We start from the raw sequence: 50378 nt of genomic DNA, 5'->3' as shown, positions 1-50378 counted from the left end.
CCAAGCTGATGCCGGCTCTGGCGGCCGGCGTCGAAACCTCGCCCGAACCTGTCGATGACGCGACCCTGGTCGAGATCTTTTCGCGGCTGCGCGCGGCCGATCCGGAACCGCGTTCGGAACTCGAATATCTCAATCCCTATACGCTGCTCGTCGCCGTGGTGCTCTCGGCTCAGGCCACCGACAAGAGCGTGAACCTCGCGACCGCCCCGCTCTTCGCCATCGCCGACACGCCGCAGAAGATGCTGGATCTCGGCGAGGAGCGGGTTCGCCACTTCATTCGCACCATCGGCCTGTTCAACACCAAAGCGAAGAACGTCATCGCGTTGTCGCGGATTCTGCTGGAGCGTCACAGCGGCGCGGTGCCGTGCGAGGCCGAGGCCCTGGAGGTGCTACCGGGCGTCGGGACGAAGACGGCGAGCGTCGTGCTCAACGTGGCCTTCGGCGTGCCGCGGATCGCGGTCGATACCCACATCTTCCGCGTCTCGAACCGGATTCCCCTGTTTTCCGCAGCGACGACCGACAAGGTGCAGGCGGGGCTGGAGGCGCTGGTGCCGGAGCCGTTCCGGCTCAACGCACATCACTGGCTGATCCTGCATGGGCGCTACATCTGCAAGGCCCGCCGGCCGGACTGTCCGCGTTGCAGCATCGCGGATCTATGCCGCTACCCCTCGAAGACGACGGCACTCACCCCCATATCGACCGGGGATTAGGCGGGTCTGCGTCGACGGCGGCAATGCGTTGCCCGGCCAACGCGTTGTGCTGCAAACCTCGTTCCGGTAGATTGATGCTAAGGCGGCCGGACATGTCTCTCTCGGGAAGCATAATCCGGCCGTCTGCCCGCCAGACGGGCCGCCGCGCCGCGGATTTCGCCTCAAGTGCCAGTTCCGAAGGAGCCTCGGCCCCATGGACTTCCTCAAACCACGGTACACGCCTATGAACCGCCGCCGTCGCATTTACGAGGGCAAGGCGAAGGTCCTCTACGAGGGACCGGAGCCGGGGACGCTCATCCAGCACTTCAAGGACGACGCGACCGCCTTTAACGCGAAGAAGCACGAGGTGATCGACGGCAAGGGTGTGCTGAACAACCGGATCTCCGAGTTCGTCTTTCAGCACCTCAACGACATCGGCGTGCCGACGCACTTCATCCGCCGGCTCAACATGCGCGAGCAGCTGATCCGCGAGGTCGAGATCATTCCGCTCGAGGTGGTGGTGCGCAACGTCGCCGCCGGTTCGCTGGCGACGCGGCTCGGGCTCGAGGAAGGCACGCAGTTGCCGCGCTCGATCATCGAGTTCTACTATAAGAACGATCAGCTCAACGACCCGATGGTGTCGGAAGAGCACATCACCGCGTTCGGCTGGGCGACGCCCCAGGAGATCGACGACATCATGGCGCTCGCCATCCGCGTCAACGATTTCCTGTCGGGCCTCTTCCTCGGTGTCGGCATCCGTCTCGTTGACTTCAAGATGGAGACCGGCCGCCTGTGGGAGGGCGACCTGATGCGGATCGTCGTCGCCGACGAGATCTCTCCCGATTCCTGCCGGCTGTGGGACATCAAGTCCTCGGACAAGCTCGACAAGGATCGCTTCCGCAAGGATCTCGGCGGCCTGATCGAGGCCTATACGGAGGTCGCCAAGCGTCTCGGCATCATGTCCGAGAACGAGAAGGTTCAGGCCGGCGGCCCGCGCCTGGTGCAGTAAGCGTCTTCAGCGAGGCTCGGCCGGCTCCAGGCCGGTCCAGCCTCGGCGAAGGCGGAGATGAGTCGAGAGATCCGGGTCGAAGCCCGGATGATAATGGGGGTCCTGCGCAAGCAGCGGCCCCCATCGTTTTTTTAGCGCTTCGACCTCGGCACGGTGTCGGGTCGCCGCCGCCGGTGAGGGCCGGCGGCTCGCCGATTCCCGGTGATGGAGCCGGGCGCCGCCGACATAGAGGGTCCGCAGGCCGACCGCGTTCAGCCGCAAGCAGAGATCGACGTCGTTGAAATCGATGGCGAAGGTCGATGCATCGAAGCCGCCGACGCGGGAGAACTTGTCCGCCTCGATGACGAGGCAGGCGGCGGTCACGGCCGAGACGCTTCGGGTGGCGCGCAACGCGCTGAGATAGCCCGCTGCATCCCCGGCGAAGTGGCGGTGGCCATGGGTGACGAGACCGCCGGTGCCGAGCACGATCCCGCCATGCTGGATCCGGCCCTCCCCATCGACCAACCGGGCCCCGACCGCGCCGATCTCTGGGCGCAAGGCTTCGCGGACCATGCGCTCCAGCCAGTCCGGCGCTTCGGCCTCGACGTCGTTGTTGATAAAGGCGAGGAGGCGTCCACGCGCCTGCGCCGCCACGCGGTTGTTGATCGCGGCGAAGTCGAAGGGACCCGGACAGGCGATGATCCGCGCCGCACCCTCTGCCTCGAGAGTGCGGAAATAGGCGAACGTCTCGGGATCGCGACTGTCGTTGTCGCAGATCAGGATCTCCTTGGCCGGCCAGTCGGTGCGGTGACGCAGGCTCTCGATGCAGGGACGAAGCAGGTCGAGCCGGTCACGGGTCGGGATGATCAGGCTGACGAGGGGGCGCGGCTCCGGCAAGGGCCGGTGGAGGCGGATCACGCCGTCTTGCCCGACCAGGACGGGCGTGCCCCCCTCCCCCACCCGATCGAGATCGCGCCGGACCGCGTCCCGCCGCGCCGTTCGCCCCTCACCTATCCCGTCGAAGCGGCCGAAGGACAGGACGCGCGGGAGGTGGCGTACGGCGCCGGTGCCGAAGCGGTGCGCGATTGCCAGGGTCAGATCGAGCACGGCGGCGCCGGGAACGGTGTCGATTCCGATTACGCTGGCGCGGCGAAGGGCGATGACGGGGCCGAGATAATCGACCGTGCGCAGGTAGTCCCGATCGAAGGCCGGACGCAACAGGGGAAGCCAGGGGCCGTGGACGGCGTGGCTGAACAACGCGTCGCCGTAGATCGCGTGACGATCCGGATCGGCGAAGGCGGCGGCGATGGCGGCCGCCGCGCCGGCGGCGATGTGCTGGCCTTCGGACGTGAGCAGGACGATCGGAGGCCCGTCCGCGGTGATGCGGATCGCGCCCGTCGCATCCGTCACAACGCGCTCAATCCCGGCTACCGCGAGGGCGGCATGCGGTTCGCTCGGCGGTGGGACGATGCGGGACCGGTCCAAATGATGATGGGCGCCGACCAGCGCGACGAAAGCCTGCGCTGCCCGCAATCGCCTGCCGGAAAGCCGGGCCGACAGGATCGGCAACGCGCGCTTCGGATGGCGGAGCGCCCGGGCAAGCCGCGCGAGGCGTCCCGGAACGGGCTCGGCGGCGAAGAGCAGGGCGTCGGGCCATGCGGGGGGCAAGCCGTCGGCGCTCATTCCAGCTCCTCGCCGAAGGTCGTGAGCGAGAGGGCGGGATGGTAGAACGGATCGTGCCGGATCACGTCGCGCCAGCGCTCGGTGAAGGCGGCGGCCTCGCGCTCAAAGCGCGCGCGTGCCTCACCGACCGGCCGGCCGCGGCTCACCGATTCGAGGTGAGACAGCACCGCATGCGGTGTCCACACCGTCTTCCAACCCCGCGCGCCGAGACGCAGGCAGAAGTCGATATCGTTGAAATCGACGGCAAAGGTCTTTTCGTCGAAACCGCCGACGGCCTGGTACTTCTCGCGCGTGACGGCGAGGCAGGCCGCCGTGACGCCCGAGACCTCGTGCGCCACGCTCAGGCGATCGAGATGGCCGGGCGTGTCGGCGGGGCGGCGGCGCAGGATATGGCCGGCCTCGCCGCCGAGCCCGACCACGACGCCAACGTGCTGAAGGCGCCCATCCTCGTAGAGGAGTTTCGCGCCGACCGCGCCGACCTCCGGCCGGACCGCCTGGGCGACGAGGACGTCGAGCCAGTCGGGCCGCAGCACCGCCACGTCGTTGTTGAGCAGCACGAGGACGTCGCCACGCGCCTTCCGCGCGCCGGCATTGACCAGCGCCGAGAAATTGAAGGGGTGCGGATAGGGCTCGATCCGGACCCGTGGATCGAGGCGCAACCGCTCATACAGATCCAGCACCGCCGGCTCTTTCGAGCCGTTGTCCACGATCACCAGTTCGAGGGCGGGATAAGGCGTCTTTTCGAGGACATCCTCGGTGACCCGCGCGATCAGGTCGAGCCGGTCGCGGGAGGGGATGATGATGCTAACGAGCGGTGCCGGGTCCGGCAGCGGCCATTGAAGATCGAGGCGGCCGTCCCGGAGCGCCGCACGCGCCGACGATCCCGTGCTGCGCAGGTGCAAGTCGAGGCGCGGCGCGCGGGCGGCCGGATCAATCGTGACGGGCTCGCGACGGCACAGGATGCGGGGGATGTGGGTGACACGGGTCGCGGAACTGGCCGCAAGATCGAGGGTGACGGCCAAAGCATCGGGGCTATCCACCGGCTCGGCGGGCAGTCTGGCGAGGAAGTCCCCGACGATCAGCGCGGGCGCGCCGACATAGCCCATGGCAAGCGCCAGATCGGGGCTCCAATCCGGCTTGAGGCGCGGCTTCGGCGTCCAACCGGCGGTCTCCTCGTCGGCATAAACCATCTCGGCCGCCTCGGCCTCCCGGCTCTTGGCAAGCAGGTGCAGCGCCTCGGGCGCCAGGATGTCGCCGGGGCGGAGCAGGCCGAACAGGTCGGCCCCTCCGGCAAGCTCGCGCAGCGTCGCGGTCGGATTCCAGGACGTGGAGAGCACGCGCCCGTCAATAGCCGGGCTCGTCGGCGGGGCGCCGTCCGTCCAGGCGATGAGCAGAGACCAGTCCTGATGGGTTTGGGCGCGTAGGCTCGCGACGCTGCGCGCCACCGCATCGGCCTGCGCGAAGGAAGCGGGGAGAACGAGGCGGATCTGCGCGCCGGATCTCGGCTCGGTCGATGCGGCCCGAAACAGCCGCGATGCCTTCCAGGCCGGATAGCGGGCAAGGGGTGACACCGCGCAGGCCCCGCGAAGGCTGTCGCGCCAGCGCCGCTCGTCGCGCGCGAGACCGGCGCGCAGGGCGGCTGCGGCGCGTCCCGGCCGCTTCAGCAGCGCCTCCACAAAGACGCTCGCGCTGCTCCGCAGCCCGATGCGCTCCAGCACGAAGCCCGGCTCGGCCGCGATTTCGATGCCCTCGCAATCGCCGGGTAGGTAGCCGAGCCAGCGCGCGGCGCCGAGGGCCACACCCGGCAGCACGAAGCTGTCGCGTCGGCCGGCGCTGCGGAGCAGGCGCAGCAGCGGCCTCTGCGGCCACGCTCGCACGGGCAGCGTGTAGGTCAGGACGATCCAACGGTCCTGCCACGTTTTTCGGTCAGGGGGCGACAGGACGAGGCGGCGGTCGAACAGGGGGTCGCTGGTGGATACCAGGGAGAACGACGTCTCACGTCCCCGCCACAGGTCCCACCCATCGCCCCGCCTTGCATCAGGCTTGGCCATCAGACTTGGCGATGCCGTCCTCCGGCGCGTTTCCAGCCGTGCTGCGCGGACAATTCCGTCATTGTGCGACCGGGGCCTCACCCTGTTCCGCTGCTGCGGCGGGTGCGGGCTTGCGGCGGCGCACGGCCGGCTTCGGGCGCGCCGAGGCGCCGGCTAGAGTCACCTCGATGTCGTAGCCCATCGCCTTGTCGGCGGGCACGGTGAGATCGTTCTCGATGACCGTCGCCTCGCCCTGCGCGGCGCCCGCTGGAACCACCACCGCGACACGGTGGCTGCGCATCATCACGGGTTGCTCATTGAACTTCACGCCGATGCTCACCGGCACCTCGAAACGCCCGGCCGCACCGGCCGGACCGAGCAGGGCACGCAGCTCGACGCCGACACGCACCGCGACCGAGCCGTCGGGCCGCGCCTTGCACTCGCGGCTGAGCCGGCCGAGCACGATCTGATGGCGCAGACGCCGGTTGTCGCCCGCGGCGCCGGCGAAAGCCTGGACCGCGGCGCCGCCATCCGGGACGAAGACCGGCGGGCAATAGACGTCGTCGGGGTCCTGCGCCCGCGGCGCGGTCACCGCCGGCGCGTCGCCCTCGCGGCCACCGAACATGTTCTTGAAGAAGCTGCCCGGTTCGGCCCGTGCCGTGCCGGGCACGGCCAGCACCAATCCGCCGAAGATGATCAACGCCCTGCGCATCGTCTGACCGTTCCCTGCCCTTTCCCGGCGATCCCTTGAACGCTCCGGAGCCGAACGATCCTACTTGAGCGCGTCGAAACCGGGGCCGAAGCCCTTCATCGAGACCGGGATTCCGACCCCTTCCTCCGGCGTCTGGAAGACGATGAAGGTCGATTGCGACCCGTTGCGCATCGATTTGATCAGGCCGTCATCCATCACCACCTCGGCGACGCAGCCCATGGTCAGGCAGCGCACGAAGCTGGCGCGGCCGATATCGGTCTGATCGATCTTGAGGCCGAGGCCGGAGGTCAGAAGGATGCCGAGCGGGGCCTGCACCCGCAGCAGGTAGCCGCGGTTGTCGGCGATCTTCAGCACGATGACGACGAGGTTGAGGTTCGGCCGGTCTTCCGCCGCCACGTACTGCACGAGGGCGCATTGCTCGGCCTTGGCACCGGCCGGCGTCTCGCAGCGCAACTGCCAATCGTCGAAGGTCTTGCGCACGGTCCCCTGGGCCTGTGCGGCACCGCCCGCGGCCAGCACCGTCGCAGCGGTCGCGGCCACCAGCGCAAGACGGCGGCCGGTCCCAGGACGCAAAGCCCGAACCACGCCCGCAAACAGACTCATACGAACTCCGATCGATCGCTTCTCGAGACGGCGGCCGGCTCCGGCGGATGCCCCTCGCACTGACGCAGTGGAGGCGTTCGGAGGTGCCGCGCGGCCTCGGGCGTTGGGACCATGCAGGTTTCCCGGTGTCAAGCAATCGCGGCGAGGGTGTGTCGGGAATGGGGCAAAGCGGCTACCCCTCGCGGCCCGCCTGCCCTAAGGTAAGGTCAAGCTCTCGATTATCCGAGGAAACCGCCATGCGCCGCCTCGCCTCCCCCCTCGCCCTCGCGACCCTCTTGGTCGCGGCGGGTTGCGGGGGTGCCTCCGCCCTTTCCCTGCCGTTCGAGGAATCGGATTACCTCCCGCCCGAGGCGACGACGACCTATGTCGAGCGCTCCCTCAACCATCAGGCGCCGCTCACCATCGAGCATCCGCCGGTGGAGCGGAATCCGCGCGGGCGCCGTCGTGGCGATGCGGCGGCCATCGCCGGCTTCTGCCGGGACGGGGGCACCGTGATGCGCCGCGATGCGATGGGCCGGCCCACCTACCTGCGCCAGCGCGAGGTTTGCGACAACGTCGCGCCCCGCACCCTGTGGCCGGGCCATGTCAATCCGCGCCCGACTTGGCCTGCCGAGGCCGCGCCGGCCCGCAGCCGGGCGATCGTGACGAAGTACTGAGCCGGCTCCTCCGGTCGATCACACCGGAGGCGACGCCTGAGGATCGCCCGAATTCGCCGTCCCGCAGGGATCGGCCGGATTGGGGATCAGCCGTAGCGGTGCAGCTCCGAGCCGTGCCGCTTCAGCCACCGCTCGGCCTCATCCACATGCGGACAGAGTTCGTTGGTGAGCGCCCAGAAGCGGGGGGAATGGTTCATCTCGCGCAGATGCGCCATCTCATGCGCGACGAGGTAGTCGAGCACCACCGGCGGCGCGAGGATCAGCCGCCAGGAGAAATTCAGCTCGCCGCGAGCGGTGCAGGACCCCCAGCGGCTGCGAGTGTCGCGCAACGTCACCCGCGCCGGCCGCTGGCCGAGGCGCGTCGCGTAGACCGCCACCGATTGCGACAGGTCGCGCCGGGCCTCCCGCATCAGGAATTCGCGGACGCGGCGCGGCATGTGCGCCGGATCGCCCGGGACGGCGAGCGTCGCGCTCGCAGGATCCGCCTCGGCCATGCCGCGCCCCTCCCGCGCCACGATCCGGTGCGGCACACCACGGAGCGGGATGACCGAGTCTTCCGCGAACGGCACCCGCTCGGGCAGCTTGGCGAGGCGGGTGGCGATCCAGCCGCCGTGGCTCTGCGCGAACTTCTGAGCCGTGGCGAGCGACGACCGGGTCGGCAGCGTGAGCACCACCGTGCCGGTCGCGCTCGAAACCCGCAGGGTCAGCCGGCGCGCGGTCGGCCGCCGCAGAATGGCGATGCGGAAGGTCTGCCCGTCATGAGCGATCTCGATGTGATCCGGATCCGGCCGTCGCAGCAGGGCGCGCGTCATGCCCGCGAGCCTAGCCGCAGCCGGCCGCCTCAGCCATCCCAGCAATCCCTCTCTCACCGGAAATCCACCTGATCGGATGCTTGCCCGCGTCGCGGTCAGGCGCTTCCCTCCATCTCGCGCACGAAGCGGGCGATGCGCGGGGCGATGACGGACCGGAAGCGCGAGCCGTTGAACACGCCGTAATGCCCCACCTTCTCCTGCATGTGGTAGGCCTTGCGGGCATCGGGCAGGTTCGGGGTTAGATCGAGGGCGGCCTTGGTCTGGCCGACGCCGGAAATGTCGTCGTTCTCGCCCTCGACGGCGAGGATGGCGCAACGGCGGATCGCCGAGAGATCGACCAGCCGTCCGTCATGGCGCATCCGCCCGCGCGGCAGGGCGTGATCGACGAAGACGGTCTGCACGGTCTGGAGGTAGAATTCCGCCGTCAGGTCCATCACCGCGAGATACTCGTCGTAGAAGTCGCGGTGCTTCTCCGCCGAATCGCCGTCGCCGGTCACGAGGTGATGGAACATGTCGGTATGGGCAGTGACGTGGCGATCGAGGTTCATCGCCATGAAGCCCGAAAGCTGCAGGAAGCCCGGATAGACCCGGCGCATCGCCCCCGGATAGAGCGGCGGCACCACCGTGATGCAGTTCTTCTCGAACCAGGCCATGCCGCGCTCCTGCGCGAGGCAGTTCACGGCGGTCGGCGAGCGGCGGGTGTCGATCGGCCCGCCCATCAGGGTCATCGAGACCGGCAGATGGGCCGAATCCGCCGCTTCCATCAGCGCGACGGCGGCGAAGACCGGCACAGCGGGCTGGCACACGGCCATCACGTGCAGGTCCGGCCCGAGGTCACGGAACATCGCCTGCAGGTAATCGATATACGTGCCGAGGTCGAAGCGCCCGTCCAGCAACGGGACCATGCGCGCGTCGGACCAATCCGTGATGAAGACTCGGTGGTTAGGCAGCATCGCCTCGACGGTGCCGCGCAGGAGCGTCGCGTAATGGCCCGACATGGGCGCCACGATCAGGAGCTTGGGCTGCGGCTCCGAATGCCCGGCGGGCAGCGCCCGGTCGAAGGCGATCACCCGGCCGAAGGGCCGTTCCCAGACGACGCGCTCGGAGACCGGGACGACTTGGCCGTCGATCACGGTCGTCGGCAGTCCGAAGGATGGCTTGCCGTAGCGGCGGGTCACGCGCTCGAACATTTCCAGCGCGGCCGCCGCCGAGCGGGCATAGGGACCGTAGGCGAACGGATTGCCGGGATTCGCCAAGCTGTGCCGAGCGGCATCCGCCGCGAGCCGGGCCGGCGTCAACATCGCGCGGGCCGTCTCGTACCAGATATATGCCAGGTCCATTTCGGCACTCCCCGGCGCGGCCCCCGAGTCGGCCGTGCTCGCATCGATCTTATCGAATGTTGCAGGTGGAGAAATCCTTCAAAGTTACAGGGCCGGGTCACGCGTCCGTGGACGTTCACTTCGCCAGCCCTATCGTAGCCGCACCATGATGGAAGCGGCTCACCAGACCCTGACCCCGACGGGCCGCCACCTGCGGCTCGACACCTTCGTTCGCCTGCGCTGGCTCGCGCTCACCGGGCAGAGTGCGGCCGTCGTCGGTGCGCAGTTCGGGCTCGGGCTCAACCTGCCCTTCGGCTGGTGCTTCCTCGTCATCGCCACCTCGTGCTGGCTGAATCTGGCGCTGCGTATCCGCTTTCCCGCGAGCTACCGGTTGAGCGACGATTCGGCGGCGTTGCTTCTCGCCTTCGACATCGTGCAGCTCGCGGGCCTGCTGTTCCTCACCGGCGGGTTGCAGAATCCGTTCTCGCTCCTGTTCCTCGCCCCGGTCCTGATCTCGGCCACCGCCCTGCCGCCGGAGCGGACCCTGGCGCTCGGTCTACTGGCGGTCGGGCTCGCCACCCTGCTCGCCCTCGTCCACCGCCCCCTGCCCTGGTTCGCCGACGGGCGGATCGAGCTGCCGTTCCTTTACGTCTCGGGGGTCTGGACCGCGATCCTGCTCGGCACCGCCTTCACCGGCGTCTACGCGTGGCGGGTGGCGGAGGAGACGCGCCAGCTCGCCCGGGCTTTGGCCGCGACCGAACTGGTGCTCGCCCGCGAGCAGCACCTGTCGCAGCTCGACGGGCTGGCCGCGGCGGCGGCGCACGAACTCGGGACGCCGCTCGGCACCATAATGCTCGTCGCCAAGGAGCTCGACCGGCAGCTCGGCCCGACCGCCTCGCCCGCCATCGCCGAGGATCTGAGCCTGCTGCGCGATCAGGTGGACCGCTGCCGCGGCATCCTGTCGAAGCTCACTTCGATGGGCGAGGAGAACGAGGAGGGTGAGACCTTCCTCCAGACCGTCACCTTCGGCCACCTCGTCGAGGAACTGGTGGCGCCTCAGCGGGCGCTCGGCGTCGCCGTCGAGGTCGTGCGGCAGGGCGACGGGCCGGAGCCGGTCTGCCGCCGCAATCCCGGAGTGATGTTCGGGCTCGCCAACATCCTCGACAACGCCGTGGACTTCGCCGAATCGCGCGTGGTGCTCGAAGCCGGGTGGGACGCCGAGCGCGTCACGCTGACGGTCCGCGACGACGGCCCCGGTTTCCCCAGCGAGGTGCTGTTGAGGGCCGGGGAGCCCTACGTCACCACCCGGAATCGCGACCGTTCGCAGAATCCCGACGAGGTCGGCGGGGGGCTCGGACTCGGCCTTTTCATCGCCAAGACGCTGATCGAGCGCTCCGGCGCGCAGCTCCTCTTGTCCAACATCACGGAGGTCGGACAGCACGGTGCGCTGGTGCGGGTGACGTGGGCCCGTCACATTTTCGAGAGGGAGGTGATTGTGCCCCATCGCGTTGCGCACAATTCTCTGCGACCCCTAACGGAACGGGATGCCGCACCCATATAATGCAGAGAGATGACACGAACCGACGAGGAGCACCGCATGCTGACGCAGAGCGGGACGACGGTGCCGGGCTCCGACACCGCTTTTCTTTCCGATGCCGATCCCCTTTCCGCCTTCAGCGATCGCAGCCTGCTGATCGTTGACGACGACAAGCCTTTCTCGACCCGCCTCGCCCGGGCGATGGAAGCGCGCGGATATGAGGTTCATGTGGCCGAGAGCGTCAGCGAGGGCGTCGCGGCCGTCGAGACCAAGGCGCCCGCTTTCGCCGTGATCGACATGCGGCTCGGCGACGGCAACGGGCTCGACGTGATTGCCCGCCTCAAGGAGCGCCGCCCCGAGGCCCGGGGCGTGATCCTGACCGGCTACGGCAACATTGCCACGGCGGTGACGGCGGTCAAGCTCGGCGCCTTCGACTATCTCGCCAAGCCGGCCGATGCCGACGAGATCCACGGCACGCTGATGGCGCAGCCGGGCGAGCGGGCCGACCCGCCGGAGAATCCGATGTCGGCCGATCGGGTGCGCTGGGAGCATATCCAGCGCGTCTACGAGCTGTGCAGCCGCAACGTCTCCGAGACGGCACGGCGCCTGAACATGCACCGGCGTACGCTCCAGCGTATCCTCGCCAAGCGCGCGCCGCGCTAAATCTACAAAGGGCCGGCGGATTGAAACCGCCGGCCCTTTTCGCTGCCAAATCGTCCGCGCACGCGCAGGCCCGACGCATTCATACCCTATCTGTGTCTGCTCGTTCGTTCCGGGCGGTTGCGCCGGGCCCCGGCCTCGGGCTAGTTCGCCGCTCGAAGAGCGGAACAGGCTTACGCGGGTATGCGGAACCTCATCACGATACTCGGTCTGATGGTGCTGGTCGGCACGGAAGTGTTCGCCGCGGCCATTGCTGCCGGCTGGGCGCTGGCCGGATTGCTCGATCTCGGCGACCAAGTCGGCCACGTGCTCATGGCGCTGTTCAGCCTCGTCGCCGCCTGGATCATGGTCCAGCTTTGGCGCCGCGCCACTGAAGCCGAGCCGATCGGCTCGACTCGACGCCGCTGATCTTTTTCGTGCGGTGACCTCTTCACAAAACCGCGATAGATTTCCGGGATCCCGCAAGCCGCGCCTCGCCTGCTCCCGGTTCGCCTTGAAAAGTCCGGCTCACTCGCACGCGATCGAGCGCAGCTTCCTCCATCCCCGGCATCGCCGCCCCGCGCGGCGCGGCCCGCCGATTTTCTAAACGAGTGCCCGCCATGAAAGCCCGCATCGTCGTCACCTTGAAGACAGGCGTTCTCGATCCGCAGGGGAAGGCGATCGAGGCGGCCCTGAAGTCGTTCGGGATCGATGAGGTCTCCGGCGTACGCCAGGGCAAGGTGTTCGACCTCGAGGTCGCCTCCGAGAACCGCGAACAGGCCGAGGCGACGTTGAAGGCCGCCTGCGAGAAGCTTCTCGCGAACACCGTCGTCGAGAACTACACCGTCGAGATCGCCTGATGCGCGCCGCCGTCGTCGTCTTTCCGGGCTCGAATCGCGACGGCGACGTGGCCCGCGCACTCCGCCGCTCCGGTGCGGAGGTCGTTAGCGTGTGGCACGCCGACACCCAACTGCCGGCCGGCACCGACCTCGCGGTGGTACCCGGCGGCTTCTCCTACGGCGACTATCTGCGTTGCGGCGCCATTGCTGGCCGGGCGGCGGCCATGGATGCGGTGCGCACGCACGCCGCCCGCGGCGGCCTAGTGCTCGGCATCTGCAACGGCTTCCAAATCCTGTGCGAATCGGGCTTGCTGCCCGGAGTGCTGATGCGCAACGTCAATCGCCGCTTCATCTGCCACCGGCAGTTCCTGCGGGTCGAGCGCGCCGACACGCGGTTCACCTCGGCCTATACCGAGGGTCAGGTGATCGACGTCTGCGTGGCGCATGGCGAGGGCAACTACTTCGCCGATTCGGAGACGGTCGGCCGCCTCGAAGGCGAGGGCCGCATTGCCTTCCGCTACTGCGACGCCGGCGGTGCGCTGACGGAGGATGCGAACCGCAACGGCTCGCTCAACTCCATCGCCGGGATCTATTCCGAGCAGCGCAATGTGCTCGGCATGATGCCCCACCCCGAGAACTTCGTGGATGGGCTCGTCGGCGGCACCGACGGCAAGGGCCTGTTCGACAGCCTGGCGGCCTGAGGGCCGATCGCCCGGACAGGGGACGTCGCGCGGCCGGATCGCTGCGCTGACGCTCGCGATGACGGCCAGGGAACCACCTCCCCGTCATCGCGTGGCGAACGGAAACCCCGGCGCTGTCAGGGGCTCAGTGCCCCTCGAATTCCATCAGCGTGCGCACGGTGACACCGAGATCCCGCAGGCGCTGGGCGCCGCCGATCTCCGGCAGATCGATCACGAAGCAGGCGGCCACGACCTCGGCGCCGAGCTGGCGCAGAAGGTTCACCGCCGCCGTCGCTGTGCCACCGGTGGCGATGAGGTCGTCGACGAGGATCACGCGATCCCCCGGCTTGATCGCATCGACGTGGATCTCGATCTCGTCGGTGCCGTATTCCAGCGCGTAGGCCGTCGAGACGGTCTTGTGGGGCAGCTTGCCCTTCTTGCGGATCGGCACGAAGCCCGAGGAGAGCTGGTGCGCCACGGCACCGCCGAGGATGAAGCCGCGCGCCTCGATGCCCGCGACCTGATCGATCCGCCCGCCCGCATAGGGGTGCACCAGCGAATCGACCGCCCGGCGGAACGAGCGCGGATCGCTAAGCAGGGTCGTGATGTCGCGAAAAATGATGCCCGGCTTCGGATAGTCGGGAATCGAGCGGACCGAGTCCTTCAGGGCGGAGTGGCGGCGGGCTTCCATGCGGGGTGCTCGGTTGACGGCGATGCGGGACGTTCGATGGGAACGGTGGCGAGGAGCGAGGGGCGCGAGGGAGCCCCGCCCGTTACGCGGCGGCCTTGCGCAGCAGGCCGATCAGCTCACGGTGCAGCACCTCATTACCGCAGGCCACGGAGCGGGCCGCGAGCGGCTCGGCGCCGCCATCTGCGCTGGACACGAAGCCGCCAGCCTCGCGCACGAGAATGATGCCGGCCGCGATGTCCCAGGTCTGGAGGTCGCGCTCCCAGTACAAGTCGGTCCGGCCGCAGGCGACGTAGGCGAGGTCGAGCGCCGCCGAGCCGAGGCGGCGGGTGCCGCCGGAGACCGCCATCACTGCAGCGACCTCCTTGAGCAGCCGGCCATGGCTGCCGCGGCCGAGATAGGGCGTGCCGTAGGCGACCAGCGCGTCGGCGAAATCCTGTCGGCCGGAGACGCGCAGGCGGCGGTTGTTGAGGAAGGCGCCCTTGCCGCGCTCGGCGATGAACAGCTCGTCCTTGGCCGGATCGTAGATGACGCCGGCGACGATCTGGCCGTCGCGCTCGAGCCCGACCGAGATCGCGAAATGCGGGATGCCGTGCAGGAAGTTCGTCGTCCCGTCGAGGGGATCGACGTGCCAGGTGTGGCTCCGGTCGGTGCCCTCGATGGTCCCGCTCTCCTCCATGATGAGGCCGTAGCCGGGCCGCGCCTTCATCAGCGCGTCGCGCAGGACCTCCTCCGCCTTCCGGTCGGCGGCCGAGACGAAGTTGCCGGGGCCCTTGCGGGACACCTGGAGGTTCTCGATCTCGCCGAAGTCGCGCTTGAGACCACGGGCGGCCTTGCGCACGGCATCGACCATGACGGTCATGAGGGGAGAGTTGATCATGCGGTTCGGCTCGCAGCCCTGGCCGGGCGCCTTCGTTGGAAAACAAATCTGTCAGGGCTTCTATACGCCTTACGCCGCAGCGCCAGGGGTGATCGGCGCAGGGGCGATATCCGGCAGAGTCCAGCGCTGGACCCAGAGGGGCAGGCAGAGAGCGTGAAACCGTCGCGCAGAGTTGGCGGCCGCGCCTTCCAGATTCCCGTTGGTGGTCGAGGGCCGGATCATCGGCGTCATCGGCTACTCCGGCGATCCAGACACAGCCGTCTGCCAAGCGGGCATCGGTGCCCTTAAGTGAGCGCTGCGACGAACCGGGCGGTGGCGTCGCGCGGATCGGACCCGCGCATCACACCGCCCATCACGGCGACACCCGCCGCCCCAGCCTCGCGGCAGGCGCGGGCGTTGCCCCCGTCGATCCCGCCGAGCGCGAAGACCGGAACGCCGTGGGCTGCTGCGGCGCGCAAGGCGGCGAGACCGAGGACGGGACCGTAGCCGGGCTTGCTCGCGGTCGGGAAGATCGGGCTGAGGGTGGCGTAATCGGCGCCGGCCGCCGCGGCCGCCGCGACCTCGGCAACGGAATGAGCGGAGAATCCGATCAGCGCCGCGGCGCCGAGCGCCGTCCGCGCCGCGCGGATGCCGTCGATCCCGGCAGAGCCCGGAAGGTGCACGCCCTGCGCCCCGGTTTCGGCCGCAAGATCCGCGTCGCCGCCGACGACGAGCCGTCCGCCGACCGGCTGCAGGAGGGCGATCAGGTCGCGGACCAAATCACGTCGCGCGTCGCGGTCGAGATCGCGGTCGCGCAGCCAGACGAAGCGCGCGCCGCCCGCCACCGCCGCGCCGACGGTCTCAGTCAGCGGCCGCGCCGCCCCGTGGCGGTCGGTGACGATGAGGAGCGGCGGCAGCGTCACCCGCCCTCACGAACCGACGAGGCCGAGTTGCGGGCTCGACGGCTCGGCCCGGCCGCGGCGCGGGATGCGCCCGGCCAGATGGGCGAGCCGGCCCGCCTCGACGGCGTGGCGCATGGCGCCGGCCATCCGCACCGGGTCGTCGGCTTTCGCCACGGCGGTGTTGACGAGGCAGGCCGCGGCGCCCAGCTCCATCGCGATCACCGCGTCCGAGGCGGTGCCGATACCGGCATCGACGATCACCGGCACCTTAGCCCGGCGGCAGATCAGCTCGATATTGGCCGGATTGGCGATGCCCATGCCGGAGCCGATCAGCGAGCCCATCGGCATCACCGCGGCGCAGCCGAGATCGGCCAGCCGCTCGCAGATCACGGGGTCGTCGTTGCAGTAGGGCAGCACCGTGAAGCCGTCATCGACGAGGTGGCGGCAGGCTTCGAGCAACTCGGTGACATCGGGATAGAGCGTCTCGCGGTCGCCGATCACCTCGACCTTGATCCAGGACGTCCCGAGCGCCTCGCGGGCGAGTTCGGCGGTCATGATCGCGTCGCGGGCCGTTTCACAGCCGGCGGTGTTGGGCAGGAAGCGGGCGCCCTTGAGCTTCTGGAAGGTGTCCGAGCCGTGCCCCTGGAGCGAGACCCGGCGGATCGAGGCGGTGACGACCTCCGCGCCCGAGGCGCGCACCGATTGCGCCATGATCTCCTGGCTCGGATAGCCCGCCGTGCCGATGAACAGCCGCGAGGCGAGCCGGATGCCGGCGATCTCCAGCGCGTCGTCTCCAGGGGCGTCCCCGGCGGCGTTGGCCTGGGCGAGGGTGGTGTCGTGATGGTTCATGGTCAGCCTCCCTGCATGGCGCGGACGATCTCGATGCGGTCGCCCTCGTTGAGTGACGTTTCGGCCCAGGCGCTTTTGCGCACGACGCGGCCGTTGACGGCGATGGCGATGCCCTGGGCACTCTCGATGCCCCGCTCCTCGGCCTCCGTCGCGAACAGGGCGGCGAGGTCGGTCGCCTCGCGCTCGCAGGTCTCTCCGTTGACGGTCAGCCTCATGCCACGGCCCTCCCCCCGGTTTGATGCGATGACGAGAAGCGCGCCCGTCCGAAGCCGCAGGCGAAGTCCGGCAGCGCGCCCTCGGTGAGGAGCGTCGCCACGGCGTCTGCGGTCGCGGGGGCGAGCAGGTAGCCGTTGCGGTGATGGCCGGTGGCGAGGACGAGGCCCGGTGCGGCCTCCTCGATGATCGGTGCGTCGTCGTCCGAGGTCGGGCGGAAGCCGCTCCAGACCGCGTCGATCTCCATTTCTTCGATACCGGGCAGAACCCGCCGCGCGCCCTCCAGCAAGGCGAACATGCCGCCCGCGGTGACACCGCTGGTGAAGCCGCAATCCTCCACCGTGGCGCCGACGATGAGGTGCCCGTCGCCCTTCGGCGCCATATGCACCGCGTCGGTCCAGACCATGCGGGAGAGGGTGCCGGTGCGCTTGGTCGTGCGCAGGGCTAGCGACTGTCCCTTCAGCGGCCGGACCGGCACGGACAAGTCGGGCACGTCCAAGTCGCTGGGAAGCAGGCTCGCATCGCCGCTCCAGGCGCCGGCGGCCAGGATCACCGTGTCGGCGGCGAGCGTGCGGCCAGCGGCGTGCAGGCCGGTGACGCGCCCGCCCCGGCGCTCCAGCCCCTCGACCGCGACGCCCTCGCTGATGACGACGCCAGCCGCCTCGCAGGCGCGCAGCAGCGCTTCCATCACGAGCCGCGGATCGACCTGGGCGTCGAGGGGGCAGAGGATGCCGGCGGTGACGTTGGGGCGCAGCAGCGGCTCACGCGCGCGCACCTCCGGGCCGGACAGCCATTCGGCGGCGACGCCCGAGCGGCGCTGCAGGTCGTGGCGGAAGCGCAGGCGCTCCACCTCGTCGCGGCCGATGGCGATCACGAGGGTGCCGTCGGTGCGGTAATCGATCTCGCGGCCCGAGGCGGCCTGGAGCGCGTCGCGAAAAGCCGGCCAGCGGCGCAGGGATTCGAGCGCCAGCGGCAACAGCAGATCGGAGCCCGGCTCGTGCTCGGCGGCCGGCGCCAGCATGCCGGTCGCGGCGAGGCTCGCACCGCTTCCGACGCTCCCGCGCTCCACCACGGCCACCGAGCGGCCGGCCTGCGCCAGCCGCCACGCGATCGACAGGCCGATCAGCCCCGCGCCGACCACGGCGACGTCGGCACGCTGCGGCAACTCCGCCGCGCGCGGCCGTATCGCGAGGCTGCGGCGCTGGCCGATCGGGGAGGTCAGCAGGTCTGACATCGAAAAACGTGCCTTCCACGGGTCTGCCCGCAGGAACTGGCACCATGTGCTTCGATAGAAGCGGGTCCGCTCGAACGAGCGCCCCATCAGGTCCAATCCCTACGCCGGTATGAGCCGGATCAGGTTCGAAGGATTTCCGCGCTGCCAGCGACGGCGATAGCGGTTTCTCAGCCCCTTGTCGGGGATCTCCCTGGAACAGATCGGATGTGGGCCCCGGCCGGCGCGCGGTCAATCCCTCCCGGAGCCGGGAAGCAGGCAAATCCGTCTACGCTGTAAACCGGATGGCGGAGTCGCCCGAACGCAGGGGCCGCGTTCGCGGACGATTCATTCCGCTGCGGCGGCCTCCGCGGCCCGCCTCCGGCCCGGGCGGTACACCGCCATCGGCTCGTCGAACCCGTCGAGGACATGGCTTCCCAGCGGATCGGGGTCACCCCACAGGAAGTCCACGAACGGCTTCGACATCAGGAGCGGCTCCTGAAGCGTGCGGTTGAGCCGCGCCAGCCGGCTCGCGAGGTTCACGTCGCGGCCGATCACGGTGAAGTCGAGCCGGGTGCCGGAGCCGACATTGCCGTAGGCCGCCTCCCCGTGATGCAGGGCGATGCCGGCATCGACCACCCGCTCGCCCTGGCCGAAGCGCCCGACCGCGTTCGCCTCGGCCAGGGCCGCCAACGCCGCCTCCGCCGCCGTGAGCGCACTCTTGGCCGCGCCGCCGAGATCGTCGCCCGACTCGCGGAAGATCGCGAGAAGCCCGTCGCCGAGATATTTCAGCACCTCGCCGCCCTCCCGCTCGATCGGCGGCACGAGGCAGTCGAAGAACGCGTTCAGGAGATCGACCGCGCCCTCCGGCGTCCGGTTGGCGGACAGGCGCGTGTAGTCGCGCATATCCGCGAACAGGATCGCCGAGCGGATGCGACGCACCTGCCCGCGCCGGATGTCGCCCGAAAGGATCGCGCGATGCGGCTCGTCGCCGACATAGATGCGTAGCACCGTATCGAGCTGCTTGTTGAGGATGCGCATCTCCATCACCGCGGCGAGCGCGGGCATGACGAAGCGCAGGATCGCGATGTCCTCATCGCGAAAACCGTCTTTCGCGCGGGTGGCGAAGGTGATGCCGTTCTTGTTGCCGTTGGTGAAGATCAGGGGCGCGACGAGGTAGTGCGTGTAGCCGTCGGCCTTCAGCTCGGGGATGATCGCGTAGGCATCCTCGGCGGTCTCCGCGAGGTCGAGGCTCAGCCACTCGCCGGTTTCGTGCACGGTGGAGAACGGGCTCACCTGATAGGCCTTCGCGGAAACCTCGCCGTGAGGGAACAGGCGCACCGTCGAGCCGGCGCCGCGGGTCCAGACCCGGCCGACGCCCGAATACTCGGAATGAAGCGTGTCGATGGCCGTGGAGGCCCGGTCGATCGGAACGCCGATCGCGTTGAGGCGCTCGGCGAGCCCCGCGAGCAGGTCGTCGGCCCTGGGCAACCGGGCGCCTTCCCCGAGCAGCCAGTCGCGGATGCCAACGCAGCGTTGCAGAGCCCCGAACGGGACGTCCTCGGCTTCCGATCCGTCGGCGAGCGCCGTCGGTGTTGGTTTCGGGGCGTCGGCGTCGCGCATCGCTGGAAGGTGGGTTCTCGGGTGCTCAAAGCAAGGCTTCGCGCGGGACACGGCCGGCGCTTTGAGCCCATGGTGGACGACGAACGCCCGGCACGCTCCGGCTTTAACGAACGAGCTTGGCCGCATCGTGACGCGGGATTCCGGGCATGGCGGCCAGCATGGCCGCAATTGGGACGCTGGATCAAGCGATCGAAGCAAGCCGGCAATGCGAAGCGCACGCCCCTGCGCTAAGGCGGAAGCGTGGCAGGAGGACGCCTGCCGGACCCGCCGATCGATCGGCGCCAGGACCACCCGACATGTTGAGAACCGCTTTCAGCCTCACCCTCCTGGCCACCGCGGCGCTTGCACCGAACCTCGCCCTGGCTCAGGGCAAGCAGGATTTCACGCTCGTCAACCGCACCGGCTACCAGATCGACGAGGTCTATGTCGGGCCCGTTAACCAGTCGCACTGGGGCCAGGACGTGATGGGCAAGGACGCGATCGCCAACGGCGACACGGCCGACATCACGTTCAACGGCGGCTCGAACGCCTGCAAGTGGGACATTAAAGTCGTCTACAACGACGGCGACGAGTCCGAGTTTCGCGGTGTGAACCTGTGCAATGTCAGCAAGGTGACTTTGTTCTGGAACCGCAACGCCGGCGAGACGCGCTTCGTCGTCGAGTAGGCCCGACCCGAGGGGCCTTGCAGAGTGACAACGGCCGGAGAACACGTCCGTGGAGCCGTCTCCGACCCGTTTGCATCAGGTCGGCGTCTCTCGGACTTCGTTTCAACGCGCTTTCTCGCGCCGAACCGCTAACCACTTCGTCGGAAAGCGCTCTGGCTCCCAATCGATGGATGCCTCTCAACAGATCGCGAGCGTGGTCTTTTCTGCATAATATCGCGCTTGCGATTGTTTGAAGCGGTACCGATAACAGCTGGGGCTCACGCTTTCAGAGTCTTACGCGCTCCCTGGCCCGTGTCGAACCAATTCCTTCACCTTCACATCCGAGGCGGACGGCTTCGAGGGGTACCATGCGCTCTACTCGGTCGGGACCGACGTCGCGGCGACCGATGGGCCGTTCCGTGCTCGCGTAGAGGCGCATCGGTTCGGCCCGATCAACGTCTTCGAGCGGACTTTGAGCGGCGTCCGGCATTGGCGTGACGGGGCCCGCGTGCGCCGCGACGACTTCGATCACTTCGTGATCCAGTACCTGCGCAGCGGCACCTATTACGGCGGCTCCATCGACGCGGAACGCCGCCTCGCACCCGGCGACGTCATCCTGTTCGACATGAGCCGCCCGCAGCGCTCGCGGATCGAGACGGCATCGACCGTCACCGTGAGCCTGAGCCGGAAACTGGTCGAGGCGGCGGCGCCCGAGGCGAGCCGCTATCACGGGCACATCTTGCCGGAGGCGGTGTCGGGCCTGCTCGGCGACCTGATGGGATCTCTCGCGCGGCGGGCCGCCGCCACCGAGCCGAGCACGGCGGAGAGCACCGCCCGTGCGCTGACCGAGTTGTTGGCCAGCGCGCTCGGACAGGTCAGGCCCGACGACGAGGCTTCGAGCGCCCTCATCGCCGATCTGCGGCGGCGGCGCGCGGAGGCGTTCATCGAAGCGCGGCTGAACGACCCCTCACTCGACGTGTCGATGGTGGCAAGGGGGGCGGGGTTGTCGCGCAGCGCGCTCTATCGCCTGTTCGAGCCGACGGGCGGCGTCGCCTACCACATCCTGACCCGTCGCCTCGAACGATTGAGCGCGGCGCTCCGCAATCCGGTCGAGGTCCGCTCGATCACCACCCTCACCTTCGATCACGGCTTTGCCAGCGAGAGTCATTGCAGCCGTGCCTTCCGCGGCACGTTCGGCCTGCCGCCGGGTCGCTATCGCGCCGAGATGCGTCACCCGCGCGCGGGCACCCTCGGTCAGCCTCTGCCCGGCGAAAGTGCCGCCAACCTGATGTCCGCCTGGTCGCGCGCCCTCGCCTGAACCCACGAATGTCATCCCCTTCCGCGCACCCGCAGCCGGGCACCGCCATCGCCCGCGCCGGCCTCGCGGGCTGGCCGCTCGTCGCCTTGCTGGCGATGATCCAGTTCGCGGCCTTTAGCGACCGGTTTCTCCTGACGCTGGTCGCCACCCCGCTCAAGAAGGCTTTGGCCCTGAGCGATACCCAACTCGGCCTGCTCCAAGGTTCGGCCTTCGCCCTCCCCTACGCGCTCACCCTTCCGCTGCTCGGCATCGTGGCCGATCGCGGTCGCCAGCGCGGCCTTCTCCTGGCGGGGCTCTCGTTATGGAGTGCGGCGACCTTCGCCAGCGGCGTCGCGAGCGGGTTCGGGGCGCTTCTCGCGGCGCGCGTCGCGCTCGGCGTGGGGCAGGCGGGGTTCGGCCCGGCCGCCCTCTCGTTGATGACCCGGCATCTGCGCCGGGATCGCCTCGGCCGGGGCATCTCGGCGCTCACCGCCGGAGCCACGCTCGGCCGCAGCTTCGCGCTGCTTGCGGGCGGGGCCGTGCTGGCATGGCTGACGACGCGGGGCGGGCTCACCCTTCCCGGCCTCAAGCCGCTCGCCCCTTGGCAGGCCCTGCTCGTCCTCGCGGCGCTGCCGAACCTTGTCCTCGTGATCCTCGTGCTGCGCATCCGGTCGAACCGGCGGGCCGCCGCTTCGGCACAGGCGTCGCGCGGGCTGCCCGGAGTGTCGCTTCGCAGCGCCCTGGCCTGGATCGGGCGGCGGCGGACGGCGTACCTGCCGCACGTCGCCGCCGCGACGGCCGCGGTCCTCATGACGCAGACCCTCACCGCCTGGGCGCCGACCTTCTATGTCCGCTCCTTCGGCCTCACCCCGGCGGAGAGCGGCCTGCGCCTCGGCCTCCTCGTGCTGATCGCGGCACCGTTCGGCCATTTCGCGGGCGGGCTGGTGCTGGACCGGCTGCGCGGCGCCGGGCGCGCGGATGCCGCGCCGCTGCTTCTGGCACTGGGGCTGATCCTGGCCGTGCCGATGACGGCGTTCGCGAGTTTGAGCCCCGACCTGTCCCTCTCGCTTCTCGGGTTCGCCGGACTCGTCGCGCTGCTCGGCTTTACCGGTCCCCCCGGATTGGCCGGCATCCAGATTCTGACCCCGCAGCGGCTGCGCGGCCGGGTCAACGCCCTGTTCCTCGCAACGGTCAATCTGGCGGGGTTCGGTCTCGGGCCGCTCCTGGTCGGCCTCCTCAGCGACCACCTGTTCGGGGAGGCCGGCCTCGGGCTCGCGCTCCTCGCCGTCTACGCGCCCGTCGGCGCCGTCGGGACCCTGGCCGCCCTGCTCGCTCGCCGCGCGTGGCGCCCGGCGCGTCGACGCCGAGCCTGAAACGAAAACGGCCGCCCCGAAGGGCGGCCGGTTCGAGGTCCGGATCAGTTGTCGAGGAAGCTTCGAAGCTTCCGCGACCGGCTCGGATGCTTGAGCTTGCGCAGCGCCTTCGCCTCGATCTGGCGGATGCGCTCGCGGGTCACCGAGAACTGCTGACCCACCTCTTCGAGGGTGTGGTCGGTGTTCATGCCGATACCGAAGCGCATGCGCAGCACGCGCTCCTCGCGCGGCGTCAGCGAGGCGAGCACACGGGTCGTGGTCTCGCGCAGGTTCGACTGGATCGCGGCGTCGATCGGCAGGACGACGTTCTTGTCCTCGATGAAGTCGCCGAGATGCGAATCCTCCTCGTCGCCGATCGGCGTTTCGAGGGAGATCGGCTCCTTGGCGATCTTCAGGACCTTGCGCACCTTCTCCAGCGGCATGGCCAATTTTTCGGCCAGCTCCTCCGGAGTCGGCTCGCGGCCGATCTCGTGCAGCATCTGGCGAGACGTGCGGACGATCTTGTTGATCGTCTCGATCATGTGCACCGGAATGCGGATCGTGCGCGCCTGGTCGGCGATCGAGCGGGTGATCGCCTGCCGGATCCACCACGTGGCGTAGGTCGAGAACTTGTAGCCGCGGCGGTACTCGAACTTATCGACCGCCTTCATCAGGCCGATATTGCCCTCCTGGATCAGGTCCAGGAACTGCAGGCCGCGGTTGGTGTACTTCTTGGCGATCGAGATCACGAGGCGCAGGTTGGCCTCGATCATCTCCTTCTTCGCCTGGCGGGCCTCGCGCTCGCCCTTCTGTACCATCGCGACAATCTTGCGGTACTCGCCGATCTGCAGGCCGGTCTCGGAGGCGAGCGTCAGGATCTGCTCGCGCAGGTCCGCGACCTGCCGGCCGCCGCGCTCGACGAAGTTCTTCCAGCCCTTGCCGCCCAGCGTGGCGACGCGGTCCATCCAGTTCGGGTCGAGCTCGTAGCCCTGGTAGTGGCGCAGGAACTCGTCGCGGGCGACGCCGTGGTGCTCGGCGGCGCGCATCAGGCGGCCCTCATGCGAGATGAGGCGCTTGTTGATGTCGTAGAGCTGCTCGACCAGGGCCTCGATGCGGTTGGCGTTGAGCGAGAGCGACTTCACGTCGGTGACGACGATGTCCTTCAGCTCGGCCTGCTTCTTGGTCTGCGCGGAGGTGACGGTGCCGCCGCCCGTCTTCAGCTCCGTCTCCTCGTTCTGGAGCTTGCGCAGCTTGCGGTAGTTCGAGGCGATGTTGTCGAAGGTTTCGAGAACCCGCGGCTTGATCTCGGCCTCCATGGCCGCAAGCGACACGTTGTTCTCCATGTCGTCTTCGTCGTCGGCGCCTTCCGGCGGGACGGCGCCTTCGGCCTCCTCCGACTCCTCACCCTCGGCTTCCGCCTCCTGCGGCGCGCCGCGGGCATCGGGGCCGGCATAGGTGGCTTCGAGATCGATGATGTCGCGCAGAAGCACCTTGCCGTCGACGAGTTCGTCGCGCCAGATGATGATGGCCTGGAAGGTCAGCGGGCTCTCGCAGAGACCTGCGATCATCGCCTCGCGGCCGGCCTCGATGCGCTTGGCGATCGCGATTTCGCCCTCACGCGAGAGCAGCTCCACCGAGCCCATCTCGCGCAGGTACATGCGCACGGGATCGTCCGTGCGGTCGGTCGGCTCGCGCGTGGTGGGCGTCGCCACCGCGACGGCGCGGGTGCCGGAGGTCTCGGCGACCTCTCCGCCCTCCGTGCTCTCCTCCTCCTCGGAGGCTTCGCCGTTGGCCTTGGCCTCGGGGGCAGCCTCCTCGGATTCCTCAGCCTCGACCACGCGGATGCCCATGTCGTCGAGCTGCGCGAGCACGTCCTCGATCTGGTCGCCGTCGACCTGACCGTCCGGGAGGACCTCGTTGATCTCTTCGTAGGTGACGTAGCCGCGCTTCTTCGCGAGCTTGACCATCCGCTTGACGGCGGCATCCGTCAGGTCAAGGAGCGGGCCGTCCGTCGGTTGATCCTGGGCGGCGTCCGCATCGTCCCGCTCGGTTGCCTTCGTTGCCATGCTCAGCCTATTGTTCTCGTGGCGGCGCCGCAGGCTGAGCCCGCGCTCCGCGAAAGACCCGTCGCAATGTCGTGGAATGGCGCGCTTGTCGAGTGCCCGCGCCGATTCTCGTTGCATCCGCTCTAACTTGCCGTGCGTTGACCGACCGTTAACCAAGTCGGCCCCCCGCCGCCGTCACCCTAGGGTCACGCCGGCGCGAATTCACTCCTCATGAGAGACCTCCGCTTCCGCCTCGGCCGCAGCGATCACTGCCAATTGCTGCTGCACGTCACACAGCCACGCGAAATTGGCCTCGGATCCGTCCTCGGCAAGAGCTCTCTCAGCTTGGTGAAGTTCGCTATGTAGCGCGCCCGTCTGCCGGTGCAAGATCACGGCCTGATGCAGAGTCTGTTCGAGGCGCTGCGGATCGGCGTTCGGATCGAGCGTCCAGCGGTCGCCGGAACTGACTAGGGCGAGCAGCCGGGCATGGGCCTCTTCGAGCCCCGCGCGACGCAGCCGCGCCTCCATCAATTCGGCCTCCGGGGTGCCGGCCTCCGCCGCACGGTCAAGCAGGAGGGTGCGCAGCGCGCGGGCATCCGGGTTGACCAATTCGAGGGCCGCGAGAGCCTCCTCCTCGATTCCGAGCAGTTCCGGATGCGCGAGCAGGCTCATGACGATCATCGCCTCGCGCTTAGCCGCCCGCCCGCCCGCCGCCGGCACGGGGGCGGCCGTCTTCAGGAGCGGGTTGAAGCCGGTGGTGATGCGGGGCGATGGCGGCGGATCGCCGGGGCGGGGCCGGCGCTGGAACGGGGCGCCGCGCGGGCTGGCCGCACGTCCACCGGCTGCGCGCTCGGAGCGTCCGCCGGAAAATGAGGCAGGCCCGCCGGACAATCCCCGCAGGCGCCCCTCGATGTCGTCTCGGTAGAAGCGGCGCACGGTCTCGTCGCGAATGCCGGCCACCGCCTCCCGCAGGGTCCGTGCGAGCCCAGCGCGGCGCTCCGGGGTCTCGAGGGTCGCCGCCTCGGCCTCGCGCGCCCACAGCATCTCGACCAGCGGTCGCGCGGCCGAGAGCACCGCCTCGATCGCCGAGGGACCGCCGGAGCGCATCAGGTCGTCCGGATCCTGACCCTGGGGCAGCATCGCGATGCGCAGGGATTTGCCGGGCTCCAGCATCGGCAGGGCCACGTCGAGCGCGCGGAAGGCGGCGCGCTGACCCGCCCCGTCGCCGTCGAAGCACAGGATCGGCTCGTCGGCGTGGCGCCAGAGCAGGGCGAGCTGATCCTCGGTCAGCGCAGTGCCGAGCGGCGCCACGGTCTCGGGGTATCCGGCCAGCGTCATGGCGATGACGTCGACATAGCCCTCCACCGCGACGATCCGGCTCCGATCGTGCGCGGCCTTGCGGGCAGCGTGGAGGTTGTAGAGCATCCGCCCCTTGTGAAAGAGCGGCGTCTCCGGCGAGTTCATGTACTTCGCCTTGGCCTCGGCCTGCATCGCACGGCCGCCGAAAGCGACGACCCGGCCGCGGATGTCGAGGATCGGAAACATGATCCGGTCGCGGAACTTGTCGTAGGGGACGTTCACACCCTCGGGCGCCGCGAGCAGCCCGAGTTCCAGCATCAGGTCGCGATCGACCCCTTTGCTCGCGAGGAAATCGCGCAGGGCGTAGCGACCGGGCAGGGAATAGCCGAGCCGGAACGTCTTGCGCGTCGCCTCGCCCAGGGCCCGCCGGTCGAGATAGGCCCGCGCCTCCCCGCCCGCCTGCCCGCGCAACTGCTCCTCGAAATAGACGGCGGCCAGTTCCATGACTTCGAGCGCGCCCTTGCGCCGCTCCTCGGCCTGCTCGTTCTCGACCGTCATCTTCGGCAGGGTGACGCCGGCCTCGCCGGCCAGCCGCTCGACCGCCTCAGGGAAGCTCAGGCCTTCCGTTTCCATGACGAACTTGAAGATGTCGCCGTGCTTGCCGGAGGAGAAGCAGTGGTAGAACTGCTTCTGGTCGTTCACGTAGAACGAGGGCGTCTTCTCCGAATTGAACGGCGACAGGCCGCGCCACTCGCGGCCGGCCTTTTTCAGCCGCACGCGCCGGCCGACCACCTCGGAGGTGGGCACGCGGGCGCGGATCTCTTCGAGAATGTGGGGCGGGTAGCGCACGGGGACTCTGCTGGAAGCGGATCGCGTGGACGTTGAAAACCGGCCTTGCGGCAGGCAGTCTAGCGCGGCGGGCCTGCCGGAGTCTTAAAGCCGATCGCGCGGAGCTTTCGCCGGGGCGATGCGTTGCCGGCCCGATGACGGAATCGCGCTCGCCCCCCCGCTGCGGCATCGCCCGCCGCCCGTTCCTCGGCCTCGCCCTGTTCGGCGCGCTCACCCCCGGAGCGCGAGCCGCCGACGATCTCTCGGCGGTGCTCGATCCCGCGGCCAAGGCGGAAACGCTGTATGACGAGGGCGCGTGGTGCGAGGGGCCGGTCTGGGCGCCGTCCCTCGGTGGCGTGATCTTCAGCGACGTGCGCCGCAACCGGATGATGCTGATCCGCGAGGGCGGCCGCGCGGAGGTGTTTCGCGAGCCCTCCAACAATTCGAACGGCAACACCGTCGATACCCAAGGCCGGCTCATCACCTGCGAGCACCGCACCTCGCGGGTCGTGCGACGGGAGACCGACGGCGCCATCACCGTGCTGGCCGACCGTTACGATGGCGGGCGGCTCAATGCGCCCAACGACGTCGTGGTGGCCCGCGACGGCGCGATCTGGTTTAGCGATCCCACCTACGGCATCGATCAGGCCGAGGAGGGTGTGCCGCGCCCGTCCGAGCAGAAGGGCCGCTTCGTCTTCCGCCTCGCCCCCGACGGATCGCTCACCGTCGCCACGGATCGATTCGTGCAGCCCAACGGGCTCGCCTTCTCGCCCGACGAGCGCGTTCTCTACATCTGCGAATCGGGCACCCGCGAGGGGGCGACCGCTGAGATCCGCGCCTTCGACGTCGCGGACGGGCAGCTGTCGAACGAGCGCGTCTTCGCCACGGTCCCGAAGGGCGTGCCGGACGGCGTGAAGGTCGATACCGACGGACGGGTCTATGCCGGCACGGGTGACGGCGTGCGGATCTGGTCACCCGACGGCCGCCCGGTCGGACACATCCCGACCGAGAGCCCCTGCGCCAACCTCGCCTTCGGCGGGCCGGACGGACGGCGGCTGTTCCTCTGCGCCGGGAAGCGCGTGCTTGCCATCGAGACCAAGGTGCGTGGCGCCGCGATCGGCTCAGAGGGAAGCCGCCCATGACGATCCGCCTCGCACGCCGCACACTTCTTGCCGGCACCGCGGCCTTGGCCGCCGCACGGACGATGGCGACGCGGCCGGCCCAAGCCGAAGCGGCCACCGCGCCGGTCGGCGCCCTCGAACGCGTCGTCGCCGCGCAGGCGCCGACGACGCCGACCGGGCTGACCCTGTCCGCCGACGGCCGGATGTTCTTGTTCATGCCCCGCTTCGACGAGCAGACGGTGTTTACCGCGGGCGAGGTGTTTCCGGACGGGCAGGTCGTGCCTTATCCCAACGAGGCGGCGAACCGGCCCGATCCGGCGCGCCCGGCCGAGACGCTGTTCCACGTCCCCAACGGCGTATTCGATGCAAAGAACCGCCTCTGGCTGCTCGATGCCGGGCTGATGGCCTCGTCGGGCGAGCCGGTGCCGGAGGCGGCCAAGCTCGTCTGCATCGATCCGGCGACGAACGCGATCCTGCGCACGATCCCGCTGCAATCGGTCGTGACCAAGACCTCCTCGCTCAACGATCTGCGGGTCGATGTAAGGCCGGGGCGCGAGGCGGCCTACATCACCGACCAGGGCCAGACCGGCGCGGGCGCGCTGATTGCGGTCGATCTCGCGAGCGGCCGCGCGGTGCGGCGGCTCGCCGACCATGCCAGCACGCAATCGGTGCCCGGCATCCTCAAGATCGTCGAGGGCCGGGTGCTGCTGAAGCGCGAGGCCGACGGTACGACGAGCCCGATCAAGGGCGGCGCCAACGGCATCGCGCTGAGCCCGGATGGCGCACGGCTGTACTACACGCCGCTCATGAGCCGGCGCCTCTACGCGGTCGAGACGGCCGCCTTGCTCGATTCGGGAAAGGACGACGCAGCGGTCGCGGAAACGGTGACGGATCTCGGCGAGAAGGGCCTGACCGGCGGGCTCGCCGCCGATTCGCGCGACCGGATTTATCTCAGTCTGCAGGAGTTCAACGGCATCGGCCGGCGCGATCCGGACGGGCGGGTCGAGGTCATCGCCACCGATCCGCGCCTGATCTGGCCGGACACGTTCTGGATCACAGCGGACGGCTGGCTCTACCTGTCGTCCGCCCAGGCCAACCGCCGCCCCGAGCATCACGGCGGCATCGACCGGCAGGAGCCGCCCTACGCGATCTTTCGCATGCGGATCGATGCCGGGCCGGCGTGACGTGTCGGGAGAGACAGGCCTCCCATCCACGACCTCACCCTGAGGTGCTGCGAAGCAGCCTCGAAGGGTCCTCCAGATCCCGCGCGCCCTCTGGAAGACCCTTCGAGGCCCGCCGACGCGGGCGCCTCAGGGTGAGGAGGCGCGTGGGATCGTACCGCCTTGATGAGCTGCGCTCTTCCGAGAAAAAATTACTTCCCCGCCAGCGCATCCTTCACCAGCGCGCTCGCGCGGCCGAAATCCATGCGGCCGGTATATTTGCCCTTCAGCGCGCCGATCACCTTGCCCATGTCCTTCGGGCTCTCGGCGCCGGTCTCGGCGATCGCGTCGGCGATGGCCGTGCGCATCTCGGCCTCGTCCAGTTGCTGCGGCAGGAAGGTCTGGATGATCTCGGCCTCGGCGCGCTCGCTCTCGGCGAGTTCGGGCCGGCCGCCCTGCTCGTAGACGCCCGCGGCCTCCTGGCGCTGCTTGATCATCTTCTGGAGGAGCGCGAGGATTTCATCCTCGCCCGTCTCACCCTTGCCCTCGCCGCGCGCGGCGATGTCGCGGTCCTTGAGGGCGGCCTGAATCATGCGCACGGTCGAGAGCTTCTGCTTCTCGCCGGCCTTCATGGCCGCTTTCATTTCGGCGGTGATGCGCTCGCGCAGCATGATGCTATGACTCCCGTCGGGTGTTTCGATGCGGACGTTCGATCCGTCCAGGGCATTGCGCACGGCTGATTCCGCGCCCAGATTGACCCAGGCGCGGCCGGCTCGCTATGAGCCCCGCGAGATATCGCCTTGCCCCGCGGCCCGAATGAGCGGCCGCGCGAGGCGGCGGACATAAGCCGGATCGGACCCATGCTGCAAGACGAACCCGCGACCCTGCGCGCCGATCCCGCGCGCACGAACCCGGAACCCAAGGCGCCCGAGCCCTGGAGCGAGCCGTTGGTGACGGCCCTGCTCGTCCTGGCCGACGGCACCGTGCTCGAAGGCTTCGGCATCGGCCAGACCGGCGCCGCCGACGGCGAGGTCTGCTTCAACACGGCGATGACGGGCTATCAGGAGATCCTGACCGACCCGTCCTATGCCGGGCAGATCGTCACCTTCACCTTTCCGCATATCGGCAATGTCGGCACCAACGACGAGGATCTGGAGAGCCTGGACCAGGCGCCGGCCTCCGGCGTGCGCGGCGCGGTGATCGCCTCGGCGGTCACCAAGCCTTCGAACTGGCGCTCGTCCTCGCATCTCGACGGCTGGCTCAAGGCCCGCGGCATCGTCGGGATCACCGGGATCGACACGCGGGCGCTGACCGCGCTGATCCGCGACCGCGGCATGCCCAACGCCGTCATCGCCAACGACCCGGAAGGAAAATTTGACCGCGAGGCGCTGAAGGCCCGCGCGGCGGCGCTCGCGCCGATGGAGGGTCTCGACCTCGTGCCGCCGGTGACCTCCCGCGAGACCACGGCCTGGACCGAGACCGTCTGGGCGGTGAAGGGCGGCTACGGTTCGCGTGCGCCGGGCCAGGGCCTCAAAGTGGTGGCCATCGATTACGGCGTGAAGCGCAACATCCTGCGCCTGCTGGCGGAAGCCGGCTGCGACGTCACCGTGGTGCCGGCCACGACCACGGCCGAGGACATCATGGCGCTGAAGCCGGACGGCGTGTTCCTCTCCAACGGCCCCGGCGACCCGGCCGCGACCGGCGAATACGCCGTGCCGGTGATCCGCAAGCTGCTCGACGAGCGGGTGCCGACCTTCGGCATCTGCCTCGGCCACCAGCTCATGGGCCTCGCGCTCGGCGCGCGCACGGTGAAGATGGGCCAGGGCCATCACGGCGCGAACCACCCGGTGAAGGACCACACCACCGGCAAGGTCGAGATCGTCTCGATGAACCATGGCTTCGCGGTCGATCCCACGAGCCTGCCCGAGACCGCGGTCGAGACCCACGTCTCTCTGTTCGACGGCTCGAATTGCGGTCTCTCGCTCACCGACCGCCCCGCCTTCTCGGTGCAGCACCACCCGGAAGCCTCTCCGGGCCCGCGTGACAGCCACTATCTGTTCGAGCGTTTCGTGAAGCTGATGCGCGAGAACCGGCCCGAGACGGCCGCCTGAGGCGGAAGAACGACCCATGGGACGGCGGCCCAAACGCCGCCGTCCCCGCGTCACAAAAAACTCCACCTTGCCCCCCATCTCCTGGCCCATGGCCGGATCGCAAAAGAATCAGCGGCCGGATCGTTTGGGGGCTTGCCGCATGACGCTCGACGACGCGCGCGACGACTTCTCGCGCCTGCATCGCCTGTTCACCTTCCACCTCGGCGTGGCAGTCGGGCTGGCTTGGCTGACGACACTCTATGCAGCGGTTTCCGCGCCGTGGGTGCGCAACATCCGCGCGCTGATCGACCCGACCGATCCGATGCGGATCGAGAGCACGCTGTCCTACCTGTTCGTGATGCCGGCCGTCCTGACGCTCGCCTGGGCCTCCGCCTATTTCGGCCGCGAGACCATGCGCCGCTTCCAGACCCTGCCGAACCAGACCCTCGAATTCGCCGCCGCGGCGATGGTGGCCTTCGGCGTGTTCTACCTGTCGATCGACCGCGCCGTCGCCGTCATCGGCGCCGGGTTCTGAGCTCTAGCGACTTCCAAGTGCCGGCGCATTCAGCCGGCACTCATCCCTCCACCCAAAGCCGCACCGCGTCGTCGGCGAGCAGCCGCACCAGCCGCTGCTCCGCCCCCGCATCCGCGGCGATGACGACACCACCGCAGACCGTGTCGCGGCCGGTGAACGCGTAACGCAGCACCGGCGCCGGTCTCAGCCCGCCCGATCCCGTCGCGCAAAATCCCTGCATCGCGTGCGGCCGGTCACTGCGGCCGATGGCGACCTCCAACCCGGCCGCCTGCCCCTTCAGCGGAATCGCGAAGAATTCGAGTCGCCGCCCCTCCTGCTGGGCGAGCGCCCGGCGGGGGCTGGAGAGCGCGACGAGGGTGTCGGGGGGCAGGTGCAGCAGCCCCTCGAACGACAGCGACGGCCCCACCCTCACGAATCGGTCGATCACCGCCATCCCGCTCAGGTCGTCGAGCACAAGGAAGAGGCGCGCATGGGCGTAGTCGGGCCCGTGCACGGTGGTCGACAGCGTTAGGACCTGGGCACCGTCGAGCGTGAGTTGCGCACTCAGCGTTCCCGAACCGGCGACCGGCTCGCACCCATCGGGGATGGCGACGTTGTGGGCGCGGGGCGAGAGCAGGTAGTGGCGCGCGGGACCGACCTCGACACCCTCGGCCCCGCCCCCCTCCACGATCCAGCGCCGCGAGCCCGTGGCGAAGGTGAAGGAGGTGCAGTCGCGATGCCCGTGCGGTGATTGCGCGGCATGGGTGAGGGCGAAATGACCCCAGCCCTGCTCCATCCCATCGTAGCGGAGCGCAAGCATGCCGGCAGTGCGGCCCTCGGGAACGGGCGCCGCGTCGCGCTCCGCGACGAGGTCGTGACCCTGAGAATGTCCCCGCGAGGAGAGCCGGGCGATCCAGGCGGCGTGGTCGAGGCCGGCGGGGGCATCGCCGAAGGGCGGCAGCCGCCCGCCGCGATCGATCAGCCCGGCGAGGCCCGGCAACGCCGCCTCGACGCGGCGGCGGATCGTCGGGCCGGGTTCGGTCTCGCCGAGCGCGTCGGCGATCGCCTGTCCGTGGCTCAGGAGATCGAGGCGCCGCACCGGGGCGGCATCGGTGAATGCACCCGCCTCCGATAACAGCGCATCGAAGCCGTGGGTGAGGCTGTCGCGCGCCAGGGAATCCCAGTACGGGGCGAAGGCGAAGCCGGGCAGCGCCCGTGCGACGGCAAGCAGCGCCGCCGCCGCCTGGATGCCGTGCAGAGCCCGCGCTAGGGTGTTCTGCCCGACGATCTCGGCGAGCGCGAAGCCCTGCCGTGCGGCCTCCGCGGCGATTTCGGCGCGGGTGGGCTCGTCACCGCCTGTAAGCAGGCTCGCCAGCACGTCGCCGCGGGGGGCCAGAGCCGCCGGGTGCAGACTCAGGCCGTCCGCCGGCTGGCTCCACGGATTGGCCCGCGACCACGCGGCGGCGATGGTCCGGGCGCGGGCCGCTCCGTCCGGAAGTGCGGCGAGCGGCAGCAGCCAGGCCAGCGACTGATAGGCGAGGCGCCACGCCACCGAGCGGAACGGATCCTCGCGCCAATCCGGCGCTTGCGGCAACGTCCAATCGGGCAGACCGGCCAGAGCCAGGACGACACTCTCCCCCTCGATCCGTGCACTGCGATCCGGCCCGTTGCGCAAGTCGCGGGCCCGCGCGAGGATCGGCGCGGCACCCGTCTCGGACCCCGCCCGCCACGATGCGGGCACGCCTTCGGGCAGGCCGAGCCGGTCGGCGAGGCGGGCGAGGAAGGCCGGCGCATCGAGGACGTCGTCGTCGCAAAGGCTTTCGAGGCGGAAATCGTCTTCGAGCGCGAGTTCGGGCTGGCCGATCAGCTCGCTCTCCGAGGCGGTCTGCGCATCCTCCCACGCGCCGAAATCGAGCGCGACGGCTGCGGCACCGGGCGGCGGACGCAGGGTCAGGGTGAAGCGGCGGGCTTGCGGCTGAGCCGAGAGGTTGATGACCGCACCGAGGCCCGGCACGGAGACGGCGTTGGCATAGGGCGGCGCGATCTCCACTCCCGCCGCATCACGGTAGACGAGGCGCACCCGCGCGGCGTGCTCGTCGGCCCGCGCGGCGTAGATCTGGCCGCGCAGCACCAGGGCGACGTCCTCGGCCAGCGCGTAGTCGAATCGCAGCCCTTCGCCGGACAGCGGGCGCCGACGCGGCGCCGGCGCCGGATCAGGCGCGCCGAGGCGCAGGACAGGGTCGGCCACGGCGACGTCGCCGGTGTTGCGCCACGAGCGCAGGGTGACGCTGACGCCGCGCGCCTGATCGGGCACGCGGAAGGCGATGCGGAACGGCTCCGCACCGAGAAGCGCCGGCCCCGGAATCCAGGCGACGTGCGGATCGAGCAGGCTGCGGGCCAGCCCCGGCACGTGGTCGAGATCGAGGCTGGAGCCGTCCGCCGTTAGAAAGTCGAAGCCGGCCGCGACGGCATCGACGGCCAGAGCCGCCGCCTCGTCCGCGTCGAAGGCAAGACCGAATCGCAGGCAGGCCCAGGTTCCGGGCGTCAGGTCGGAAAAGCTCAAGCCCACCCGCGCGAAGCGGTTGTTGGGTGCGATGCGGTGCAGCCCCTCGCGCCCGCCCGGCCCGGCGCCCCCGGCATAGCGTGAAGCGGCCGGCAGCAGAGGCGCTGCGCCCTCGCCGTCGGAGACGGCCGCAGCGGCCTGCTCATCGATCTGGTCCATCACCCGCAGGCGCTACCTCGGGGATCGGCCGTGTCAAGGCGCGAGCCAGCCTCGTGCAAGATTGCCTACCTAAACCTCCTCCCTGACGCGGGTTTCACCGTCCGGGTGCGCCCGCGTCCCGCGCTTCTTGAGAAGCCCTTGGGATGGGGGCGTTGCCATGACGACGGGCGTCTACCTGTTCGACCTCGCCTCGCAGCACGCGCGTTTTCTCGCGACGCGGCAGGCCACCATCGCCGGAAACGTCGCGAACGCGAACACCCCCGGCTACAAGGCGCGGGACGTGATGCCCTTCGCCCAGGTTCTGGCACGTACCGGGCTCGACATGGCCTCGACCGCCACGAGCCATCTGGGAACGCAAGGCACCGGCATCCCCGTGCGCGAGGCCAAGCCCACCGAGACCTGGGAAGTGCTCCAATCGTCGAGCGCGGTCAGCCTGGAGCAGGAGATGCTCAAGGCCGGCGACGTCTCCCGCCAGCACAACCTCGATACGGCGGTGGTGAAGTCGTTCCATCGCATGCTGATGGCCGCGGTGAAGGGCGGCGCATGATCGATCCCCTGCTCTCCGCCTCGCGGCTCGCGAGCGCCGGCCTCGAAGCGCAATCGCTGCGCATGCGGGTCGTCTCCGAGAACCTCGCCAACGCGCAATCGACCGGCGCGACCCCGGGCGCCGATCCCTATGCCCGCAAGACGGTGACGTTCCGGGCCGAGCTCGACCGGGCGGCGGGCGTCGCCTCGGTGCGCCTGCGCGAGATCGGCACCGACAACGCCCCGTTCCGCACCGAGCACGACCCCGCCAACGCGGCCGCCGACGCGAACGGCAACGTCAAGCTGCCCAACGTGAACATGCTCGTCGAGATGGCCGACATGCGCGAGGCCAACCGCTCCTACGAGGCGAACCTCCAGGTCATCAAACAGGCCCGGGCCATGGTCGCCAGCGTCATCGATCTCCTGAAGTCCTGAAGAGCCGCCCGCGATGATCGAAGCCCTCAACTCGCTCGCCGCCTTCGACAAGGTCGCCGGCACCTCCTTCGCCGGGGCCGCGCCGACCCAGAAGGCCCTATTCAGCCCAGCCGCCCTCTCGGGCATCGCCGGGACCGCCCCGACCGCGCCCACCGATTTCGGTGAGGTGATGGCCCAGGTCGCATCCAGTGCCCGCGACGCGCTGCGCACCGGCGAGGCCACGGCGATCTCCGGCATCCAGGGCAAGGCCACCGCGCAGCAGGTGGTCGAGGCGGTGATGTCCGCCGAGCAGAGCCTCCAGACCGTGGTGGCGATCCGCGACAAGGTGGTCGCCGCCTACCTCGAACTCAGCCGCATGCCGATCTGATCGGCCGCGCCGCTTCCGTTTCAACGCGCGCTCTGACGCCGAACCGGCATCCCGTTCGGCGGTAAGAGCGCTAGCCCGAAGGATTCCTCGCCATGCGCGCGCTCGCTATCGCCGCCACGGGCATGTCCGCCCAGCAGCTCAACCTCGAAGTCATCGCCAACAATATCGCCAACCTGAACACCACCGGGTTCAAGGGCGCGCGGGCCGAGTTCACCGATCTGCTCTATCAGGCCGAGCGGCAGCAGGGCGTGCCGAACCAGGCGGGCCAGGAGGCGGTGCCGGAGGGCGCAATGCTCGGCCTCGGCGTCCGCGCCGCCGCGATCCGCAACCTGCACCGGCAGGGCTCGCTGGCCAACACCGGCAACCAGCTCGATCTGGCGGTGAACGGGCGCGGCTACTTCCAGATCACCAGCCCTGCGGGCGAGATCCAGTACACCCGCGCCGGCTCGTTCAACAAGAACAACGCCGGCCAGCTCGTAACCATGGAAGGTTACGCGGTCGATCCTGCGATCCTGATCCCTCAGAACACCACCCAGGTGACGATCAACGAGTCCGGTCAGGTCTTCGCCAAGATCGACGGGCAGGTCGCGTTGCAGAATGTCGGCCAGTTGACGCTCGCCAACTTCGCCAACGATTCCGGCCTCGAACCGCTCGGCAACGGCCTCTACCGCGAGACCCCGGCCTCCGGCGCGCCCGTGGTCGGCAATCCCGGCGACGTCAGCTACGGCAAGCTGCAGCAGGGCTATCTCGAAGGCTCGAACGTCGATCCGGTGAAGGAGATCACCAGCCTCATCACGGCCCAGCGCGCTTTCGAGATGAACTCGAAGGTGATCCAGGCCGCCGACGAGATGGCCGGAACGGTCTCCAAGGGCATCCGCTGACGCGCGCGGCCTCCACGCCCGCATCCATTTACGCGTCCTCCCCTCCTCCTTCGGCGCGAGCCCCCATGCCCCGCAAGACCTTCGTCCGCGGCCTCGTGCTCGCCGCCCTCGCGGCCGGCTCGGCGCAGCCCATCGCCCCGGCGCAGGCCGTCGAGGGCATGGCGAATGCCGAACTCATGCTGCCGGTGCCGACCGTCACGATCTATCCCGGCGACACGATCAAGGAATCGATGCTGCGGATGCAGGCCTATCCCGCGACCTACCGGGCGCGCACGGCGGTCATCGATGCCTCCGCCGCCATCGCCGGCCGGGTCGCCCGGCGGATGCTGCTGCCGGGTGAGCCGGTACCGGTCAACGCCGTGGACGATCCCCGCCTCGTGAGCCGCGGCGCGCCGACGCAGATGATCTTCGAGGAGAACGGCCTCGTCATCACCGCGGTCGGAGCGCCACTCCAGAACGGCGGCCTCGGCGAGACGATCCGCGTGCGCAACACCGACACCAACCGCATCATCCTCGGCACGGTGATGGCCGACGGCCGCATCCGGATCGGCGCGCAATGATCCGTCGCCTGCTCCTCGCGGTGCTGCTCGGCCTGCTCACCGGCCTGGGCTTTGCCGTCATGACCGGCCCGGTCTTCGCCGCCGGCACCCGCATCAAGGACATCGCGACGCTCAAGGGCGTGCGCGACAACCAACTCTTCGGCTACGGCCTCGTCACCGGCCTTCAGGGCACCGGCGACACCCTGCGCAACGCGCAGTTCACCGAGCAGTCGCTGCAATCGCTGCTCGACCGGCTCGGCATCAACGTGCGCGACGCCCGCCTGCGCACCCGCAACATCGCCGCCGTGATGGTGACCGCCGACCTGCCGCCCTATACCGGCACCGGCTCGCGCATCGACGTCACCGTGACCTCCATGGGCGACGCCACGTCGCTGCGCGGCGGCACCCTGCTGATGACCTCGCTCACCGGCGGCGACGGCCTCGTCTACGCGGCGGCGCAGGGGCCGCTCGCGGTGTCCGGCTTCTCGGTGCAGGGCCAGGCCGAGCAGTTGACGCAAGGCGTGCCGACGGCGGGCCGCATCCCGAACGGCGCGATGATCGAGCGCGAGGTGCCCGGCACCTTCCGCGATCTGCCCGAACTGGTGTTCGAGCTGAAGAACCCCGACTTCAAGACCGCGACCCAGATCTCCGACGCGATCAATGCGTGGTCGCTCGGCGCCTTCGGCCGCCGTATCGCCAGCGCGCGGGACCAGCGCGCCGTGGTGGTGATGCGCGGGCGCCAGATGGCCCAGACCCGGCTCGTGGCACAGATCGGCGATCTGACGATCCAGCCCGACACGCCGGCCCGCGTCGTCGTGGACCAGCGCACCGGCACCGTCGTGATCGGGCGCAACGTGACGATCTCCACGGTCGCGGTCACCCACGGCAATCTTACGGTGCGGGTTACCGAGGCACCGGAGGTGTCGCAGCCGGAGCCCTTCTCAAACGGGCAGACCGTCGTGGTGCCGCGCACGGAAGTGTCGGCGCGGGAGGAGCGCGGCAAGCTCGCCATCCTCGGCGGCTCCGACCTTCAGACGCTGGTGCGCGGGCTCAATCAGGTCGGGCTCAAGCCCACCGACATCATCGCGATCCTGCAGGCGGTGAAGACCGCCGGCGCCCTCCAGGCGGAGCTTGTGGTGCAGTGATGAACGTGACGCTGCGCATCGCCCTGTGCTGGCTCGCGCTCGGCGGGACCGCGCTCGCGGCCGGCGGCGACCATGCCGACCCGGCCAAGGACGCCGCGATGCGGGCGCTCGCCACCCGCGACGCGCCGAAGGAGGTCTCGGCGCAAGAATTCGTCGCCAAGGAGCCGGCCAAGACCGGCTACTGCGCCAACATCGCGGATGCCGCCGCCGATGCCCGCTTCGCGTGGCAGAAGGAGCAGCTCGCGGTGATGGAGCGGCAGGTCGAGGAGCGCATCAAGCTCCTCGAAGAGAAGCGGGCCGAGTACGAGGCGTGGCTCAAGCGCCGCAACGAATTCCTGGCCAAGGCCGATGAGAGCGTGGTCGCGGTCTACGCCAAGATGCGGCCCGACGCGGCGGCGCTCCAGCTCGCCAACATGCCCGACGAGGCGGCCGCCGCCCTGCTGACCAAGCTCAACGCCCGCACCGCGAGCGCCATCCTCTCCGAGATGGAGGCGGCCCGGGCCGCCGGTCTCGCCCGTGCGATGTCGGAGTCGGGCCGCAAGGACGCGACCGCTCCGGCCGTCAAGAAGAACCAGAGGTCGTGATGCGCCCCTCCTCCGCCGCCGTGGCCGTGCTGGCCCTCTCGCTCGGCGCCTGCCAGAGCGATCTCGACCGCCTCGGCCGTCCGCCGCTGCTGACGCCGATCGGCACCGGGCTGAACGCGCCCCGCGAGCCGCTGCCGACCTCCTTCGGCGCGCTCGGCCCGCGCCACAGCTACCACTCGACCTGGAGCCCGGCGAGCGCCGCGCTCTACCAAGATCCGCGCGCCCGCGACGTCGGCGACGTCATCACGGTCAGCATCGCCATCAACGACAAGGCGCAGTTCGACAACGCGAGCGAGCGCGGCCGCAGCCAGAAGAGCAGCCTCGGCTTCGATTTCGGCTACGGCATCTCGGGGCTCAAGGACACGGCCACCGCCGATACCGGCATCCGCTCCGGCACCGAGACCAAGGGGCAGGGCTCGATCGACCGCAAGGAATCACTCAGCCTCTCGGTCGCGGCGGTGGTCACCGAGGTGCTGCCCAACGGCAACGTGCTGATCTCGGGCTCGCAGGAAGTGCGGGTCAACAACGAGGTCCGCGTGCTCGAAGTCGCCGGCATCGTCCGCCCGCGGGACATCTCGCGCAAGAACACCATCGATTACGACAAGATCGCCGAGGCGCGCATCTCCTACGGCGGGCGCGGCCGCATCACCGACGTGCAGGGCCCAAGCCTGGGTCAGCGGGTCTTCGAGACCGTCGCGCCGTTCTGACGCCGCGCCCCGAGCGCGCTTGCGCTGAAGCGGCGAACCGCTCGCACCGCGAAGCGATGTGAGCGAACCCAGGAGAATCGAGATGGCGGACGCCAAGGACTCCAAGAAGAGCGGCAAGGGCTGGATCGGGGCGCTCGCCCTCGTCACGCTGATCGCCGTCGGCACCGGGGGCGGGCTCGGCGTCTACCTGCTCGGCACCGTCGAGAAGTCGGTCGACCTCAAGCAGCGCGAGGAGGCCGGCAAGGCGGTGAAGGTGCTCAACTACACCGGCGACCTGTCCCTGCGCAGCGTCGGCTCGGTGGTGGCGAACCTCGCCGAGCCGACCGATTCCTGGGTGCGGATCGAATCCTCCGTCGTGTTCAATACGGGCGCGCTGCCCAACCCCGACGTGACGCTCGCCGAGATCCGTGCCGACGCGCTGGCCTACCTGCGAACGCTCTCCATGGCGCAGATCGAGGGCGCGAACGGCCTCCAGCACCTGCGCGAAGACCTCAACGAGCGCGTCGCGACCCGCACCAAGGGGGCGGTGCGCGAACTCATCGTCGAATCGCTGGTGGTCCAGTGAAGAGAGCGCGCGCGATCCTCGTCACCGCCGGCCTTGCCGTGGCGGCCGGCCTCACCGCCTCCGCCGCTCTGGCGCAGGGTGCCGCGCCCGGCGGCGTCACCGGCGTGCCCGGTCTCGACGCGCTGCTGCCGCCCGGCAACGGGGCGGCCTCCGGGCGCATCATCCAGCTCGTCGCGCTGCTCACCGTGCTGTCGCTGGCGCCGGGCCTGCTCGTGATGGTGACGAGCTTCACGCGCTTTGCCGTCGCGTTCTCGTTCCTGCGCTCGGGGCTGGGCCTTCAGAGCACGCCAGCCAACCTGTTCCTCGTCTCGCTCGCCCTGTTCATGACCTTCTACGTCATGGCGCCGACCTTCGACCGCGCCTGGAACGAGGGCGTGAAACCGCTGCAGGAGAACCGCATCAGCGAAGAGGAAGCCTTCGGCAAGATCGTCGATCCGTTCCGCGAGTTCATGACCCAGCACGTGCGCCCGAAGGACCTTCAGACCTTCACGGACCTGGCGAGCCGCACCTTCCCCAAGGCCGAGGCCGGCGAGAAGATCGACCTGCGCATCCTGATCCCAGCCTTCATGATCTCCGAGCTGCGCCGGGGCTTCGAAATCGGCTTCCTGATCGTGCTGCCCTTCCTCGTCATCGACATCATCGTCTCCACCATCGTGATGTCGATGGGCATGATGATGCTGCCGCCGACGGTGATCTCGCTGCCGTTCAAGGTGCTGTTCTTTATCCTGATCGACGGCTGGAATCTGCTGGTCAGCGGCTTGGTGCGATCGTTCTTCTGATCCTCGTTTTTCGAATATCCCACCCCTGACCCTCATCCTGAGGAGTCCGCATCGTCGGGCCTCCAAGGACCTTCCAGAGCTGGCGCGATGCCTGGAACACCCTTCGAGGCCTCCGCTTCGCGAAGGCACCTCAGGATGAGGATGAGAGTTGGAGCGATACGCGTCGCTCACGATGCTCGATGCTTCGACAAGACCGCGCTCACCTCGTCATCGCTTGCGAAATCGCCCCGCTCCCTCTGGGCTATGGCCTCAAGCAGATCGTTGGCTGGCCCGATGTCGCTCTCGGGGCCGGTGTAGAGGCTGTCGGCGATGCGGAAGGCAGCATCGCACAGGAACGGGCCGAGCGGCCGCGCTCCCACCCTTCTGGCCTCCTCCGAACCATCCGCGATCATCAACGGCTCCCGGCACCGCTCGCGAGACCTGTTGCGTCGCAATCCCCGCGCAAGGGTGAGCCCTCATTCAGTCTGGCGACACGTGTCAGGTCGCCAACGGGATCGGTCCGGGGATGTTCGGTCGCGAGCAAGCCGAAAGATTGTGGAGCAACATCGTCGATCTCGGCGCGAGACGGCTGATCGCCCTCGGGCTGGTCGGCCTCTTGGTGTTTCTCGGCGTCGGTGTCGGCGCCTACTATCTCAGCCGTCCGGCGCAGGAGATGCTCTATACGGGCCTCTCGCGTGAGGACGTGTCGCGCATCGGCGGCGTCCTTAAGGACAACGGCATCCCCTTCGACGTGTCGTCGGACGGCACGGCGGTGCTCGTCTCCTTCGGCCACACCGCGCAGGCGCGGATGCTGCTCGCCGAGAAGGGCCTGCCGCAGAGCTCCAAGTCCGGCTACGAGCTGTTCAACGATCTCGGCTCGCTCGGCATGACCTCGTTCATGCAGGAGGTGACCCGCGTGCGGGCGCTCGAAGGCGAGATCGCCCGCACGATCCAGGGCATGAAGGGCGTGCGCGCCGCCCGCGTGCACTTGGTGCTTCCCGACCGCGGCTCGTTCCGCCGCGACCAGCAGCCGGCCTCCGCCTCCGTGGTGGTGCGCACCGAGCCGGCCGACGACACGTCCGGCGCGCAGGCGATCCGCCAGCTCGTCGCCTCGGCGATCCCCGGCATGAAGCCCGACCGCGTCACCGTGATCGGCTCGGAGGGCACGGTGCTGCTCGCGGGCGACGATGCCGGCACGGCGCCCACCGGCAAGATGGCGACGCTGGAAAAGTCGGTAAGCCGCGAGATGCAGGACAACATCCGCCGCACGCTCGCGCCCTATCTCGGCGTCGGCAATTTCGAGATCAGCGTCGCGACCCAGCTCAACACTGACAAGACGAGCACGAACGAGACGATCTTCAATCCCGACCAGCGGGTGGAGCGCTCGGTGCGCTCGGTGCGCGAGAGTGAGAACGCGCAGAACCGCAACAGCCAGCGCCCGACCAGCGCGCAGGAGAACCTGCCCGACCAGCGCACCCGCTCGGACGGCAACGACCAGTCGAGCAACGAAAGCTCGAAGAAGGAGGATCTCACCAATTACGAGATCTCCCAGAAGACGGTCCAGACGGTGAGCGACGGCTACGCCATCCGCCGCCTCTCGGTCGCGGTGCTGGTCAACCGCTCGCGGCTGACCGCGCTCGCCGGGCCCGACGACAAGGCCAGCCTCGACAAGCAGATTGCCGAGATCGAGGAACTGGTGGGCTCGGCCGCGGGCTTCAGCAAGGAGCGCGGCGATACGATCAAGGTCGCGGCGGTCGGCTTCGTCAACGACGGACAGCCGATGGAACCGGTGCCGCCGCTCTCGCTCACCGACGTGATGATGAAGCAGTCCGGCACGCTCATCAACGCGGCGACGATCCTCGTCGTGGCGGGCCTGCTGATCTGGTTCGGCCTGCGTCCGGCCCTGCGCGCGATCCTGGCGACGCCCGAGACCGCCCAGAGCGAGGTCGCGGCACTCGCCGGCCCCGAGGGCGCACCTGCCCTCGCCGCCGACGGCACGATGGCGCTGGCCGCACCGGGTGCCGCGCTTCCCGGCTCCGGCGAGGCGGCCAAGCTTCCCGCGCCCGGCGTCGCCGGCCTGCTGGAGGAACTGGAGGACAAGATGGCCCGCTCGCCGCAGAAGCGGCTGGAGCAGCTCATCGACATCGACGAGGAGCAGGTCGCAGCCGTGCTCAAGCGCTGGCTCATGCGTGAGGAGGCAGCGTGATGGACGCGGTGCTCGCCCGCTACCTGCCGGACTTCTCCGCCCCTCCCCCGCCGCCTGCGGCGCTCTCGGGCGAGCCGGATTTTTCGGGGGCGTGGTTCCGCGCGCCCGTTGCCGCGGAGCCGGCCGCACCGGCTCCGATCGAAATCCAGGCCGAGCTCGACCCCTTCCTGCCCCGCGCCGCCGCGGCCACCCTGCGGCCGGCCGAGGATCGCGAGGCACTGATCGCCGCCGCCGAAGCGCGTGGGCGCGAACAGGGCCGGGCCGAGGCGATGGAAGAGTGGTCGGCGCAAGCGGCGCTCGAACGCGCGGCGCAGCAGGCCCTGTTCGAGGAAGGAGTGGCGCAGGCCCGTCGCAACTGGACCGAAGCGCAGGGCGAGATCCTGGCGCAAGGCTTCGTCGCGGCGATGCAGGCGCTCGACGCCACGCTCTCGGACCGTGTCGCGCGGCTGATCGCGCCGGTGCTGGGCGAGGCGCTGCAACGGCAGGCGCTGGATGAACTCGGCGCCGCCCTCAAGCGCATCCTGGCCGAGCCGCAACGGGCGGCGGTGCAGGTGCGCGGGCCGGATGATCTGATCGCGGCGCTCGCCGCAAGGCTCGGCGGCTCGACCGGGATCGCTTTTGAGGCGGCCGAGGGGCCGGAGGTGACGGTGCGGGCGGGCGAGACCGTGATCGAGACCGAACTCGCGGCCTGGAGCCGCCTGATCACCGCCGCGATCGCGGAGGCGTAAGATGTCGGACCGCCCCCACGAAATCATCATCATCAAGCGCCACGGCGATCACGAGGAGGGCCATCACGGCGGCGCCTGGAAGATCGCGCTCGCCGACTTCATGACGGCGATGATGGCGCTGTTCCTGGTGATGTGGCTGATCAACTCCACCAGCAAGGAGCAGAAGCAGACCATCGCCGAGTACTTCAACCCGGTGAAGCTCGCCGAGGTCACCCACGACCGCAAGGGCGTCAACGACCCGCAGGACACGCCCAACGATCCCGCCCCGTCCGGCAAGGGCAAAGGCGACGGCGGCAATGCCGAGGGCAAGGGCGATGCGGCGGGCGCGCCGGGCAGCCGCGCCCGCGAATCCGCCCTGTTCCAGGACCCCTACGCGGTGCTCGCCAAATTGGCCGCGGAGGCCGAGGCCGCCGGGCCGGAGGCCGCGAGCGCGGATGCCTCCGCCCTCGAAGCCGGACAGCCGGGCGTGGCCGGCGGCGAGACCGGACGCGACCCGTTCGACCCGCTCTACTGGCAGGTCGCCGCCCTGCCGCGTCGACGCACGGACAATCCCGGCGCCCTCGACTCCGCCGCCACCGCGCCGGCCGAGGCCCGCCTCGACGCCCGTGCCCAGACCGCCGGCTCCAAGCCCAGGGAGCCGCAGAAGGAATCGGCCAAGGACATCGCCCGCCAGAGCCTGAGCGATGCCATGCGGCAGGCCGGCGTCAAGCTGGCCTCGGCCGAGCCGATGCCGCTGACGATTCCGAGCGCCGAGCCCACCAAGCCCTCGGCCGAGGCGGCACCGCTCGCGTCCCCGGCCGAAGCCAAGCCGGCCCCGCCCGAACCGACGCTTCTGGCGAAAGCCGAGGCGCCGCCTGCCAAGGACATTACCCCTGCAAAGGAATCGGCGGCGCCGGCCGATCAGGCCGCGAAGGCGGCCGAGACCGCGGCACTCTCCGCGCTGAAGGCGGAGATCGCGCGGGCGGTGCCGTCGCTGCCCAACGGCGCGCCTGCGCCCCAGGTCGAGGTGCGGCGCACCGGCGAGGGCGTGCTCATCAGCATCACCGACGAGATCAATTACAGCATGTTCGGGATCGGCTCGGCCGAGCCGACGCCGAAGGTGGTCAAGGCGCTGGAGCGCATCGCCAAGATCCTCAATAGCCGCCCCGGTCGCGTCGTCGTGCGCGGCCATACCGACGGTCGCCCGTTCCGCTCGGAGACCTACGACAACTGGCGCCTGTCGTCGGCGCGGGCGCAGATGGCCTCCTACATGCTCGTGCGCGGCGGCCTCGACGAGGCCCGCATCGACCGCATCGAGGGCTATGCCGACCGCCAGCCCCGCATCGCCAACAATCCCAAGGCCGCCGAGAACCGCCGCATCGAAATCCTGCTGCGGGGGCTGCCGGAATGATGCTCCGGACGCTTCCGAGGCGCCCTCTCGCCCGGTTCAGCCGCTCGGCCGTCATCACGGGCCGGACGGCGAAACAATCCCGCCGCGCGACGGCCATGGAAGGGGTATCCCGCAACGCCCTCACGGCTCTCGCGCTCGCCCTTTGCCTTGTCATCGCTCCAGCGCAGGCCGCCGAGCACGGCGACACCCACGCGCCCGCCGCGGAAGCCCATGCCGCCGACGACCATGGCGGACATGGCGCCCCGGCAAAGCCGATCGAACCGCTGCCGGTGAAGGCGCACGGCCTGCCGGTCGAACTGACGCGGACGCTCCAACTCCTGCAGGACCGCATCGCCCGCGGCTCGACCCAGGCACATCTCGCGCAGCGTCAGCTCCTCGGCCATATCGAGCAGCGGCTGATCGCCCTCGATCCCGAAACCTGGGCCGAAGCGGAGAACGTGCGCGCCGCCGTCACGTTCGCGCTCGCGGGCGGCGGACCGGGCGCCCTGCGGGTGATTCTCAGGTCCGGTAAGGTGCCGGAGGCGGAACAGCCCCTGGCGCTCGGGGCGCTGGCCTATCTGGAAGGGCGTGAGCGGGAGGCGCGGGCCAAGCTCGCCGGCATCGACCCGCGCACGATGCCCGCGGGCCTCGCTGGGCAGCTCGCGCTGACGCAATCGGCGCTGATGGTGCGCGACGCGCCGGTCAAGTCGCTCGAACTCCTCGACCTCGCGCGGCTTCTGGCGCCCGGCACGCTGGTCGAGGAAGGGGCGCTGCGCCGCCAGATCTTCGTCGTGGCGCAGGGCGGCGATGCGCGCCGCTTCGAGGCGCTGGCGATCCAGTACCTGCGCCGGTTCCGCCGCTCGGTCTATGCCGGCAACTTCCGCCAGCGCTTCGCCGGAGCGCTCACCCGCCTCGACTTCGACAGCGACCGCACCCGCATCGCCAGCCTGGAACGGATGCTCGACGAGATCGAGCCCGAGGGTCGGCGCGACCTCTACCTGCTCGTGGCGCGCGCCGGGCTGGAACAGGGCCGCCGCGAGACCGCGCTGTTTTCCGCCGAGCGGGCGATGGGGCTCGCCGCACCGGATTCGCAGCCGGCCGCGCAGGCGCGGCTCTATCGCGGCGCGGCGCTGATCGTGGCCGACGGGCGCTTCGAAGAAGGCTACGAGGCCCTGCGCGGCCTCGACCGGACCGATTTCGTGCCGACCGACGCCGAACTGCTCGATGCCGCGCTCTCCACAGCCCGGCAGATCCGCACGCCCTCCGCCGTCGCCGAAGCCGCCGCGACACCGCCACCCTCTTCGAGCCGGCCGATCCCGGAATCCGGTTCGCTCCTGCGGGCGCAGGAAGCCCTGGCCCGGGCCGAGCGCGCCATGGATGCCCCCGCCCGCACCCCTTGAGTCTTCCCCGCACTCCAACCATCGGACGATCGACCCGTGATGCGGTCTCTCGACACCCTCCCCCTTCTGCGGCCGAAGTCCGAGGCCGGTCGTGCGCCCGTGGGCGAGGATGCGCGCGCGGGCGTCCCGCCTGACTTCGAGGCGATGCTCGGCGCCTTCGAGAACGGGGCGGCGGAACGCGGGACGGCCGATACCGGCACGGCACGGACTGGAGAGGCCGCGGCGGAACAGGTCGAGGCCGGGACGGACATGCCGCCTTCCCTCCCCACCGAGGCCTTGCCCGCAACCACCCTCGACGTCGGCGGCTCGGCCTTGCAGGCGCTAATGGCGCTCACCGGTCCCGCGGCGCCGGCCATCGCGGTTCCCCCGGATGCCAGCCTGGAGGCCATGGTGCAGCGAGCCGCCGCACGCGCCGGATCAGGGCCCGGCCCGGCCCCGGCGGAGCCGGCCTTGCAGATGTCGATGGTCGGCCTGGAAACGCATTTCGCGCCGGTTCGCCCCCATGGCGCCGCGGCCCCGGCGCAAACGGCCATGGAGCCGGGCCTGAACGAGCTATCCGCGCCGCCGACCCTCCCGACATCCGGCAGCATCGGCGCCGCGCCGGCCGCTCTGGTGAGACAAGAAAAGGCGCCCGATGCGACCGTGCCGTCGGCATTGCCGGCCGGCGGGCCGGACGGACCGCTCGCGCCGGGATCGGCCGCGATGCAGCCCCCGGCATCCCGCGGCGACGCTCGCGATCCGGCCGTGCCATCCGATCGTGCGGCATCGGAGGCGCCCGCGAACGCGTTGACGGCACCGGCCGCCACGACACCCGCGCGGCCGGCCTCGCCCGCTCCAGGCCCTGACCGCCCCGCCGAATCGACCGCGGTGAGCCCTGCACCGACACCGGACGAGGCCGTTCGGCAAGCGGCGGGCGCTCCCCCGGCGCAAGCGGCCGGCACCGAAGCTCCGCGAAGCCCCGCTTCCCGCGGACGCGCGGCGCCCCGGAGCGATCAGGCCGAGCCGGCCGGTGCGGCGGACAACGCCGCGCTCCCCGATCAACCGGAGAGCACGAGCCTCCCCGAGCCGGTCGCCGTCACCCAACCCGGCACGCCGGGGCAGACCCGACGTGACCCGGAATCGCGGCAGGATCGCCCGGCCGCCATCGCACGCCCCGATACGATGCCGGAGCATGCCGCCGTGGCCATGCCGCGACCGCAGGCCGAAGGTGGTGCGCGCGCCGAGAGGACTGGAAGCGATGCGGTGGCGATCGAAGCGCCGCGCCCGGACATGCCACTGGCGCCATCCGGTCCGCAGGAGACGGCCGGCATGCCGACGCCGGCGCCGGCCTCGCCGCTGCGCCAGATCGTCGAGGCGGTTGCCGCCCAGTTGCCGGCGGCACCCGCGGCGATGGCGACCCCATCGGCCCGTCCCGTTCCGGCTTCGACCGAGGCCGGGCCGCTGAAGATCCTCACGCTCCAGCTCCATCCGGCCGATCTCGGCTCGGTGCTGGTGCGGATGCGCCTGCAGGACGGGCGGCTGGAAATGAGCCTGCGCACCAGCCGCGAGGAGACCGCCGAGCGCTTGCGCAAGGAGGGCGACCTGCTCGCCGGCCTGCTGCGCGAAGCCGGCTACGAGCCCGAGGCCGTGACGATTCAATCGGGCGGCCCCGGCGCGGGCGAATCCGGACCGCGCGGTCAGGGATTCGCGTCCTTCGCCGGATCGCAGGGCGGCCAGCACGACAGACAGCCGGGCGCAGCGACGCCCGACCAATCGGGCCGGCGCCCGTCCCCGCGCGCGGACGCGGCCGCCACGCCAACCGAGGAGCAGGACCATGAGACGGATTCTCGCGGGCGCGATCGCGGCAGCCTGTATCTCTAGCGCCGCCGGCCCGAATGCGGCGGCCGCGCATTCCACCGCCGCCGAGGGCGCTGCGGAGGCTGCCTCCGCGCAGACGGGCGCACTGGGCGGCGACGCGCGGGGCGGCTCCAAACGTCCCCTGATGGCCGGCGCCTCCCGCGTCTGCGAGCGCCAGATGGCGCAGGCGGCGGCCAAGCACGGCGTGCCGCTCGGCATGCTCTACGCGGTCGGGCTGACGGAGAGCGGCAACCGCGGCTCGCTCCAGCCCTACGCCATGAATATCGGCGGCAAGGCCTATTTCGGCAGCGGCGCCGCCGACGTGATGCAGCGCCTCGCCCAGGCGCAGCAGGAGGGCGTGCGCCTAGTCGATCTCGGCTGCATGCAGATCAACCACCACTATCACCGGGCGAAATTCGCCTCGCTGGAGGCGATGATCGACCCGGCCCAGAACGTCGAATACGCGACGCGCTTCCTGAAGGAGCTGAAGGAGCGCGAGGGAAGCTGGACGCTCGCCGTGGCGCGCTACCATGCCGGGCCGAACAACAACCCGGCGCAGAAGGTCTATGTCTGCCGGGTCATCACCAACATGGTCGCCACCGGCTTCGGCAACTGGACGCCGGGTGCGAAGACGTTCTGCCAGTAGATCCGGCTCACCCGACGTAGGTGTAGCCCATATACCGCTTGGCTTCGATCGGATCGTAGCCGAGCCGCTCGGCGAGCTTCTTGCGCAGCTTGCTCACATGACCCTCAATCACGCTCTCTTCGACGCCGTTGCTGTAGACGCCGTAGACCACGTTGAAGACCTGGGTCTTGGTGAGCCGGCGCCCGCGATTGCGTACGAGATATTCGAGAATGTGCCGCTCCCGCCGCGGCAGGGACAGCGGCACGCCGTCGATCTCCGGGTCGCGCCCGTCGTGGAAGACCTTGAGCCGGTCCGGCCCACGGGCCTCGCCCTCGGTCTCGCCCTCCGCCTCGCTCGGTTGAACGGCCCCGTTGACCCGCCGCCAGATCGCTTCCGAGCGGGCCAGGATCTCGCGGACATGGACGGGCTTGGGCAGCACGTCGTCGATGCCGGCTTCCAGCAATTCGACGGTCTGCTCGAGCGAGCGCAGATCGGCGAGCGCGATGATCGGTGCGCGGGACTGCTTGCGGATGACGCCCGCGCATTTCGCCCGCTCCGCGAAATCGCCGAGAAGGAAGCCCTGGATCGCTTCGAGGTCGGCGGGAGAGGCTGCCCGGAGCCAACTCAGGAACTCGTCGGGCATGAGCGCGAACGAGGAAATGCCCTCACGCTCGAAGCTGGCCTTGTAACCCGCGTTCACGGTATCGCGCGGATCGACCAGGATAATACATCGACGACCATCCCCCTGATCCCGCCGGATCGCCCTGCCACTGCGCCGCGATCTGGGCAGGTTTCGGGCGCCACCGGAAGACCGTCTCCGCCGCCTTCCGCAACGCATCGAGACGCTGCCGCACCCGATTCATGGAGCGCGGCCGCAAGGGGGTCAATCTACTGATTGTACATTTTCAGACAGTGACGGTGTTCGTGTGATGCGCGTGGCATTCGCGCCGCTTCACGCGTGCCCGACCCGGGCCTGACGGAGGGCGTGGGCGAAGTTTTCCAGGGAGAGCGCTGCCGTCTCCTCCGCAACGATTCGCTGGATCGCGACGCCCGCGAACACCTCGTCGAGCACGAGCTTGAAGAAGACCGTCACCGACTCGGCCGC

At 69.8% G+C, this 50378-nt stretch carries 51 protein-coding genes and 1 riboswitch (1 of these 52 cut by a window edge); of the genes, 31 read left to right on the top strand and 20 right to left on the bottom strand.

Annotated elements, in window-relative coordinates:
• Positions 1-8: 8 nt before the first annotated feature.
• Positions 9-710 (top strand): endonuclease III, encoded by a 702-nt coding sequence (gene nth / locus M2437_RS05370; RefSeq protein ID WP_309247849.1) that lies wholly within the window; start codon positions 9-11, stop codon positions 708-710.
• Between the two features lie 193 nt (positions 711-903).
• Positions 904-1698, top strand: coding sequence for a phosphoribosylaminoimidazolesuccinocarboxamide synthase (gene purC, locus M2437_RS05365; RefSeq protein WP_003605938.1), 795 nt, complete (start codon positions 904-906; stop codon positions 1696-1698).
• A 6-nt stretch (positions 1699-1704) separates the two neighbouring features.
• Here purC and M2437_RS05360 read toward each other — a convergent pair whose 3' ends face one another.
• From M2437_RS05360 to M2437_RS05345, 4 genes are read right to left on the bottom strand one after another with little or no spacing between them, the layout of a single operon-like run.
• Positions 1705-3360, bottom strand: a complete 1656-nt coding sequence (locus M2437_RS05360; protein WP_253389586.1) for a glycosyltransferase family 2 protein — start codon at positions 3358-3360, stop codon at positions 1705-1707.
• Positions 3357-5411 carry a glycosyltransferase family 2 protein gene (locus M2437_RS05355; protein WP_253389585.1) on the bottom strand — a complete coding sequence of 685 codons (2055 nt, stop codon included), beginning with the start codon at positions 5409-5411 and terminating at the stop codon, positions 3357-3359. The genes M2437_RS05360 and M2437_RS05355 overlap by 4 nt, the downstream gene beginning before the upstream one ends.
• 58 nt (positions 5412-5469) lie before the next feature.
• Entirely contained in the window at positions 5470-6102 is a 633-nt protein-coding gene (locus M2437_RS05350) for a hypothetical protein (RefSeq protein ID WP_056456716.1), read from the bottom strand.
• A 60-nt stretch (positions 6103-6162) separates the two neighbouring features.
• On the bottom strand, positions 6163-6705 hold the full coding sequence (locus M2437_RS05345) for an invasion associated locus B family protein (RefSeq protein ID WP_015821037.1): 543 nt from the start codon (positions 6703-6705) through the stop codon (positions 6163-6165).
• A gap of 236 nt (positions 6706-6941) precedes the next feature.
• Here M2437_RS05345 and M2437_RS05340 point away from each other — a divergent pair, with 236 nt between their 5' ends.
• Positions 6942-7361 (top strand): hypothetical protein, encoded by a 420-nt coding sequence (locus M2437_RS05340; protein WP_056456722.1) that lies wholly within the window; start codon positions 6942-6944, stop codon positions 7359-7361.
• An 86-nt stretch (positions 7362-7447) separates the two neighbouring features.
• Here M2437_RS05340 and M2437_RS05335 read toward each other — a convergent pair whose 3' ends face one another.
• The gene (locus M2437_RS05335; RefSeq protein WP_012605676.1) at positions 7448-8173 is read right to left on the bottom strand and encodes a M48 family metallopeptidase; all 726 of its coding nucleotides are present in this window, start codon (positions 8171-8173) and stop codon (positions 7448-7450) included.
• A gap of 95 nt (positions 8174-8268) precedes the next feature.
• The gene (locus M2437_RS05330) at positions 8269-9513 is read right to left on the bottom strand and encodes a polyhydroxyalkanoate depolymerase (RefSeq protein ID WP_253389584.1); all 1245 of its coding nucleotides are present in this window, start codon (positions 9511-9513) and stop codon (positions 8269-8271) included.
• A 145-nt stretch (positions 9514-9658) separates the two neighbouring features.
• Here M2437_RS05330 and M2437_RS05325 point away from each other — a divergent pair, with 145 nt between their 5' ends.
• The 5 genes from M2437_RS05325 (at position 9659) to purQ (ending at position 13208) form a co-directional block, all read left to right on the top strand.
• Positions 9659-11053 (top strand): ActS/PrrB/RegB family redox-sensitive histidine kinase, encoded by a 1395-nt coding sequence (locus M2437_RS05325; protein ID WP_253389583.1) that lies wholly within the window; start codon positions 9659-9661, stop codon positions 11051-11053.
• Positions 11054-11089: 36 nt separating this feature from the next.
• Positions 11090-11692 carry an ActR/PrrA/RegA family redox response regulator transcription factor gene (locus M2437_RS05320; RefSeq protein WP_003604522.1) on the top strand — a complete coding sequence of 201 codons (603 nt, stop codon included), beginning with the start codon at positions 11090-11092 and terminating at the stop codon, positions 11690-11692.
• 180 nt (positions 11693-11872) lie between these two features.
• On the top strand, positions 11873-12097 hold the full coding sequence (locus M2437_RS05315) for a hypothetical protein (protein ID WP_015821040.1): 225 nt from the start codon (positions 11873-11875) through the stop codon (positions 12095-12097).
• Between the two features lie 191 nt (positions 12098-12288).
• A complete protein-coding gene (gene purS / locus M2437_RS05310; RefSeq protein ID WP_012252363.1) occupies positions 12289-12528 on the top strand; it encodes a phosphoribosylformylglycinamidine synthase subunit PurS in 240 nt (79 codons plus the stop codon).
• On the top strand, positions 12528-13208 hold the full coding sequence (gene purQ, locus M2437_RS05305) for a phosphoribosylformylglycinamidine synthase subunit PurQ (RefSeq protein ID WP_253389582.1): 681 nt from the start codon (positions 12528-12530) through the stop codon (positions 13206-13208). The genes purS and purQ overlap by 1 nt, the downstream gene beginning before the upstream one ends.
• A gap of 124 nt (positions 13209-13332) precedes the next feature.
• On the opposite strand, the gene M2437_RS05300 is transcribed toward purQ, so the two are convergent.
• The 7 genes from M2437_RS05300 to M2437_RS05270 all read right to left on the bottom strand — a co-directional run bounded on the left by M2437_RS05300 (position 13333) and on the right by M2437_RS05270 (position 19531).
• The gene (locus M2437_RS05300) at positions 13333-13878 is read right to left on the bottom strand and encodes an adenine phosphoribosyltransferase (protein WP_003604529.1); all 546 of its coding nucleotides are present in this window, start codon (positions 13876-13878) and stop codon (positions 13333-13335) included.
• Positions 13879-13960: 82 nt separating this feature from the next.
• Positions 13961-14755 carry an inositol monophosphatase family protein gene (locus tag M2437_RS05295; RefSeq protein WP_003604530.1) on the bottom strand — a complete coding sequence of 265 codons (795 nt, stop codon included), beginning with the start codon at positions 14753-14755 and terminating at the stop codon, positions 13961-13963.
• Positions 14756-15039: 284 nt separating this feature from the next.
• Complete coding sequence (locus M2437_RS05290; protein ID WP_253389581.1) at positions 15040-15657, bottom strand: thiamine phosphate synthase; 618 nt, start codon at positions 15655-15657, stop codon at positions 15040-15042.
• Positions 15658-15663: 6 nt separating this feature from the next.
• The gene (locus M2437_RS05285; protein ID WP_253389580.1) at positions 15664-16485 is read right to left on the bottom strand and encodes a thiazole synthase; all 822 of its coding nucleotides are present in this window, start codon (positions 16483-16485) and stop codon (positions 15664-15666) included.
• A gap of 2 nt (positions 16486-16487) precedes the next feature.
• The gene (gene thiS, locus M2437_RS05280; RefSeq protein ID WP_012605683.1) at positions 16488-16700 is read right to left on the bottom strand and encodes a sulfur carrier protein ThiS; all 213 of its coding nucleotides are present in this window, start codon (positions 16698-16700) and stop codon (positions 16488-16490) included.
• Positions 16697-17932, bottom strand: a complete 1236-nt coding sequence (thiO, locus tag M2437_RS05275; RefSeq protein WP_253389579.1) for a glycine oxidase ThiO — start codon at positions 17930-17932, stop codon at positions 16697-16699. Before thiO ends, thiS begins: the two co-directional genes overlap by 4 nt.
• Positions 17933-18010: 78 nt before the next feature.
• Positions 18011-18133: riboswitch (TPP riboswitch) on the bottom strand.
• Between the two features lie 123 nt (positions 18134-18256).
• On the bottom strand, positions 18257-19531 hold the full coding sequence (locus M2437_RS05270) for an adenylate/guanylate cyclase domain-containing protein (RefSeq protein ID WP_003604495.1): 1275 nt from the start codon (positions 19529-19531) through the stop codon (positions 18257-18259).
• Between the two features lie 296 nt (positions 19532-19827).
• Here M2437_RS05270 and M2437_RS05265 point away from each other — a divergent pair, with 296 nt between their 5' ends.
• From M2437_RS05265 to M2437_RS05255, 3 genes are all read left to right on the top strand, one after another.
• Positions 19828-20196 (top strand): hypothetical protein, encoded by a 369-nt coding sequence (locus tag M2437_RS05265; RefSeq protein ID WP_015821046.1) that lies wholly within the window; start codon positions 19828-19830, stop codon positions 20194-20196.
• Between the two features lie 487 nt (positions 20197-20683).
• The gene (locus M2437_RS05260) at positions 20684-21493 is read left to right on the top strand and encodes a helix-turn-helix domain-containing protein (RefSeq protein WP_499006512.1); all 810 of its coding nucleotides are present in this window, start codon (positions 20684-20686) and stop codon (positions 21491-21493) included.
• An 8-nt stretch (positions 21494-21501) separates the two neighbouring features.
• Positions 21502-22845, top strand: coding sequence for an MFS transporter (locus M2437_RS05255; RefSeq protein ID WP_253389577.1), 1344 nt, complete (start codon positions 21502-21504; stop codon positions 22843-22845).
• A gap of 44 nt (positions 22846-22889) precedes the next feature.
• Here the strand turns inward: M2437_RS05255 and rpoD are convergent, their stop codons facing one another.
• Together rpoD and dnaG are read right to left on the bottom strand one after the other, a co-directional pair.
• Positions 22890-24890, bottom strand: a complete 2001-nt coding sequence (gene rpoD / locus M2437_RS05250) for an RNA polymerase sigma factor RpoD (RefSeq protein WP_003604502.1) — start codon at positions 24888-24890, stop codon at positions 22890-22892.
• Between the two features lie 201 nt (positions 24891-25091).
• Positions 25092-27017: a DNA primase gene (gene dnaG, locus M2437_RS05245; protein WP_253389576.1), complete on the bottom strand. Its 1926-nt coding sequence runs from the start codon at positions 27015-27017 to the stop codon at positions 25092-25094.
• 134 nt (positions 27018-27151) lie between these two features.
• On the opposite strand from dnaG, the gene M2437_RS05240 reads away from it, so the two are divergent.
• On the top strand, positions 27152-28138 hold the full coding sequence (locus M2437_RS05240; RefSeq protein ID WP_253389575.1) for an SMP-30/gluconolactonase/LRE family protein: 987 nt from the start codon (positions 27152-27154) through the stop codon (positions 28136-28138).
• Positions 28135-29301 carry an L-dopachrome tautomerase-related protein gene (locus M2437_RS05235; RefSeq protein ID WP_253389574.1) on the top strand — a complete coding sequence of 389 codons (1167 nt, stop codon included), beginning with the start codon at positions 28135-28137 and terminating at the stop codon, positions 29299-29301. Before M2437_RS05240 ends, M2437_RS05235 begins: the two co-directional genes overlap by 4 nt.
• 188 nt (positions 29302-29489) lie before the next feature.
• On the opposite strand, the gene M2437_RS05230 is transcribed toward M2437_RS05235, so the two are convergent.
• On the bottom strand, positions 29490-29948 hold the full coding sequence (locus M2437_RS05230; protein WP_003602030.1) for a GatB/YqeY domain-containing protein: 459 nt from the start codon (positions 29946-29948) through the stop codon (positions 29490-29492).
• Positions 29949-30137: 189 nt separating this feature from the next.
• Here M2437_RS05230 and carA point away from each other — a divergent pair, with 189 nt between their 5' ends.
• Entirely contained in the window at positions 30138-31388 is a 1251-nt protein-coding gene (gene carA / locus M2437_RS05225) for a glutamine-hydrolyzing carbamoyl-phosphate synthase small subunit (protein ID WP_253389573.1), read from the top strand.
• A gap of 139 nt (positions 31389-31527) precedes the next feature.
• A complete protein-coding gene (locus M2437_RS05220) occupies positions 31528-31902 on the top strand; it encodes a hypothetical protein (protein ID WP_003602026.1) in 375 nt (124 codons plus the stop codon).
• 40 nt (positions 31903-31942) lie between these two features.
• On the opposite strand, the gene M2437_RS05215 is transcribed toward M2437_RS05220, so the two are convergent.
• Positions 31943-34603, bottom strand: coding sequence for a heparinase II/III domain-containing protein (locus M2437_RS05215; RefSeq protein WP_253389572.1), 2661 nt, complete (start codon positions 34601-34603; stop codon positions 31943-31945).
• 157 nt (positions 34604-34760) lie between these two features.
• Between M2437_RS05215 and flgB the strand changes: the two genes are divergently transcribed.
• The 10 genes from flgB to fliP all read left to right on the top strand — a co-directional run bounded on the left by flgB (position 34761) and on the right by fliP (position 41130).
• Positions 34761-35150, top strand: a complete 390-nt coding sequence (flgB, locus tag M2437_RS05210; RefSeq protein ID WP_012252379.1) for a flagellar basal body rod protein FlgB — start codon at positions 34761-34763, stop codon at positions 35148-35150.
• Positions 35150-35563: a flagellar basal body rod protein FlgC gene (gene flgC, locus M2437_RS05205; RefSeq protein ID WP_173390174.1), complete on the top strand. Its 414-nt coding sequence runs from the start codon at positions 35150-35152 to the stop codon at positions 35561-35563. The genes flgB and flgC overlap by 1 nt, the downstream gene beginning before the upstream one ends.
• Positions 35564-35576: 13 nt before the next feature.
• Positions 35577-35930, top strand: coding sequence for a flagellar hook-basal body complex protein FliE (gene fliE / locus M2437_RS05200; RefSeq protein ID WP_253389571.1), 354 nt, complete (start codon positions 35577-35579; stop codon positions 35928-35930).
• A gap of 92 nt (positions 35931-36022) precedes the next feature.
• Positions 36023-36811, top strand: a complete 789-nt coding sequence (flgG, locus tag M2437_RS05195) for a flagellar basal-body rod protein FlgG (RefSeq protein ID WP_003602015.1) — start codon at positions 36023-36025, stop codon at positions 36809-36811.
• Between the two features lie 65 nt (positions 36812-36876).
• Positions 36877-37371 carry a flagellar basal body P-ring formation chaperone FlgA gene (gene flgA / locus M2437_RS05190; protein WP_003602013.1) on the top strand — a complete coding sequence of 165 codons (495 nt, stop codon included), beginning with the start codon at positions 36877-36879 and terminating at the stop codon, positions 37369-37371.
• Entirely contained in the window at positions 37368-38495 is a 1128-nt protein-coding gene (gene flgI, locus M2437_RS05185) for a flagellar basal body P-ring protein FlgI (protein ID WP_012605695.1), read from the top strand. The genes flgA and flgI overlap by 4 nt, the downstream gene beginning before the upstream one ends.
• A complete protein-coding gene (locus tag M2437_RS05180) occupies positions 38495-39079 on the top strand; it encodes a MotE family protein (protein ID WP_253389570.1) in 585 nt (194 codons plus the stop codon). The genes flgI and M2437_RS05180 overlap by 1 nt, the downstream gene beginning before the upstream one ends.
• Complete coding sequence (gene flgH, locus M2437_RS05175) at positions 39079-39786, top strand: flagellar basal body L-ring protein FlgH (protein ID WP_003602007.1); 708 nt, start codon at positions 39079-39081, stop codon at positions 39784-39786. Before M2437_RS05180 ends, flgH begins: the two co-directional genes overlap by 1 nt.
• A gap of 82 nt (positions 39787-39868) precedes the next feature.
• Complete coding sequence (locus M2437_RS05170) at positions 39869-40351, top strand: flagellar basal body-associated FliL family protein (protein ID WP_003602005.1); 483 nt, start codon at positions 39869-39871, stop codon at positions 40349-40351.
• Positions 40348-41130, top strand: a complete 783-nt coding sequence (gene fliP, locus M2437_RS05165) for a flagellar type III secretion system pore protein FliP (protein WP_056112356.1) — start codon at positions 40348-40350, stop codon at positions 41128-41130. The genes M2437_RS05170 and fliP overlap by 4 nt, the downstream gene beginning before the upstream one ends.
• A gap of 167 nt (positions 41131-41297) precedes the next feature.
• Here fliP and M2437_RS05160 read toward each other — a convergent pair whose 3' ends face one another.
• A complete protein-coding gene (locus M2437_RS05160; protein WP_499006508.1) occupies positions 41298-41489 on the bottom strand; it encodes a hypothetical protein in 192 nt (63 codons plus the stop codon).
• A 146-nt stretch (positions 41490-41635) separates the two neighbouring features.
• On the opposite strand from M2437_RS05160, the gene fliF reads away from it, so the two are divergent.
• From fliF to M2437_RS05130, 6 genes are read left to right on the top strand one after another with little or no spacing between them, the layout of a single operon-like run.
• Positions 41636-43315, top strand: coding sequence for a flagellar basal-body MS-ring/collar protein FliF (gene fliF, locus M2437_RS05155; protein WP_012605701.1), 1680 nt, complete (start codon positions 41636-41638; stop codon positions 43313-43315).
• The gene (locus M2437_RS05150; protein WP_253389568.1) at positions 43315-44043 is read left to right on the top strand and encodes a hypothetical protein; all 729 of its coding nucleotides are present in this window, start codon (positions 43315-43317) and stop codon (positions 44041-44043) included. Before fliF ends, M2437_RS05150 begins: the two co-directional genes overlap by 1 nt.
• A gap of 1 nt (position 44044) precedes the next feature.
• Positions 44045-45433: a MotB family protein gene (locus tag M2437_RS05145; protein WP_253389567.1), complete on the top strand. Its 1389-nt coding sequence runs from the start codon at positions 44045-44047 to the stop codon at positions 45431-45433.
• Positions 45430-46812, top strand: coding sequence for a chemotaxis protein (locus tag M2437_RS05140; RefSeq protein ID WP_253389566.1), 1383 nt, complete (start codon positions 45430-45432; stop codon positions 46810-46812). The genes M2437_RS05145 and M2437_RS05140 overlap by 4 nt, the downstream gene beginning before the upstream one ends.
• A 39-nt stretch (positions 46813-46851) precedes the next feature.
• Positions 46852-48672, top strand: coding sequence for a flagellar hook-length control protein FliK (fliK, locus tag M2437_RS05135; RefSeq protein ID WP_253389565.1), 1821 nt, complete (start codon positions 46852-46854; stop codon positions 48670-48672).
• Positions 48626-49294 carry a transglycosylase SLT domain-containing protein gene (locus tag M2437_RS05130; protein WP_253389564.1) on the top strand — a complete coding sequence of 223 codons (669 nt, stop codon included), beginning with the start codon at positions 48626-48628 and terminating at the stop codon, positions 49292-49294. The genes fliK and M2437_RS05130 overlap by 47 nt, the downstream gene beginning before the upstream one ends.
• Positions 49295-49301: 7 nt before the next feature.
• Here M2437_RS05130 and M2437_RS05125 read toward each other — a convergent pair whose 3' ends face one another.
• Both M2437_RS05125 and M2437_RS05120 read right to left on the bottom strand, forming a co-directional pair.
• Positions 49302-49973, bottom strand: a complete 672-nt coding sequence (locus M2437_RS05125; RefSeq protein WP_499006507.1) for a winged helix-turn-helix domain-containing protein — start codon at positions 49971-49973, stop codon at positions 49302-49304.
• A gap of 252 nt (positions 49974-50225) precedes the next feature.
• Positions 50226-50378 carry the 3' portion of a BspJ family T4SS effector nucleomodulin gene (locus tag M2437_RS05120; protein ID WP_003601573.1) on the bottom strand. Its footprint extends 294 nt past the window's final position, so the window shows 153 of its 447 coding nt (coding positions 295-447); its start codon lies beyond the right edge, outside the window; it ends in the stop codon at positions 50226-50228.

Source organism: Methylorubrum pseudosasae, assembly GCF_029504475.1.
Lineage (GTDB): Bacteria > Pseudomonadota > Alphaproteobacteria > Rhizobiales > Beijerinckiaceae > Methylobacterium > Methylobacterium extorquens.
This window is presented reverse-complemented; position numbering and strand designations above follow the sequence as displayed.

Coding starts and splice junctions, on each gene's coding strand:
- nth (WP_309247849.1), top strand. CDS start 9: ATGCCGGCTCTGGCGGCCGGCGTCGAAACCTCGCCCGAACCTGTCGAT.
- purC (WP_003605938.1), top strand. CDS start 904: ATGGACTTCCTCAAACCACGGTACACGCCTATGAACCGCCGCCGTCGC.
- M2437_RS05360 (WP_253389586.1), bottom strand. CDS start 3,360: ATGAGCGCCGACGGCTTGCCCCCCGCATGGCCCGACGCCCTGCTCTTC.
- M2437_RS05355 (WP_253389585.1), bottom strand. CDS start 5,411: ATGGCCAAGCCTGATGCAAGGCGGGGCGATGGGTGGGACCTGTGGCGG.
- M2437_RS05350 (WP_056456716.1), bottom strand. CDS start 6,102: ATGCGCAGGGCGTTGATCATCTTCGGCGGATTGGTGCTGGCCGTGCCC.
- M2437_RS05345 (WP_015821037.1), bottom strand. CDS start 6,705: ATGAGTCTGTTTGCGGGCGTGGTTCGGGCTTTGCGTCCTGGGACCGGC.
- M2437_RS05340 (WP_056456722.1), top strand. CDS start 6,942: ATGCGCCGCCTCGCCTCCCCCCTCGCCCTCGCGACCCTCTTGGTCGCG.
- M2437_RS05335 (WP_012605676.1), bottom strand. CDS start 8,173: ATGACGCGCGCCCTGCTGCGACGGCCGGATCCGGATCACATCGAGATC.
- M2437_RS05330 (WP_253389584.1), bottom strand. CDS start 9,513: ATGGACCTGGCATATATCTGGTACGAGACGGCCCGCGCGATGTTGACG.
- M2437_RS05325 (WP_253389583.1), top strand. CDS start 9,659: ATGATGGAAGCGGCTCACCAGACCCTGACCCCGACGGGCCGCCACCTG.
- M2437_RS05320 (WP_003604522.1), top strand. CDS start 11,090: ATGCTGACGCAGAGCGGGACGACGGTGCCGGGCTCCGACACCGCTTTT.
- M2437_RS05315 (WP_015821040.1), top strand. CDS start 11,873: ATGCGGAACCTCATCACGATACTCGGTCTGATGGTGCTGGTCGGCACG.
- purS (WP_012252363.1), top strand. CDS start 12,289: ATGAAAGCCCGCATCGTCGTCACCTTGAAGACAGGCGTTCTCGATCCG.
- purQ (WP_253389582.1), top strand. CDS start 12,528: ATGCGCGCCGCCGTCGTCGTCTTTCCGGGCTCGAATCGCGACGGCGAC.
- M2437_RS05300 (WP_003604529.1), bottom strand. CDS start 13,878: ATGGAAGCCCGCCGCCACTCCGCCCTGAAGGACTCGGTCCGCTCGATT.
- M2437_RS05295 (WP_003604530.1), bottom strand. CDS start 14,755: ATGATCAACTCTCCCCTCATGACCGTCATGGTCGATGCCGTGCGCAAG.
- M2437_RS05285 (WP_253389580.1), bottom strand. CDS start 16,485: ATGAACCATCACGACACCACCCTCGCCCAGGCCAACGCCGCCGGGGAC.
- thiS (WP_012605683.1), bottom strand. CDS start 16,700: ATGAGGCTGACCGTCAACGGAGAGACCTGCGAGCGCGAGGCGACCGAC.
- thiO (WP_253389579.1), bottom strand. CDS start 17,932: ATGTCAGACCTGCTGACCTCCCCGATCGGCCAGCGCCGCAGCCTCGCG.
- M2437_RS05270 (WP_003604495.1), bottom strand. CDS start 19,531: ATGCGCGACGCCGACGCCCCGAAACCAACACCGACGGCGCTCGCCGAC.
- M2437_RS05265 (WP_015821046.1), top strand. CDS start 19,828: ATGTTGAGAACCGCTTTCAGCCTCACCCTCCTGGCCACCGCGGCGCTT.
- M2437_RS05255 (WP_253389577.1), top strand. CDS start 21,502: ATGTCATCCCCTTCCGCGCACCCGCAGCCGGGCACCGCCATCGCCCGC.
- rpoD (WP_003604502.1), bottom strand. CDS start 24,890: ATGGCAACGAAGGCAACCGAGCGGGACGATGCGGACGCCGCCCAGGAT.
- M2437_RS05240 (WP_253389575.1), top strand. CDS start 27,152: ATGACGGAATCGCGCTCGCCCCCCCGCTGCGGCATCGCCCGCCGCCCG.
- M2437_RS05235 (WP_253389574.1), top strand. CDS start 28,135: ATGACGATCCGCCTCGCACGCCGCACACTTCTTGCCGGCACCGCGGCC.
- M2437_RS05230 (WP_003602030.1), bottom strand. CDS start 29,948: ATGCTGCGCGAGCGCATCACCGCCGAAATGAAAGCGGCCATGAAGGCC.
- carA (WP_253389573.1), top strand. CDS start 30,138: ATGCTGCAAGACGAACCCGCGACCCTGCGCGCCGATCCCGCGCGCACG.
- M2437_RS05220 (WP_003602026.1), top strand. CDS start 31,528: ATGACGCTCGACGACGCGCGCGACGACTTCTCGCGCCTGCATCGCCTG.
- M2437_RS05215 (WP_253389572.1), bottom strand. CDS start 34,603: ATGGACCAGATCGATGAGCAGGCCGCTGCGGCCGTCTCCGACGGCGAG.
- flgB (WP_012252379.1), top strand. CDS start 34,761: ATGACGACGGGCGTCTACCTGTTCGACCTCGCCTCGCAGCACGCGCGT.
- fliE (WP_253389571.1), top strand. CDS start 35,577: ATGATCGAAGCCCTCAACTCGCTCGCCGCCTTCGACAAGGTCGCCGGC.
- flgG (WP_003602015.1), top strand. CDS start 36,023: ATGCGCGCGCTCGCTATCGCCGCCACGGGCATGTCCGCCCAGCAGCTC.
- flgA (WP_003602013.1), top strand. CDS start 36,877: ATGCCCCGCAAGACCTTCGTCCGCGGCCTCGTGCTCGCCGCCCTCGCG.
- flgI (WP_012605695.1), top strand. CDS start 37,368: ATGATCCGTCGCCTGCTCCTCGCGGTGCTGCTCGGCCTGCTCACCGGC.
- M2437_RS05180 (WP_253389570.1), top strand. CDS start 38,495: ATGAACGTGACGCTGCGCATCGCCCTGTGCTGGCTCGCGCTCGGCGGG.
- flgH (WP_003602007.1), top strand. CDS start 39,079: ATGCGCCCCTCCTCCGCCGCCGTGGCCGTGCTGGCCCTCTCGCTCGGC.
- M2437_RS05170 (WP_003602005.1), top strand. CDS start 39,869: ATGGCGGACGCCAAGGACTCCAAGAAGAGCGGCAAGGGCTGGATCGGG.
- fliF (WP_012605701.1), top strand. CDS start 41,636: ATGTTCGGTCGCGAGCAAGCCGAAAGATTGTGGAGCAACATCGTCGAT.
- M2437_RS05150 (WP_253389568.1), top strand. CDS start 43,315: ATGGACGCGGTGCTCGCCCGCTACCTGCCGGACTTCTCCGCCCCTCCC.
- M2437_RS05145 (WP_253389567.1), top strand. CDS start 44,045: ATGTCGGACCGCCCCCACGAAATCATCATCATCAAGCGCCACGGCGAT.
- M2437_RS05140 (WP_253389566.1), top strand. CDS start 45,430: ATGATGCTCCGGACGCTTCCGAGGCGCCCTCTCGCCCGGTTCAGCCGC.
- fliK (WP_253389565.1), top strand. CDS start 46,852: ATGCGGTCTCTCGACACCCTCCCCCTTCTGCGGCCGAAGTCCGAGGCC.
- M2437_RS05130 (WP_253389564.1), top strand. CDS start 48,626: ATGAGACGGATTCTCGCGGGCGCGATCGCGGCAGCCTGTATCTCTAGC.